General features: G+C 71.7%; 43 protein-coding genes (2 of these 43 cut by a window edge). 25 read left to right on the top strand and 18 right to left on the bottom strand.

Features of this window, described 5'->3' with window-relative positions; genetic code table 11:
• The 3 genes in view from pgi to ACFZAX_RS24515 are tightly spaced (at most 4 nt apart) and all read left to right on the top strand, a layout consistent with a single transcriptional unit that may run on beyond the window.
• Nucleotides 1–264, top strand: partial view of a glucose-6-phosphate isomerase gene (gene pgi / locus ACFZAX_RS24505; RefSeq protein WP_390964166.1) — the 3' portion only. Its footprint begins 1,389 nt before the window's first position; the window shows 264 of its 1,653 coding nt (coding positions 1,390–1,653); the start codon falls outside the window, past its left edge; its stop codon occupies nucleotides 262–264.
• A 4-nt stretch (nucleotides 265–268) separates the two neighbouring features.
• Nucleotides 269–772: a PH domain-containing protein gene (locus ACFZAX_RS24510; protein ID WP_390964168.1), complete on the top strand. Its 504-nt coding sequence runs from the start codon at nucleotides 269–271 to the stop codon at nucleotides 770–772.
• Nucleotides 769–2,379, top strand: a complete 1,611-nt coding sequence (locus ACFZAX_RS24515) for a PH domain-containing protein (RefSeq protein WP_390964170.1) — start codon at nucleotides 769–771, stop codon at nucleotides 2,377–2,379. The genes ACFZAX_RS24510 and ACFZAX_RS24515 overlap by 4 nt, the downstream gene beginning before the upstream one ends.
• On the opposite strand, the gene ACFZAX_RS24520 is transcribed toward ACFZAX_RS24515, so the two are convergent.
• The 7 genes from ACFZAX_RS24520 to tkt all read right to left on the bottom strand — a co-directional run bounded on the left by ACFZAX_RS24520 (nucleotide 2,355) and on the right by tkt (nucleotide 11,134).
• Entirely contained in the window at nucleotides 2,355–3,671 is a 1,317-nt protein-coding gene (locus tag ACFZAX_RS24520; protein ID WP_390964172.1) for a phosphodiester glycosidase family protein, read from the bottom strand. The genes ACFZAX_RS24515 and ACFZAX_RS24520 overlap by 25 nt on opposite strands.
• 2 nt (nucleotides 3,672–3,673) lie before the next feature.
• On the bottom strand, nucleotides 3,674–4,384 hold the full coding sequence (locus tag ACFZAX_RS24525) for a peptidase inhibitor family I36 protein (RefSeq protein ID WP_390964174.1): 711 nt from the start codon (nucleotides 4,382–4,384) through the stop codon (nucleotides 3,674–3,676).
• A 115-nt stretch (nucleotides 4,385–4,499) separates the two neighbouring features.
• Nucleotides 4,500–5,282, bottom strand: coding sequence for a 6-phosphogluconolactonase (gene pgl / locus ACFZAX_RS24530; RefSeq protein WP_390964176.1), 783 nt, complete (start codon nucleotides 5,280–5,282; stop codon nucleotides 4,500–4,502).
• Nucleotides 5,279–6,358, bottom strand: coding sequence for a glucose-6-phosphate dehydrogenase assembly protein OpcA (gene opcA, locus ACFZAX_RS24535; RefSeq protein WP_390964178.1), 1,080 nt, complete (start codon nucleotides 6,356–6,358; stop codon nucleotides 5,279–5,281). The genes pgl and opcA overlap by 4 nt, the downstream gene beginning before the upstream one ends.
• Nucleotides 6,355–7,887, bottom strand: a complete 1,533-nt coding sequence (gene zwf, locus ACFZAX_RS24540) for a glucose-6-phosphate dehydrogenase (protein ID WP_390964180.1) — start codon at nucleotides 7,885–7,887, stop codon at nucleotides 6,355–6,357. Before zwf ends, opcA begins: the two co-directional genes overlap by 4 nt.
• A gap of 5 nt (nucleotides 7,888–7,892) precedes the next feature.
• Nucleotides 7,893–9,011 carry a transaldolase gene (gene tal, locus ACFZAX_RS24545; RefSeq protein ID WP_390964181.1) on the bottom strand — a complete coding sequence of 373 codons (1,119 nt, stop codon included), beginning with the start codon at nucleotides 9,009–9,011 and terminating at the stop codon, nucleotides 7,893–7,895.
• Between the two features lie 35 nt (nucleotides 9,012–9,046).
• Nucleotides 9,047–11,134 carry a transketolase gene (tkt, locus tag ACFZAX_RS24550; protein ID WP_390964183.1) on the bottom strand — a complete coding sequence of 696 codons (2,088 nt, stop codon included), beginning with the start codon at nucleotides 11,132–11,134 and terminating at the stop codon, nucleotides 9,047–9,049.
• A 403-nt stretch (nucleotides 11,135–11,537) separates the two neighbouring features.
• Here tkt and ACFZAX_RS24555 point away from each other — a divergent pair, with 403 nt between their 5' ends.
• Nucleotides 11,538–12,491, top strand: a complete 954-nt coding sequence (locus tag ACFZAX_RS24555; RefSeq protein WP_390964185.1) for a heme o synthase — start codon at nucleotides 11,538–11,540, stop codon at nucleotides 12,489–12,491.
• A 101-nt stretch (nucleotides 12,492–12,592) separates the two neighbouring features.
• Nucleotides 12,593–12,958, top strand: a complete 366-nt coding sequence (locus ACFZAX_RS24560) for a hypothetical protein (RefSeq protein WP_390964187.1) — start codon at nucleotides 12,593–12,595, stop codon at nucleotides 12,956–12,958.
• An 80-nt stretch (nucleotides 12,959–13,038) separates the two neighbouring features.
• On the opposite strand, the gene ACFZAX_RS24565 is transcribed toward ACFZAX_RS24560, so the two are convergent.
• The 3 genes from ACFZAX_RS24565 to ACFZAX_RS24575 form a co-directional block, all read right to left on the bottom strand.
• The gene (locus tag ACFZAX_RS24565; RefSeq protein WP_390964189.1) at nucleotides 13,039–14,046 is read right to left on the bottom strand and encodes a COX15/CtaA family protein; all 1,008 of its coding nucleotides are present in this window, start codon (nucleotides 14,044–14,046) and stop codon (nucleotides 13,039–13,041) included.
• Nucleotides 14,047–14,134: 88 nt separating this feature from the next.
• Entirely contained in the window at nucleotides 14,135–14,902 is a 768-nt protein-coding gene (locus ACFZAX_RS24570; protein ID WP_390964191.1) for an ABC transporter permease, read from the bottom strand.
• On the bottom strand, nucleotides 14,899–15,822 hold the full coding sequence (locus ACFZAX_RS24575) for an ATP-binding cassette domain-containing protein (RefSeq protein WP_390964193.1): 924 nt from the start codon (nucleotides 15,820–15,822) through the stop codon (nucleotides 14,899–14,901). Before ACFZAX_RS24575 ends, ACFZAX_RS24570 begins: the two co-directional genes overlap by 4 nt.
• Nucleotides 15,823–16,219: 397 nt before the next feature.
• Between ACFZAX_RS24575 and ACFZAX_RS24580 the strand changes: the two genes are divergently transcribed.
• The 14 genes from ACFZAX_RS24580 (at nucleotide 16,220) to ACFZAX_RS24645 (ending at nucleotide 35,692) form a co-directional block, all read left to right on the top strand.
• The gene (locus ACFZAX_RS24580) at nucleotides 16,220–17,086 is read left to right on the top strand and encodes a LuxR family transcriptional regulator (protein WP_390964195.1); all 867 of its coding nucleotides are present in this window, start codon (nucleotides 16,220–16,222) and stop codon (nucleotides 17,084–17,086) included.
• A gap of 308 nt (nucleotides 17,087–17,394) precedes the next feature.
• Complete coding sequence (locus ACFZAX_RS24585; RefSeq protein ID WP_390964197.1) at nucleotides 17,395–20,985, top strand: S8 family serine peptidase; 3,591 nt, start codon at nucleotides 17,395–17,397, stop codon at nucleotides 20,983–20,985.
• A gap of 81 nt (nucleotides 20,986–21,066) precedes the next feature.
• Nucleotides 21,067–24,642 carry a S8 family serine peptidase gene (locus ACFZAX_RS24590; protein ID WP_390964199.1) on the top strand — a complete coding sequence of 1,192 codons (3,576 nt, stop codon included), beginning with the start codon at nucleotides 21,067–21,069 and terminating at the stop codon, nucleotides 24,640–24,642.
• A 180-nt stretch (nucleotides 24,643–24,822) separates the two neighbouring features.
• Entirely contained in the window at nucleotides 24,823–25,590 is a 768-nt protein-coding gene (locus ACFZAX_RS24595) for an ArsR family transcriptional regulator (RefSeq protein WP_390964201.1), read from the top strand.
• Nucleotides 25,587–27,008, top strand: a complete 1,422-nt coding sequence (gene sufB / locus ACFZAX_RS24600) for a Fe-S cluster assembly protein SufB (RefSeq protein ID WP_390964203.1) — start codon at nucleotides 25,587–25,589, stop codon at nucleotides 27,006–27,008. Before ACFZAX_RS24595 ends, sufB begins: the two co-directional genes overlap by 4 nt.
• A gap of 71 nt (nucleotides 27,009–27,079) precedes the next feature.
• A complete protein-coding gene (sufD, locus tag ACFZAX_RS24605; protein ID WP_390964205.1) occupies nucleotides 27,080–28,261 on the top strand; it encodes a Fe-S cluster assembly protein SufD in 1,182 nt (393 codons plus the stop codon).
• Nucleotides 28,261–28,578 (top strand): bifunctional 3-phenylpropionate/cinnamic acid dioxygenase ferredoxin subunit, encoded by a 318-nt coding sequence (locus ACFZAX_RS24610; protein WP_327175110.1) that lies wholly within the window; start codon nucleotides 28,261–28,263, stop codon nucleotides 28,576–28,578. Before sufD ends, ACFZAX_RS24610 begins: the two co-directional genes overlap by 1 nt.
• A 7-nt stretch (nucleotides 28,579–28,585) precedes the next feature.
• On the top strand, nucleotides 28,586–29,350 hold the full coding sequence (gene sufC, locus ACFZAX_RS24615; RefSeq protein ID WP_390964207.1) for a Fe-S cluster assembly ATPase SufC: 765 nt from the start codon (nucleotides 28,586–28,588) through the stop codon (nucleotides 29,348–29,350).
• A complete protein-coding gene (locus ACFZAX_RS24620) occupies nucleotides 29,347–30,615 on the top strand; it encodes a SufS family cysteine desulfurase (protein WP_390964208.1) in 1,269 nt (422 codons plus the stop codon). Before sufC ends, ACFZAX_RS24620 begins: the two co-directional genes overlap by 4 nt.
• Before the next feature lie 26 nt (nucleotides 30,616–30,641).
• The gene (gene sufU, locus ACFZAX_RS24625; RefSeq protein WP_390964210.1) at nucleotides 30,642–31,097 is read left to right on the top strand and encodes a Fe-S cluster assembly sulfur transfer protein SufU; all 456 of its coding nucleotides are present in this window, start codon (nucleotides 30,642–30,644) and stop codon (nucleotides 31,095–31,097) included.
• The gene (locus tag ACFZAX_RS24630; RefSeq protein ID WP_266703120.1) at nucleotides 31,094–31,432 is read left to right on the top strand and encodes a metal-sulfur cluster assembly factor; all 339 of its coding nucleotides are present in this window, start codon (nucleotides 31,094–31,096) and stop codon (nucleotides 31,430–31,432) included. Before sufU ends, ACFZAX_RS24630 begins: the two co-directional genes overlap by 4 nt.
• Nucleotides 31,433–31,647: 215 nt before the next feature.
• Nucleotides 31,648–32,994, top strand: a complete 1,347-nt coding sequence (locus tag ACFZAX_RS24635; protein ID WP_390964403.1) for a hypothetical protein — start codon at nucleotides 31,648–31,650, stop codon at nucleotides 32,992–32,994.
• 225 nt (nucleotides 32,995–33,219) lie between these two features.
• A complete protein-coding gene (locus ACFZAX_RS24640) occupies nucleotides 33,220–35,253 on the top strand; it encodes a phosphocholine-specific phospholipase C (RefSeq protein ID WP_390964211.1) in 2,034 nt (677 codons plus the stop codon).
• 73 nt (nucleotides 35,254–35,326) lie between these two features.
• Nucleotides 35,327–35,692: a VOC family protein gene (locus ACFZAX_RS24645; RefSeq protein ID WP_390964212.1), complete on the top strand. Its 366-nt coding sequence runs from the start codon at nucleotides 35,327–35,329 to the stop codon at nucleotides 35,690–35,692.
• Between the two features lie 61 nt (nucleotides 35,693–35,753).
• On the opposite strand, the gene ACFZAX_RS24650 is transcribed toward ACFZAX_RS24645, so the two are convergent.
• On the bottom strand, nucleotides 35,754–37,097 hold the full coding sequence (locus ACFZAX_RS24650) for a hypothetical protein (protein ID WP_390964213.1): 1,344 nt from the start codon (nucleotides 37,095–37,097) through the stop codon (nucleotides 35,754–35,756).
• A 144-nt stretch (nucleotides 37,098–37,241) separates the two neighbouring features.
• Here ACFZAX_RS24650 and dapD point away from each other — a divergent pair, with 144 nt between their 5' ends.
• Nucleotides 37,242–38,240 (top strand): 2,3,4,5-tetrahydropyridine-2,6-dicarboxylate N-succinyltransferase, encoded by a 999-nt coding sequence (gene dapD / locus ACFZAX_RS24655; protein WP_390964215.1) that lies wholly within the window; start codon nucleotides 37,242–37,244, stop codon nucleotides 38,238–38,240.
• 131 nt (nucleotides 38,241–38,371) lie between these two features.
• Nucleotides 38,372–39,556, top strand: coding sequence for an alcohol dehydrogenase catalytic domain-containing protein (locus ACFZAX_RS24660; protein ID WP_390964217.1), 1,185 nt, complete (start codon nucleotides 38,372–38,374; stop codon nucleotides 39,554–39,556).
• Nucleotides 39,557–39,595: 39 nt separating this feature from the next.
• Here ACFZAX_RS24660 and ACFZAX_RS24665 read toward each other — a convergent pair whose 3' ends face one another.
• The 3 genes from ACFZAX_RS24665 to ACFZAX_RS24675 all read right to left on the bottom strand — a co-directional run bounded on the left by ACFZAX_RS24665 (nucleotide 39,596) and on the right by ACFZAX_RS24675 (nucleotide 43,567).
• The gene (locus ACFZAX_RS24665) at nucleotides 39,596–40,786 is read right to left on the bottom strand and encodes a SpoIIE family protein phosphatase (RefSeq protein ID WP_390964219.1); all 1,191 of its coding nucleotides are present in this window, start codon (nucleotides 40,784–40,786) and stop codon (nucleotides 39,596–39,598) included.
• Nucleotides 40,787–41,071: 285 nt separating this feature from the next.
• Complete coding sequence (locus ACFZAX_RS24670; protein ID WP_390964221.1) at nucleotides 41,072–43,015, bottom strand: protease pro-enzyme activation domain-containing protein; 1,944 nt, start codon at nucleotides 43,013–43,015, stop codon at nucleotides 41,072–41,074.
• 120 nt (nucleotides 43,016–43,135) lie between these two features.
• Nucleotides 43,136–43,567 (bottom strand): hypothetical protein, encoded by a 432-nt coding sequence (locus tag ACFZAX_RS24675; RefSeq protein WP_390964222.1) that lies wholly within the window; start codon nucleotides 43,565–43,567, stop codon nucleotides 43,136–43,138.
• A gap of 40 nt (nucleotides 43,568–43,607) precedes the next feature.
• On the opposite strand from ACFZAX_RS24675, the gene ACFZAX_RS24680 reads away from it, so the two are divergent.
• The 3 genes from ACFZAX_RS24680 to ACFZAX_RS24690 all read left to right on the top strand — a co-directional run bounded on the left by ACFZAX_RS24680 (nucleotide 43,608) and on the right by ACFZAX_RS24690 (nucleotide 47,663).
• Nucleotides 43,608–44,297 (top strand): DUF4232 domain-containing protein, encoded by a 690-nt coding sequence (locus ACFZAX_RS24680; protein WP_390964223.1) that lies wholly within the window; start codon nucleotides 43,608–43,610, stop codon nucleotides 44,295–44,297.
• 181 nt (nucleotides 44,298–44,478) lie between these two features.
• Nucleotides 44,479–45,981 (top strand): hypothetical protein, encoded by a 1,503-nt coding sequence (locus tag ACFZAX_RS24685; RefSeq protein ID WP_390964224.1) that lies wholly within the window; start codon nucleotides 44,479–44,481, stop codon nucleotides 45,979–45,981.
• A 197-nt stretch (nucleotides 45,982–46,178) separates the two neighbouring features.
• Nucleotides 46,179–47,663: an alkaline phosphatase PhoX gene (locus tag ACFZAX_RS24690; RefSeq protein WP_390964225.1), complete on the top strand. Its 1,485-nt coding sequence runs from the start codon at nucleotides 46,179–46,181 to the stop codon at nucleotides 47,661–47,663.
• Nucleotides 47,664–47,727: 64 nt separating this feature from the next.
• On the opposite strand, the gene ACFZAX_RS24695 is transcribed toward ACFZAX_RS24690, so the two are convergent.
• From ACFZAX_RS24695 to ACFZAX_RS24705, 3 genes are all read right to left on the bottom strand, one after another.
• Nucleotides 47,728–51,069 carry an AAA family ATPase gene (locus tag ACFZAX_RS24695; RefSeq protein ID WP_390964226.1) on the bottom strand — a complete coding sequence of 1,114 codons (3,342 nt, stop codon included), beginning with the start codon at nucleotides 51,067–51,069 and terminating at the stop codon, nucleotides 47,728–47,730.
• A gap of 85 nt (nucleotides 51,070–51,154) precedes the next feature.
• A complete protein-coding gene (locus tag ACFZAX_RS24700) occupies nucleotides 51,155–54,103 on the bottom strand; it encodes an FG-GAP-like repeat-containing protein (RefSeq protein ID WP_390964228.1) in 2,949 nt (982 codons plus the stop codon).
• Nucleotides 54,103–56,691, bottom strand: coding sequence for a S8 family serine peptidase (locus ACFZAX_RS24705; RefSeq protein ID WP_390964230.1), 2,589 nt, complete (start codon nucleotides 56,689–56,691; stop codon nucleotides 54,103–54,105). The genes ACFZAX_RS24700 and ACFZAX_RS24705 overlap by 1 nt, the downstream gene beginning before the upstream one ends.
• Nucleotides 56,692–57,154: 463 nt before the next feature.
• On the opposite strand from ACFZAX_RS24705, the gene ACFZAX_RS24710 reads away from it, so the two are divergent.
• The gene (locus ACFZAX_RS24710) at nucleotides 57,155–57,385 is read left to right on the top strand and encodes a hypothetical protein (RefSeq protein WP_327175093.1); all 231 of its coding nucleotides are present in this window, start codon (nucleotides 57,155–57,157) and stop codon (nucleotides 57,383–57,385) included.
• A 162-nt stretch (nucleotides 57,386–57,547) separates the two neighbouring features.
• On the opposite strand, the gene ACFZAX_RS24715 is transcribed toward ACFZAX_RS24710, so the two are convergent.
• Nucleotides 57,548–57,671: the end of a TerD family protein gene (locus ACFZAX_RS24715; protein ID WP_390964233.1), read on the bottom strand. The gene runs 1,127 nt beyond the window's last position; only the last 124 of its 1,251 coding nucleotides appear in the window; its start codon lies off the right edge, out of view; the stop codon is at nucleotides 57,548–57,550.

Raw genomic sequence — 57,671 nt, forward strand, 5'->3', positions numbered from 1 at the left:
CAGGGCAACCACCCCACCACGACGATCCTCGCCGAGAAGCTCACCCCCTCGGTCCTCGGCCAGCTCATCGCGCTGTACGAGCACAAGGTGTTCGTCCAGGGTGCGATCTGGAACATCGACTCCTTCGACCAGTGGGGCGTCGAGCTCGGCAAGGTCCTCGCGAAGAAGATCGAGCCGGTCCTCACCGAGGGCACCGGCGGCGAGCAGCTGGACAGCTCCACGGCCTCCCTCGTCGCCACCTACCGGTCGCTGCGCGGTCGCTGAACCGGTGGCCCAGGGTGAGGGGACGCCGCGCCTGAGGCCTCCGGCGCACTCGCTCGACCGGCGCGCCGTCGGCTGGTGGCGCGCCCAGTGGCTGCTGCTCACGGCGGCGCCACTGGCCGTGCTCTGCGTCCTCGCCGCCCTCATCGTCCCGGCCCGGCCGTGGCTGCTGCTCTCCGCGGCGGCCACCGCCGGGCTCGGTGCGTCCTGTGCCGCGTGGCTGCCCCGGTGGTGGTTCCGTACCCACCGCTGGGAGGTCACCGAGGACGCCGTCTACGTCCGCACCGGCCTCTTCCTCCAGGAGTGGCGGATCGCGCCCATGTCGCGCATCCAGACCGTCGACACGGTCCGCGGCCCACTGGAGCAGCTCTTCGGCCTCGCCACGCTCACCGTCACCACCGCCTCCGCCAAGGGGGCGGTACGGATCGCGGGGCTCGGCCACGAACCCGCCGCCGCGCTCGCCGAACGGCTGACCCGCATCACCCGGGACACCCCCGGCGACGCCACATGACGGCCCCGCCCCTGCCGCGGGCCCCCTCCCCGGACACCTCCGACGACGGCTGGCGCCGCCTCGACCCCCGTACCGCCCTGGTCACCGCGGTCCTGACGGCCGGAGTGGTGATGGGCACCGCCGTCCCGCTGGCCATGGGGTTCCTCGGCCACTTCGGCGCCGCCCGGGCCGGACTCTGGACCGCCGCCGGGGCCGTGCTGCTGACCGGCTGCGCGGCTCTCGTGGACCACGTCCGCTGGCGCCGCACCCGCTACCGGATCGGCCCCGGACACGTCGACCTCCACTCCGGGCTCCTCCTCGTGCGGCGTCGCTCGCTCGCCCTCGACCGCGTCCGTACCGTCGACCTCACCGCACGCCCCCTGCTGCGGGTCCTCGGCCTGGTCACCGTACGGATCGGCACCGGCGAGCACCGGGACGGCGAATCGACCCTGGAGCTCGACCCCGTCACCCGCACCGAGGGCGAACGGCTGCGACGGCTGCTGCTGGCGCGCGGCGCGGCGGTGGACGGCGCGAGCGGGGAACGCGACGGCGAACTGGCCGTCCTCGACCCCCGCTGGATCCGCTACGCCCCGGTCTCCTTCGTCGCCCCGATGCTCGGCGGCGCGGCGGCCGGCGGGGTGATGCAGCTCAGCGAGTGGGCCGGCGCGCAGGGCGACGTCATCCACTGGACCGTCGAACTCTTCCGCGCCCTCCCGCTGTTCTGGACGCTCGTCGTCCTCTTCGCCGCGGCGCTCCTCACCGGGGCGGCCGGAGCCCTCGGACTCTGGACCGAGATGTGGTGGAACTACCGCCTGGAGCGCGAACCCGGCGGCACCCTCAGAGTCCGCCGCGGGCTGCTGACCTCCCGCTCCACCACGGTCGAGGAGGCCCGGCTGCGCGGCGCCGAACTGGTGGAACCCCTGGGCGTACGGCTGTTCGGCGCCGCCCGGGTGGACGCGATCACCACCGGCCTCGCGCACGACGAGGAGGCGAAGGAGGCCAGCCACAGCACTCTGCTGCCCGCCGTGCCCCGGCCGGTGGCGGACCGGATCGTGGCGGCCGTGCTCCGCGAGGAGTCCGCCCCCACCGGCGCGCCCCTGGCCGGCCACCCGCGCGCCGCCCGGGGCCGCCGGCTGCGGCGCGCCCTCGCGACGGCGCTGGCCCCGGTGGTGCTCCTGTCCGTGCTCGGGGTCCTGCTGACGCCCGTCCTGCTCTGGACCGCGCTGGGCTGCGCGGCCGTGGGCGTACCGCTCGCGGTGACGCTCGCCCTGGACGCGTACCGGAACCTCGGCCACACCCTGACCGGCCGCCACCTGGTCACCCGCTCCGGCACCGTACGGCGCTCGACGGCGGCCCTGGAGCGGTCCGGGGTGATCGGCTGGACGGTGCGGCAGTCGTACTTCCAGCGGCGGGCGGGGCTGCTGGACATCACGGCCACCACGGCCGCCGGAACGGGCGCCTACGCGGTGTACGACACCGGGGCGGGCGAGGGGCTCGCCTTCGCCGCCGAGGCCGTACCGGGCCTGCTGGCGCCGTTCCTCGAGTGGGACGCGACGCCTTCGCGGCGGGCGCCCTCCCGGGACCAGGAGGGGCGCCGCACTTCTCAGGACGTGGCGTACAGGCCGTAACCCCCGTGGCCGATGTACACGCTGTCGGCCACGGCACGCTCGCCGGCCGCGTCGGACGGCCGGTTGCGGACCGTCTGCTCCACGACCAGGGTGGTCGACCCGCCGCCGTCGAGATTGAGGGCGTCCACGGCTCCCAGATCCAGCAGGATCGAGGCGAGGCCGTCGAGGGTGACGCCGTTGCGGCCCGCCTTGCCCGTCACCGCGACGAACAGGGTCCGGCCCGGGCCGTCGACCGCCATCGCCGTGCGCGGCGCCACGTCGACGTTGGCCCCGGTGTACGCGTGCTGGGCGTCCCGCACGAGCGGGTAGTGCCCGTTCACCACGTCCACGGAGGCGTCGAGCGGGACGTCGTCGCCGAAGCGCTCGTCCCGCAGGCTCTCCCGGACGGTCAGCACCGTCCCCGGCACGGCGTGGGCGCGCAGCCAGTCGGCTCCCGTCCCCGTGCCCTGGAGCACCCGGCCGCCGGCCGGGACGGACGTGCCGCCCCGCCCGGAGGGGTTGAGGCCGACGACCGTGCCGCCGGGACCGACGACCGCCTCCGCGCCGGGATCGTCGTCCTCGGTGTACCTGGCGTCCGAGTCCGGCGCCGGGGTCGGCGCCCCGTACTGCGGGGTGAACTCCACGATCTCGGAGGCGTCGGTGAAGATGCCGCCGCCGATCGAACGGTCCGCCGTCGCCCCGGAGCCCTGGGCGCAGCCGGGCATCCACCCGGGGTGCCGGTTGACGCCGTCCAGCGGCTGGGCGGCCACGCCCGGCGCGGTCACCGTGAGATGGGTGGTGAACTGCGACATGTACGGCCGGCCGTGCTGGACCAGCACCGCCTCCGCCCGGTCGGGCACCGCGCAGGAAGCGCTCTGCACCACGCCCTCCTGGACGGACACGCCCATGAACGCCAGCGTGTCCCCCTGGATGTTCCAGAAGCCTCCGTTGATGCCGGCGTGCGGTCGTCGCGCGGCCACCGTGGTCGTCGAGGCGAGCATCCCCGTGGTCGGCTCGGCGAGCGCCCCGCCGACGCCGGCCGTGCTCTCGACCGTCAGGGGAGCCGCGTCCGGGTCCGCCCGCAGGACCTGCACGAGCCGGTCGTCGTCAGGGTTCGCCCAGGTCATGAGGGTGAGGCCCGGCCCGACCTCCTCCACCGACCTGGTGTAGCCGGGGCTCGTGATCAACGACGTCGCGGTCGGGCCGTCGGCGCGGGCGGCCGAGGCGGGCAGCAGTCCGGCCGCCAGGAGACCGGCGACGAACAGGGTCGCGCCGCGCCGGAGCGGCCGTGCCGCGAGGAGAGGTGTGTCCATGGTCAGCATCCCGAGGTTCCGGTGACGAACTTGTGCGAACTGAAGGTGGGCGCGTAGGGGGTGGGGATCGTGGTGCTCCTGCCGGACAGGACGACGTACGCCTTGTAGTCCCGCCCGTCCACCGTCCACGTGCTGGTCCAGTCGGGCGCGCGGTAGAAGCAGACGTGCCGGTCGGTGCGGTTCCAGACCGACCGCACCTGGTTGTCCCACGCGCTCCCGTACTCCGCGTCGTCCGCCGTGGTCACGGTCGCCACGCCCCGGCCGCTCGGCTCCTGGAACAGGCACAGCGTGCCGTCGGGGCAGCGCTCGAAGCCGGTCCAGCAACCCGCCTTCGACTTGGCGGTCTTGTGCGAACTGACCTTGCCGGTGAGGTCGACGGCGGCGAGCGACAGATTGCCCCGGAAGCCGGGCCGCAGCGCCTGGATCGCGCCGCCGTACGAAGCCCCCTCGTACACGCACGCCCAGGAGGCGGAGTTGTTCCACGCGGAGACCGCCCGGTCGTCCTGATCGGCGGGGTACGTCTGTGTGTCGTCCGTGTGCCCGGTGGCGCGGACGGTGCCCGCGCCGTCGGCCGCGTCGTACAGGCAGAACTGCCCGGTGGCACACTCCTGCCAGCCGTCCGCCCCGGCGGGTTGCGCCCGGTAGGCGACCAACGTCCCGAATCCGGCGAGCAGAAGGGCGAGGACCAGGCCTCGTATCAGTGTTGTTTTCACCGGGCGATCGTGCCAGAGGCGCACCGGACCCGGAGGGGCCCGCGACGGCGAAGGGCCCGGTTCCCGCTCGGCGTGAGCGGGAACCGGGCCCGTGGGCACCGCTGGTGACGGACTCTCAGGAAGAGGCCGACGGGTAGAGCTCGCGGGGCAGCTGGGAGGCCGCCGCCGCGTCGAGCAGCCAGAGCGTACGGGCACGACCGTACGCGCCCGCCGCCGGGGCCTGGATCTCCCCGGCGCCGGACAGGGCGATGGCCGCGGCCTCCGCCTTGTCCTCGCCCGCCGCGAGCAGCCACACCTCGCGCGCCGCCCGGATGGCCGGGAGCGTGAGGGTGACCCGGGTGGGCGGTGGCTTGGGCGCACCGTGCACACCGACGACGGTGCGTTCGGTCTCCCGTACCGCGGGCAGCTCCGGGAAGAGCGAGGCGACATGGGTGTCCGGTCCGACGCCCAGCATCAGCACGTCGAACGTCGGAACCGGCCCGTGGTCCTCCGGGCGTGCGGCTGCCGCGAGTTCGGCGGCGTAGCCCGCGGCGGCCGCGTCCACGTCGTTCCCGAACGGACCGTCCGACGCCGGCATCGGGTGCACCCGTGCCGGGTCCAGGGCGACCGCGTCCAGCAGGGCCTCACGGGCCTGCGTGACGTTGCGCTCCGGGTCGCCGTCCGGCTCGAACCGCTCGTCGCCCCACCACAGGTCGAGCCGCGACCAGTCGATCGCGTCCCGGGCGGGCGCGGCGGCGAGCGCGGCCAGCAGGCCGTTGCCGTTGCGCCCGCCGGTCAGCACCACCGAGGCGTATCCACGAGCGGTCTGGGCGTCCACGATCTTCGTGATCAGCCGGGCCGCCGTGGCCTGCGCCATCAGCTCCTTGTCGCGGTGCACGACCAGTTGCGGGGCACTCACTTGGACGCCGCCTTCTTGGCCGGGGCGGCCTTCTTCGCGGGGGCGGCAGCCTTCGGCTTCTCAGCCGCCGGCGCCTCCTCCGCAGCCGCTTCCGGAGCGTCCGCGGCTTCCGGCGCGGGCGCGGCGGAGGCCGCCGCAGCGACCTCACCGGGACCGCTCAGCCTGTCGACGCCGACCTTCACCGTGGCGGCGTAGGTGTTGTCCGGGTCGAGGCGCCGCAGCTCCTCCGCCAGCAGCTCGGCCGTGTCGCGCCGCTTGAGCGCCACTCCGCGGTCGGGCTGACCGGTCATCGAGAGGGTGGCCAGCGAGCCGTCCGCACGGTCGAGAACGATCGGGCCGTTCTTCGTCTCCATCCGGACCGCGGTCAGACCGGGTCCCTGCGAGAACGTGCGGCCCACCGGGACGTCGAGCCGGTCCGTGAGCCACATCGCGAGCAGCTCGCAGCTCGGGTTGTCCTTCTCGCCCTCGACGGTCGCCGAGACGACCTCCGCGGACTGCTGGTCCAGCGCGGCGGCCAGCATCGAACGCCAGGGCGTGATGCGGGTCCACGTCAGGTCCGTGTCGCCGGGCTCGTACGTCGCCGCGCGGACGGCCAGCTCGTCGAGCGGGTGCTCGGCGGAGTAGGCGTCCGTGATGCGGCGCTGGGCGAGCGCGCCGAGCGGGTCCTTCGCCGGGTCGGCGGGGGCGTCCTCGGCCCACCACACCACGACCGGGGCGTCCGGCAGCAGCAGCGGCAGGACCACCGACTGGGCGTGGTTGGCGAGTTCGCCGTGGAGCCGCAGGACGACCGTCTCACCGGTGCCCGAGTCGGAACCGACCCGGATCTCGGCGTCGAGACGCGCGTCGCGACGGCTGCGCGGCGAGCGGCTGACCCGCTTGATCACCGCGATGATCCGCGAGGGGTGCTCGCGGGAGGAGTCGCTCGCCGCCTTGAGGGCGTCGTAGGCGTTCTCCTCGTCCGTGACGACGACCAGCGTGAGCACCATGCCGATGGCCGGGGTGCCGATGGCACGGCGGGCCGAGATCAGCGCGTTGTTGATCTTGCTGGACGTGGTTTCCGTAAGATCGATCTTCATGGCCGGCGCCAGCTCCGTCCGTCGCGTGCGAGCATCTCGTCAGCCTCGGCCGGACCCCAGGTACCGGCCGGGTACTGAGCGGGCTTGCCGTTCTTTTCCCAGTACTCCTCGATCGGGTCGAGGATGTTCCAGGAGAGCTCGACCTCCTGGTGGCGGGGGAAGAGGTTGGCGTCGCCGAGCAGCACATCGAGGATGAGCCGCTCGTACGCCTCCGGGCTGGACTCGGTGAAGGACTCGCCGTAGGCGAAGTCCATCGTGACGTCCCGGACCTCCATGGAGGTGCCCGGTACCTTCGAGCCGAACCGCACCGTCACACCCTCGTCCGGCTGGACGCGGATGACCAGGGCGTTGCCGCCCAGCTCCTCCGTGGCACCGGACTCGAACGGAAGGTACGGGGCGCGCTTGAAGACGACCGCGATCTCCGTGACCCGGCGGCCGAGCCGCTTTCCGGTACGGAGGTAGAACGGGACGCCCGCCCAGCGGCGGTTGTTGACCGTCAGCTTGATCGCCGCGAAGGTGTCGGTCGTCGACGAGGGGTCGATACCGTCCTCCTCGAGGTAGCCGAGGACTTCCTCGCCGCCCTGCCAGGCGTGGCTGTACTGGCCGCGCACCGTGTGCTTGCCCAGGTCCTCGGGGAGCTCGACGGCGGTGAGCACCTTGAGCTTCTCGGCGACCAGTGCCTTCGGGTGGAAGGAGCCGGGCTCCTCCATCGCGGTCAGCGCCAGCAGCTGCAGCAGGTGGTTCTGGATGACGTCGCGGGCGGCGCCGATGCCGTCGTAGTACCCGGCGCGGCCGCCGATGCCGATGTCCTCGGCCATCGTGATCTGGACGTGGTCGACGTACGACCTGTTCCAGATCGGCTCGAACATCGTGTTGGCGAACCGCAGCGCCAGGATGTTCTGGACCGTCTCCTTGCCCAGGTAGTGGTCGATACGGAAGACCTCGTTGGGCGGGAACACGTCGTGCACGAGCCGGTTCAGCTCCTGCGCGCTCTCCAGGTCGTGACCGAAGGGCTTCTCGATGACGGCACGGCGCCAGGCGCCCTCCGTCTGCTCCGCGAGACCGTGCTTCTTGAGCTGCTCGACGACCTTGGGGAAGAACTTCGGCGGCACGGACAGGTAGAAGGCGAAGTTGCCTCCGGTTCCCTGCGCCTTGTTGAGCTCGTCGATCGTCTCCTTGAGAGTCTCGAACGCCTCGTCGTCGTCGAAGTTGCCGGGCACGAACCGCATGCCCTGGCTCAGCTGCTGCCAGACCTCCTCGCGGAAGGGGGTGCGGGAGTGCTCGGCCACGGCGTCGTGGACGACCTGCGCGAAGTCCTCGTCCTCCCAGTCGCGGCGCGCGAAGCCGATGAGCGAGAAGCCCGGCGGCAGCAGGCCGCGATTGGCCAGGTCGTAAACGGCGGGCATGAGCTTTTTTCTGGACAAATCGCCCGTGACACCGAAGATGACCAGGCCCGACGGCCCCGCGATGCGCGGGAGCCGTCGGTCCTGGGGGTCACGAAGCGGGTTTGCTCCGGGAACACCAGACAAAGTGGTCAGCCCTCCGAAGGAGCGAGGCGCGCGAGCTCCGCCTCGGTCGACTTGAGCAGGTCGTTCCAGGCGGCCTCGAACTTGTCGACGCCCTCTTCCTCGAGCAGAGCCACGACCTCGTCGTAGCTCACTCCGAGCTTCTTGATCGCGTCGAGGTCGGCACGCGCCTGGTCGTAACCGCCGGCGACGGTGTTGCCGGTGATCCGGCCGTGGTCGGCCACGGCCTCCAGGGTCGCCTCCGGCATGGTGTTGACCGTGTTCGGGGCGACGAGGTCGTCGACGTACAGGGTGTCCTTGAGCGACGGGTCCTTGACACCGGTGGAGGCCCACAGCGGACGCTGCTTGTTGGCCTGCGCCTTGTCGAGGGCGGCCCAGCGGTCGGAGGAGAAGAGCTCCTCGTACGCCTCGTACGCCAGACGGGCGTTGGCGAGGGCGGACTTGCCCTTGGCGGACTTCGCCTCGTCGGTGCCGACGGCGTCCAGACGCTTGTCGATCTCGGTGTCCACGCGGGACACGAAGAAGGACGCGACCGAGTGGATCTTCGACAGGTCCAGGCCCGCGGCCTTCGCCTGCTCCAGACCGGTGATGTACGCGTCCACGACCTCGCGGTAGCGCTCCAGCGAGAAGATCAGCGTCACGTTGACACTGATGCCCTTCGCGATGACCTCGGTGATCGCCGGCAGGCCGGCCTTCGTCGCCGGGATCTTGATGAGCGTGTTCGGCCGGTCGACCAGCCAGGCCAGCTGCTTGGCCTCGGCGACGGTCGGCGCGGTGTGGTGCGCCAGACGCGGGTCCACCTCGATCGAGACCCGGCCGTCTTGGCCGTCGGTGGCGTCGAAGACCGGGCGCAGGATGTCGGCGGCGTCGCGGACGTCGGCCGTCGTGATCATGCGGATGGCTTCCTCGACGGTCACCTTGCGGGACGCCAGGTCCGCGAGCTGCTGCTCGTAACCGTCGCCCGAGGAGATCGCCTTCTGGAAGATCGACGGGTTGGTGGTGACACCGACGACGTGGCTCTGGTCGATCAGCTCGGCGAGGTTGCCGGAGGTGATGCGCTTGCGCGACAGGTCGTCGAGCCAGATCGCGACGCCTTCGTCGGAAAGGCGCTTGAGTGCGTCTGTCATGAAAATTACATCTCCTACTAGATCGTATGTACGCGTCAGCGCGCGGCGGCGTCGAGAGATTCCCGGGCGGCGGCGACCACGTGCTCGGGGGTGAAGCCGAACTCGCGGAACAGCACCTTCGCGTCGGCCGAGGCACCGAAGTGCTCCAGCGACACGATGCGGCCCGCGTCGCCCACGTACCGGTACCAGGTCAGGCCGATGCCCGCCTCGACGGCGACCCGGGCCTTCACGGCCTTCGGCAGGACGCTCTCGCGGTACTCCGGGGTCTGCTCCTCGAACCACTCGACGCACGGCATCGAGACGACCCGGGTCGGCACGCCGGCCGCCTGGAGCTGCTCGCGGGCCTCGACGGCGAGGTGGACCTCGGAACCGGTGCCGATGAGGACGACCTGCGGCTCGCCGCCGTCGGCCTCGAACAGCACGTACCCGCCCTTGGCGGCGTCGTCGTTCGCTTCGTACGTCGGCACGCCCTGGCGGGTGAGCGCCAGACCGTGCGGGGCACCCTTGCCGAAGACCTTGGTCCAGCGGCGCTGGATCTCGCGCCAGGCGATGGCGGTCTCGTTGGCGTCGGCCGGGCGCACGACGTTCAGGCCCGGGATGGCGCGCAGCGACGCGACGTGCTCGACCGGCTGGTGCGTCGGGCCGTCCTCGCCCAGACCGATGGAGTCGTGCGTCCAGACGTACGTCACCGGCAGGTGCATCAGCGCGGACAGGCGGACGGCGTTGCGCATGTAGTCGGAGAACACCAGGAAGGTGCCGCCGTACACGCGGGTGTTGCCGTGCAGCGTGATGCCGTTCATCTCCGCGGCCATGGAGTGCTCGCGGATACCGAAGTGGATCGTGCGGCCGTACGGGTTCGCCTCGGGCAGCGGGTTGCCGGCCGGGAGGAACGACGACGACTTGTCGATCGTGGTGTTGTTCGAGCCGGCGAGGTCGGCGGAGCCGCCCCACAGCTCGGGGATGACCTCACCGAGGGCCTGGAGCACCTTGCCGGACGCGGCGCGGGTGGCGACGGAGGTGCCGGCCTCGAAGACGGGGAGCTTCTCCTCCCAGCCCTCGGGCAGCTCGCCCGCGTCGATCCGGTCGAACTCGGCGGCGCGCTCCGGGTTGGCGGTGCGCCAGGCGGCGAAGGACTTCTCCCACTCGGCCTTGGCGTCGCGGCCGCGGTCCAGCGCCTCACGGGTGTGCGCGAGCACCTCGTCGGAGACCTCGAAGGTCTTCTCCGGGTCGAAGCCGAGGACCCGCTTGGTCGCGGCGATCTCGTCGTCGCCGAGCGCGGAGCCGTGCGCGGCCTCGGTGTTCTGGGCGTTCGGGGCCGGCCAGGCGATGATCGAGCGGGCCGCGATGAACGACGGACGCCCGGTCTCGGCCTTGGCCGCCTGCAGCGCCTCGTACAGACCCGCCGGGTCCAGGTCGCCGCTGGGGAGCTGCTCCACGCGCTGGACGTGCCAGCCGTACGCCTCGTACCGCTTCAGGGTGTCCTCGGAGACCGCGGTCTCCGTGTCGCCCTCGATCGAGATGTGGTTGTCGTCCCAGAGCAGGATCAGGTTGCCGAGCTTCTGGTGACCGGCCATCGAGGACGCCTCGGCGGAGATGCCCTCCTGGAGGCAGCCGTCGCCGGCGATGACCCAGATGTTGTGGTCGAACGGCGAGGTGCCGGGCGCCGCGTCGGGGTCGAACAGGCCGCGCTCGTAGCGGGCGGCCATGGCCATGCCCACGGCGTTGGCGACACCCTGGCCCAGCGGGCCCGTGGTGGTCTCGACGCCCGTGGTGTGGCCGTACTCCGGGTGGCCCGGGGTCTTCGAACCCCAGGTGCGGAAGGACTTCAGGTCGTCCAGCTCCAGGCCGTAACCGGCCAGGTACAGCTGGATGTACAGGGTCAGGCTGGAGTGGCCCGCGGACAGCACGAAACGGTCGCGGCCCGTCCAGTCGGCGTCCGCGGGGTCGTGCCGCATCACCTTCTGGAAGAGGGTGTACGCGGCCGGAGCGAGGCTCATCGCCGTGCCCGGGTGGCCGTTTCCGACCTTCTGTACGGCGTCGGCTGCGAGAACGCGGACAGTGTCCACGGCCCGCTGGTCCAATTCGGTCCACTGAAGGTCTGTGGTGGTCGGCTTGGTGCTCACCCTGAGTCAGGGCTCCTCTCCACTGTTCGGAAAACCGGGGGCTGGTGACCGCACCGGACGTTGTTGAGCCTACCCCCGTGACAACAAGGGATTTCCGGTTGGATTCCAGGGTGCGCGGCATTGGCGGAGTTCGCCTTTCGTATGAGCGGGGCGGCTCACCATTGGGCTTCTCCAATGAGCGTGACCAGGTACTTCTGTGCTTCTCGACCGAGCGGTCGGCCTCTCGTCCGAGCTCGGTCCGGCGGGCCGCTCGGACGGGTTTCGCAGCCGCTCGTACGTGCCACCCCAACACGAGTCCACCCCCGCGAAGGGCGGCCTGTCCCCAACGTCTACAGTGGTCTGGTTCGCGCAAGTCTTTACCGGGCCCTCACGCCCGGTGCTTGCTGGGATTTCTCTGTCAGGGGTGTGCGTGACGGCCGTCGAGTCCCGACCCGCAGGGGTCGCCTTGACTCCGAGCCCAGTGGGCCAACGCCCGTTCGGGGCCCGCATCAAGGCATTCGTGGCGCTGACGAAGCCGCGGATCATCGAGCTGTTGCTCATCACCACCGTTCCGGTGATGTTCCTGGCCGCTCAGGGTGTGCCCGACCTGTGGCTCGTTCTCGCTACCACCGTCGGCGGATACATCTCCGCGGGCGGTGCGAATGCGCTCAACATGTACATCGACCGCGACATCGACGCGTTGATGGACCGTACGTCCCAGCGCCCGCTGGTCACCGGAATGGTGAGCCCGCGCGAGTGCCTGGCCTTCGGGATCGCCCTCGGGGTCGTCTCGACCGTCTGGTTCGGGCTGCTGGTCAACTGGCTCTCCGCGGCGCTCAGCCTCGGCGCGCTCCTCTTCTACGTCGTCGTCTACACGATGCTGCTGAAGCGGCGCACCGCCCAGAACATCGTCTGGGGCGGGATCGCCGGCTGCATGCCGGTCCTCATCGGCTGGTCCTCGGTGACCGACTCGGTCTCCTGGGCCGCGGTCATCCTCTTCGCGGTCATCTTCTTCTGGACGCCCCCGCACTACTGGCCGCTGTCCATGAAGGTGAAGGACGACTACGCCCGCGTCGGCGTCCCGATGCTGCCGGTCATCGCCTCGAACCGGGTCGTCGCCCGCCAGATCGTCATCTACAGCTGGGTGATGGTCGCGGTCTCGCTGCTGCTGACCCCGCTCGGCTACACGGGCTGGTTCTACACCGTGGTGGCGCTTCTCTCCGGCGGCTTCTGGCTCTGGGAGGCGCACGGCCTGCAGAACCGGGCCAAGGCCGGGATCGCCGGTGCGAAGCTGAAGGAGATGCGCCTGTTCCACTGGTCCATCACCTACGTCTCGCTCCTCTTCGTCGCCGTCGCGGTGGACCCCTTCCTCCGCTGACGCGCTCGACGTTCTCTTCTCGCCGACGGGCGGGTGACGTGGTCCAGGCCACGTCACCCGCCCGTCGCCCGTTGGTCTACCCGTCGGTAGCATCCTGTTCCATGGCAGACATGGCGCAGACGGATGAGACCCAGCGGGTGGACAGCAGGCGGGCGGCCCGCGACGGGCGCAGGGCGGCCCGGCTGGCCAAGGAGATCGGTGCCTTCGCCAAGGCGCACGGCGGCGCCGAGGGGCAGCTGGCGTACCTCGGCCAGGCGGGCACCCGGATCGTCCTGGTGGGCGAGGACGGCGGCTGGGGCGATCTGGTGGCCCCCTCGCACGCGGTGGCCGAGAGCGCCGCGGAGAAGTCCGGCCTGACCCTCCACGAGAGCTTCGACGGGGAGTTCGCCGCGAAGGTACGCACCGGCCGGTACGAATGGACCCGGATGGCGGGCATCCAGGTGGGTGGCCCGGCCAACCGCGACTGACTCGTCCCTCGCCCCCGTACGTACACGAGCCCCCCGGCACCTCAGGGCGCCGGGGGGCTCGCGCACGTACGCGGGGAGCTTCAGACGGTCGTCAGGGCCTCGCCGGGCCGGGGGAGCGGGGCGTCGGTGACGGCCACCGGGCGCTCGCGCTGGGAGAGCAGGACCCGCAGGACCCCGATCCACACCAGGCACGCGCCCACCATGTGCAGGCCCACCAGGATCTCCGGGGTGTCCAGGAAGTACTGGACGTACCCGATGACGCCCTGGCCCATCAGCACGAGGAACAGCTCGGCGGCGCGGCGGCGCGGTCCGGGCGGGGCGTCCACGGCCTTCAGCACGAACCAGAGCGCCAGCGTCAGCGCCACCACGACCCAGGCCAGGTCCGCGTGGAGCTGGCTGATCAGCTTCCAGTCGAGCGGGATGCGGTGCACGTCGCTGGAGTCGCCCGCGTGCCGGCCCGCGCCGGTCACCACGGTGCCGACCGCGACCAGCAGCCCCGCGGCCACCACGAGGATCCAGGTCAGCTGCGAGACCGCCTTGCCGACCAGCGGCTTCGGCGCGCCGTCTCCCTCGCCGACCCGGTGGTGCAGCACCACGGCGACGGTGATCAGGGCGGCGGAGAGCAGGAAGTGCGCGGCCACGCTGTACGGGTTGAGGCCCACCAGCACCACGAACCCGCCGAGCACGGCGTTGCCCATGACCACCCAGAACTGGGCCCAGCCGAGCCGGGTGAGGCTCCGGCGCCTGGGCTTGAGCGCCCGCGCGGCGACGATCGCCCAGCCGACGGCCGCGCAGAGCACGTACGTCAGCATCCGGTTGCCGAATTCGATGACGCCGTGGAAGCCCATCGCGCTGGTCGTCGTGAGGCTGTCCTCGGTGCACTTGGGCCACGTGGGGCAGCCGAGACCGGAACCGGTCAGCCGCACCGCGCCACCGGTGGCGACGATGATCACCGCCATCACGACGGCGGACAGGGCGGCACGACGGACGGTCCGGGGGTCCGGAGTCCACCGTTCGGCGATGTACTGGAGCGGGTTCCGCGCGGCTTGAGCGACTTCGGCTCGGGTCAGCTTGGGCACGCGCACCATGGTAGGCGGAAGCTTGTGCAAGCTTTCACGAGGGGGACGAGTCACCCCGAACCGTGACCGGAGTCACCGGCACCGCGCCGTGGCCCCGTCACTCCCAGCGGAAGAACCGCGCCGCCGCGCCGAGCCCCAGCACCGACCAGACGGCGAGGATGCCCAGGTCGCCCCAGGGCACGCCCGCACCGTGCTGGAGGACGTCCCGCAGGCCGTCCGAGAGCGCCGCGATCGGCAGCAGGCCGAGCACCGTGGCCACCGCGTCCGGGAACTTGTCCATCGGCACGATCACCCCGCCGCCGACCAGCAGCAGCAGGAAGACCAGGTTCGCCGCCGCGAGGGTCGCCTCGGCCTTCAGCGTCCCGGCCATCAGCAGGCCCAGGCCCGAGAAGGCGGCGGTGCCCAGCACCAGCAGAAGCAGCACGGCGAGGGGGTTGCCGTGCGGCGACCAGCCCAGCGCGAAGGCGATCACGGTCAGCAGGACCACCTGGAGCACCTCGGTCACCAGGACCGACAGCGTCTTGGAGGTCATCAGCGCCCACCGCGGCAGCGGCGACGCGCCGAGCCGCTTCAGGACACCGTAACGGCGCTCGAAGCCGGTGCCGATGGCCTGACCGGTGAACGCGGTGGACATCACCGCCAGCGCGAGGATGCCGGGCGCCAGGAAGTCGACGGGATCGCCGGCGCCGGTGTCCACGATGTCGACCGAGCCGAAGAGCACCAGCAGCAGCGCCGGGATGATCACCGTCAGCAGCAGCTGCTCACCGTTGCGCAGCAGCATCCGGGTCTCCAGCGCGGTCTGCGCGGCGATCATCCGGGACAGCGGGGCGGCGCCCGGGCGGGGGGCGTACGTACCGGCGCTCATGCGCGCAGCTCCTTGCCGGTGAGTTCCAGGAAGACGTCCTCCAGGGTGTGCCGCTCGACGGCGATGCCGTCCGGCATGACCCCGTGCTGGGCGCACCAGGAGGTGACGGTGGCGAGCAGCTGCGGGTCGATGGTCCCGGAGATGCGGTACGAGCCGGGGACCGGCTCGGCGGCGCCGGAGCCGTCCGGCAGCGCCTTGATCAGCGAGCCGAGGTCGAGCCCCGGGCGCCCGGAGAAGCGCAGGGTGTTCTCCGCGCCGCCCCGGCACAGCTCCTCGGGGCTGCCCTGGGCGACGACACGCCCGGCGTCGACGATGGCGACGTCGTCGGCGAGCTCCTCGGCCTCGTCCATGAAGTGGGTGGTGAGCACCGCCGACACGCCGTCCGCGCGCAGCTCGCGCACGAGGTCCCAGGTGGCGCGGCGGGCCTGCGGGTCGAGCCCGGCGGTGGGCTCGTCCAGGAAGACCAGCTCGGGGCGGCCGACGACGGCCATGGCGAGCGCGAGGCGCTGCTGCTGGCCGCCGGAGAGGCGCCGGTAGGTGGTACGGCCGCAGCTGCCGAGACCGAGGCGTTCGATCAAGCCGTCGACGTCGAGCGGGTGCGCGTGCAGCTTCGCCATGTGGCGGAGCATCTCCTCGGCGCGGGCGCCGGAGTACACGCCGCCGGACTGGAGCATCACGCCGATCCGGGGGCGGAGCCGTGCCGCGTCGGCGATCGGGTCGAGCCCCAGCACGCGGACGGTGCCCTCGTCGGGGCGGCGGTAGCCCTCGCAGGTCTCGATCGTGGTGGTCTTGCCGGCGCCGTTCGGGCCGAGGACGGCCGTGATGCCGGGGGCCGCCGCGAGGTCGAGGCCGGCGACCGCGGTCTTGGTTCCGTACCGCTTCACCAGGGAGGTGATCCGGACGACGGGCTCGCTTGTCATGGTGGGCAAGTCTAGGGCGTGCCTGATCCTTCCCGTCGGGCGGTCGGCGCCCGGCACGGCACCTCGCGGCGTTGTCGGACCGCCCGAGTACATCCCGTACTCGGGCGGTCCTCCGCCTTGCGATGCTCCTCACCGGACACCGCCCACTGATCCGACACGCATGGTCGGACACGGCCCGGCGCGTGCCGTCGAAGTGCCGTCTGCCGGGCGGGCGGCCCGGCGGGTCATCCCGGGAGTGGCGGCATTGCGTCATGGCGTGCGCTCGCCACCGGGCTCCGGGCGGGTCCGGCGACCCGCCGGAGGCGGGCGGGGACCGGCCGGGGCCGGGTCCGGGGCATCCCCCGGGGCCGGTCCTGGCCGGACCGGGCCGACGCGGCCGTGGGAGAGACTGGCGCGCATGCCTGCTCCAGGACATCAGCCGACACCCGCCGAGGAGGCGGAGCCCGTCACGCCTGGCTCCCGCGCCGGAACCGGGGGCCCCGCCGCCCCGGGCCCGGCCGCCGGCGACCCGGCCGACCGGTTGCGCGCCGTCTTCCTGCGGCTGGGCGACGACCTGCGCCGCGCGGAGGCCGACGCGGTCAGGTCGCTGGACGGCCTCCGGGGACCGGACACCCGGGCCGCGGGGGTGGAGATCGTCCAGGGGCGGCAGGCGCAGGGGCGCAGGGTCCTGGAACTGGAGCTGGGCGCGCGCAGGACCTTCGACGCCTTCCTGACCGGCCTCAACACCGTCACACCGGTGCCGGACACCCTGAAGTCCGCCGGAGGGCGGTGGGAGGGGGACGGGACCGCGCGGCACGACGACGGTCCGGCGGTCGGCTACCGCATCCTGGTCGACCGCGACTTCCTCGCCGAGCCCGAGGCGCTGCCCGCGCTGGAGGAACGGGTGCGCGCCGGGGAGCAGGTACGGGTGGTGGACAGCCCGCTGATGAAGCTCGCCGTGGCGGACGGGGAGGCGGCGATGGTCCAGGTCGGCCCGGACCTCTCGCTGCTGCTGCGGCCGCCCCTGGTGGTGCTGGCGGTCGAGCTGTTCGCGATGGCGTGGCGGCACTCCCGTCCGTATCTGCGCGAGGGCGGCGACCTGAGCCCGGCGGACCGGCGGATTCTGCAGCTGATGCTGTCGGGCCTGACGGACGCGGCGACGGCGAAGCAGGTCGGTACGTCGCCGCGCACCGTGCAGCGGCGGCTGCGCGCCCTCATGGACGCCGCGTCGGTGACCTCGCGGCTCCAACTGGGCTGGTACGCGATGCGCAACAACTGGGTCTGAAACACGTCCGGTTGAAGCATTCGGCACTGATGCCTGTCGGGTCCACGACAGCTTTGCGGGTGTCGCACACTCGCCACCGGCATTCCTTGTCCCGGTGAGCGGACGTGCGTCAGGATCCGGTCATCCCCCCGCACCTTCCTTTCCCTCCCCCCTCTTCTCCCTCTCTTCATCTCTGAGTTCCCATCGGCAACGCGGAGTTCGGCGTGCCCGGAAGCGGATCGTTCCGGCACCGGCCGACGCCGTCGCGGGGCGGTCGGCGACAGACCCGCAGGGCGGAAGGACCGTCCTGTCCCAAGGAGGTTCCGCAGGTGACGTACGACTTCCCGCGCAGGCGAAGACTGTTCGCCGTCGCGCTCACCGCGGTGATGGCGGTGCCGCTGCTCGGAGCAGCCCCCGCCGTCGCCGGGCCCACACCGCCGCCGGCGGCGGGCGAACTTCAGGACAAGGCGCAGAGCGAGGTCGTGCGGCAGCTCGACGAGCACGCCACCACGACCTTCTGGGTGCGGCTCGACTCGGAGGCCGACACCTCGGCCGCCCGCAGGACGAGGAAGAAGACCGACAAGGACCGCGCGGTCATCGCGGCGAAGACCGCGCACGCGGACAAGAGCCAGAAGGCGCTGCGCGCGCTGCTGAAGGAGGCGGGCGCGCACTACACCCCCTACTGGATCACCAACACCGTCGAGGTCACCGGCGACAAGGCGCTGGCGGAGAAGATCGCCGCCCGCCCCGAAGTCGCCTCCCTCGACGCCGACACGGTGATCGACCTGCCCGACACCGAGCCCGGCACGGCCGAACCCCGGGCCGACGGCGTCGAGTGGAACGTCTCCGCGATCAACGCGCCCAAGGTGTGGGACGACGTGGGGACGCGGGGGGAAGGCGTCGTCATCGGCAGCATCGACACCGGTGTCGACTACCTGCACCCCACGCTGACGCGCAACTACCGGGGCCTGAAGGCCGACGGCACGTACGACCACACCTACAACTGGTTCGACGCGACGGCCACGTGCCCGGGGAACGCCCCCTGCGACGACTACGGGCACGGCACCCACACGATGGGCACCATGGCCGGCGACGACGGCGAGGGCAACGCGATCGGGGTCGCCCCCGGCGCCGAGTGGATCGCCGCCAAGGGCTGCGAGGTGTCGGGCTGCTCGCAGGAGGCACTCCTCGCGGCCGGCCAGTGGATGCTCGCGCCGACCGACGCGATCGGGCAGAACCCGCGCCCGGACCTCGCGCCCGACATCATCAACAACTCGTGGGGCGGCGACGTCATCGACCCCTGGTACGAGTCGATGGTCCAGGCATGGCGCGACGCGGGCATCTTCCCGGCGTTCTCCAACGGCAACGCGGGCCCGAACTGCGCGACCGCCGGATCGCCCGGTGCGTACACCAACACCTACGCCTCCGGAGCCGTCGACAGCGACGGAAAGATCGCCGCGTTCTCCTCGCGCGGCTCGGGTGAGAACGGTGCGATCAAGCCGGACATCTCGGCCCCCGGTGTGGACGTCCGCTCGGCGGCGCCCGGAGGCGGCTACGCCGTCGAGTCCGGTACCTCGATGGCCTCGCCGCACACCGCGGCCACCGTCGCGCTGATGTGGTCGGTGTCCCCGGCGATCCGCGGTGACGTCGCCGCCACCGAACGCCTCCTCGACCAGAGCGCGACCGACGCCGACGACACCACCTGCGGAGGCACCGCGGGCAACAACAACGTCTACGGCGAGGGCCGGCTCGACGCGTACGCCGCGGTCGACGCCACACCGCGCGGCCCCCTCGGCGCGCTCACCGGCACCGTCACCACCGGCGGCACACCGCTCGCCGGCGCCACCGTCGAACTCGACGGCCCGATGTACGCCACCGCCACCACCGGTGAGGACGGCACGTACGCACTGCCGAAGGTGATGACCGGCGAGTACGCCGTCAAGGTCTCCAAGTTCGGGTACGTGACCGCCACGTCCACCGCCACCGTCACCGAGGGCGCCACCACGACCCGGGACGCGTCGCTCGACGTCGCGCCGCGCGCCACCCTGACCGGTATCGCGCGCACCCAGGGCGGCGTCGAGGCCGGGGCGACGATCGAGGCGACCGGGACCCCCGTCACCGCCACCACCGGGGGCGACGGCAGCTACACCCTCGAACTCCCCGCGGGCACATACCAGTTGAAGGCCACCCCGACCTCCCGCTGTGCCACCGCAGGCGTGTTCGCGACCGAGCTCGCGGCCGGCGCCAACAGCAAGGACCTCCTGCTGCCCAGCCGCAGCGACAAGTTCGGCACCACCTGCCAGGCCACGAAGGACTCCGCCTTCCCGACGGGCACCACCAAGCTGACCACGGGCGGCGACTACGACGGCGGGGCAGGCATCACGTTCCCGTTCCCCGTGGCGCTCTACGGCAAGACGTACCGCGCCGCCTCCGCGAACGTCGAGGGGTACCTCTCCTTCGAACAGTCCGCCAACCTCTCCGCGAACCGGGCGCTGCCCTTCACCGGCCTGCCCAACGGATCGCTCTACCCCTTCTGGGACGACCTGCAGCTCGCCACCGCCGACGGCGGCCTGTACTGGGCGACCCGCGGCACCGCCCCGCACCGCGAGGTCGTCGTCGAGTGGCGGAACATGGTGACGACCAGCGCGCGCACCCAGAAGCTGAGCTTCTCCGTGGTGATCGGCGAGGACGGCACGTACTCCTTCCACTACCAGAACCCGGCCGGAGGCGCGTACGCCCGCGGAATCGGGGCCACCATCGGCGCGGAGAACGGGGACGGCACCGACGCCCTGCAGTACGCGTACAACCAGGACGCCGTCACCGACGGACTCGGCATCACCTTCCGGCCCGAGCACAGCGCGGCGCTCTCCGGCACGGTGACCGACGCCAACGACGGCAAAGCCCTCTCCGGAGCCGCCGTCACCGTCTCCCGCGGCGGCGAGCAGGTCGCCACCGGCACCACCGGGAGCGACGGCGCCTACCTCGTGCAGGTCCCGGCGACCGGCAGGGCCGACTACGTGGTGACGGTCTCGGCCGCCCACTACACGGCCGCCACCCGCACCGTCCCGCTCGCCGCCCACTCCGCCGAGCGCGCCGCCACCGCGCTGAACACCGGCGTGGTCACCGCCACCCCGAAGTCGGCGATGACCCTGATCGTGCCCGTCGGCCAGGCCCGGCAGCGCACCCTCACCCTGGCCAACTCCGGTTCGGCAGCCGACTACACGGTCCAGGAGGCGGGTGGCGCACGCTGGTTCGCCGCCGCCCCGGCCGCGGGCCGCCTCGCCAAGGGCGCGCAGCAGCAGGCCGTGCTGACCTTCGACACGACCGGTCTCGCACCCGGCACCGTGCTCAAGGGCACCGTCGTCATCGCCTCCGACAGCGGCCGGACACCGGAGACCAAGGTGCCGGTGACCCTGATCGTGCCCGCTTACCAGGCGGCGCTCGACGCGGGCGCGGGCAAGGCGTTCACCGACCACGACGGCGACACCTGGGGGCCGGACCAGAAGTACACGGCGGGCTCGTACGGCTTCGTCGGCAGCTCGGCCAAGGTGAGCACCACCAACGCCATCGAGGACACCGCCGACCAGAAGCTGCTGCGCACCGCTCGCGAAGGCGCTCTCGAATACCGCTTCGACAACGTGCCCGACGGCGTCTACCGGATCGACCTCGACTTCGCCGAACTCGGTACCACCGGCGCGGGCGGACGGGTCGAGGACGTGCTGGCGGAGGGCGCCCTCCAGGTGCCCGATCTCGACATCGTCCAGGAGACCGGCGGCAGTTACCGCGCGCTCACCAAGACGCTGACCGTCACGGTCACCGACGGGCAGCTGAACCTGCGCCTCGTCCGCGTCGCCGGCGCGCCGACACTCGTCAACGCCGTACGGATCACCCAGCGGCCGGACCTCGGCCCGGTCGGCTGACGCACCGTCACCCACCCTGCCCATGCGTGTATCCGGGCGGCGGCGGCACCCGCCGCCGCCCGGCCGGAGGAGGAGCTCGACGTGAACCGACGCAGACCCCGGTGGCGAGGACTGTTCGCCGCCGCACTGGCCACCGCCGTGGGAGTGCCCTTCCTGGGCGCGCTGCCCGCCGCGGCCGACCCCGCACCGACACCGGCCCCGCTGCTCCGTAAGGCGGAAAGCCAGGTGCTGGAGGACCTCGGCGCCCGCGACCGGACCTCGTTCTGGGTCCAGCTCGACTCGGAGGCCGACACCTCGGCCGCGAGGAAGGCCACCACGAAGACCGGCCGGGACCGCGCCGTCATCCAGGCGAAGACCGCGCACGCGGACAAGAGCCAGAAGGCGCTGCGCGCGCTGCTGAAGGAGGCGGGCGCGCACTACACCCCGTACTGGATCACCAACACCGTCGAGGTCACCGGCGACAAGGCGCTGGCGGAGAAGATCGCCGCCCGCCCCGAGGTCGCGGCGATCCGTGCCGACGACGCGGTCGAGCTCCCGGTGCCCCTCGACGCCACGACGGAGCCCACGGTCGACGGCGTCGAGTGGAACATCGACCGGATCAACGCGCCCGAGGTCTGGAACGAGTTCGGCGTACGCGGCGAAGGCGTCGTCATCGGCAGCATCGACACCGGCGTCGACTACCGCCACCCGGCCCTCGCGGCCACCTACCGGGGACTGCGCGCCGACGGCTCGTACGACCACGCGTACAACTGGTTCGACGCCGTGGGCAGTTGCGCCGGCGACGCCCCCTGCGACGACCAGGGCCACGGCACCCACACCATGGGCACCATGGTCGGCGACGACGGCAACGGCAACGCGATCGGTGTCGCACCCGGCGCGAGCTGGATCGCGGCCAAGGGCTGCGGGACCACGGACTGCCCGCAGTCCGCGCTGCTCGCGGCCGGCCAGTGGATGCTCGCGCCGACCGACGCCGACGGCGAGAACCCCCGCCCGGACCTCGCCCCCGACGTCATCAACAACTCCTGGGGCGCCGACAGCCTCGACACCTGGTACCAGGCGATGGTCCAGGCATGGCGCGACGCGGGCATCTTCCCGGCGTTCTCCAACGGCAACGCGGGCCCGTCCTGCGACACCGCGGGCGTCCCGGGCGCCTACACCAACACGTACTCCTCCGGCGCCTTCGACAGCAGCAACAAGATCGCCGACTTCTCCTCGCGCGGCCCCGGCGTCGGCGGCACCGTCAAACCGAACATCACCGCGCCCGGAGTGAACGTCCGCTCGGCGGCCCCCGGCGGCGGATACGTCGCCACATCGGGAACCTCGATGGCCTCGCCGCACACCGCCGCCACGGTGGCCCTGATCTGGTCGGCCGCCCCCGCGCTCCGCGGTGACGTCGCGGCGACCGAGGCGCTCCTGAACGACTCCGCGATCGACGTGGACGCCACCTCCTGCGGCGGCACCGCGGACTTCAACAACATCTACGGCGAGGGCCGGCTCGACGCGTACGCCGCGGTCCTCGCCGCCCCGCGCACGGACGTCGGAGCCCTCACCGGCACCGTCACCACGGACGGCGACCCCGCCGCCGAGGTCCACGTCGACGTGGACGGACCGATGCACGCGAGCGTCCGTACGAAGGCGGACGGCACCTACGCGCTCCCGCGCCTGGTCGCCGGTGACTACCGGGTGACCGTGAGCAAGTTCGGCTACGTCACCGACGCGGCGACGGTCACCGTCACCGCGGACGCGACCGTCACCCACGACGCGGCGCTCACCACCGCCCCCACCGGCACCGTGAGCGGCACGGTGACCAGCGCGTCCGGCCTCGAGGCCGACGTGACGGTCAAGGTCCAGGGCACCCCGGTACGCGTCGAGACCGGTGCCGACGGCAGGTACACGCTCACCGTGCCCGTCGGCAGCTACCGGTTCAGCGTGACGCCGCTCAACCACTGCGCGGCCGCCGTCGGCATCACCGTCACCGTGGCCAAGGGCGCCACCACCAGGAACATCGCGCTCGCCGCCCGTACCGACGCCTTCGGCACCACCTGCCGGCAGACCGGCGAGGCGTACCCGACGGGCGACACCGCGTTGGCCCTCAACCCCCCGACGGGCTCCTACGCGGCCGTCACCCTTCCCTTCCCGGTCGCCCTGTACGGGCACGTCTACGACAAGGGCTGGGTGACCCGCGACGGGCAGCTGGTCTTCGGCTCCCTGTACATGGGGGACAACGGCAGCCTGCCCAGCACCACGGGAGCCAACGGCGCGCTCTCCCCGTTCTGGGACCAGCTCGCCACGGACTCCTCCTCCGGCGTGTACACGGCCGTGCGGGGCACCGCACCGCACCGCGAGTACGTCGTGGAGTGGCGCGACATGCTGCTGGCCAGGAACACCACCCAGCGCATCGGATTCGCCGCCACGATCAGCGAGGACGGCACGTACACCTTCCACTACCAGGGCATCGGCGAGGGCGCCTTCGAGCACGGGACCGGGGCCACGATCGGCGCCGAGAACCACGACGGCACCGACGGCTTCCTCTACTCCTTCGACGAGAGGTCGCTGCGCGACTCCATGGCGATCCGGTTCCGGCCCGAGGGACACGCCGTCGTCTCCGGCACGGTGACCGACGCCAACGACGGCAAGCCGGTCCCCGGCGCCACCGTCACGGTCACCCGGAGCGGGACCACGGTCGCCTCCCTCGCCACCCGCGCCGACGGCGGCTACCTGGCGCAGATCCCGGCGACCACCGCGGTCAGCCACCGGATCGCGGTCACGGCACCCCACTACATGGCCGGGAACACCACGGTCACCCTGGAGAGCCTGTCCGCGGTCGGCACCGCGACCGCGCTGCGCACCGGCGCGGTGTCGGTCGCCGCCGGCGCCCCCGGGAAGCTGATCATGCAGGTCGGTGAGCGGCGCGAGCGCACCCTCACCCTCGCCAACAGTGGCTCCCCGGCCGCGTACTCCGTCACCGAGAAGAGCGGCGCGAGCTGGCTGAAGGCGTCCCCGGCGTCGGGCAGCCTGGCCACCGGAGGCCGGACGAACGTCGTGCTGACCTTCGACACCTCGGGGGCCGCGCCCGGCACGGTGCTGACCGGCACCCTCGTCGTGACCTCGGAGAGCGGCCGCGCGCCGTCCCTCTCGCTGCCCCTCGCCGTGGTGGTGCCCGCCTACCGGAAGGGGATCGACATCGGAGCCGACACCTCCTCGGTGGACGCGCTCGGCGACACCTGGTCGCCGGACCTCGCGTACGCGGACGGTTCCTACGGCTACACCGACCGGACCACGGTCCTCACGTACACCCGGCAGGACATCGTGGGGGCCGCCGACACCCGGGTGCAGCAGCTGCTGCGCTCCGGCCGTCAGGGGGTGACCGACTACCGCTTCGACGCCGTTCCGAACGGCGTCTACCAGGTGGAGCTGGGCTTCGCCGAGCCCGTCGCGGTGAAGCCCGGGAGCCGGGTCTTCGACGTGACGGCGGAAGGGGTGGAGAAGGTGTCCGACATCGACATCCGCCTGGAGTCGGGCGGCGTCCGCACGGCCCTCGCCAAGACCTTCACGGTGAAGGTGACCGACGGGCGCCTGGACGTGGGACTGTCCGCGGTCACCGGCGAGACCCTGATCAACTCGATCCGGGTGACCCAGCGGCCCGACATGTCCTGATACACGCCCGGGTTCCGAGGGCCTGTCCGGCGTTCTCGCCGGGCGGGCCCCCGGCGTGTCCGGGGCTGTCCCCGCGCGGCTCCGGGGAGGCCTGATTAGGTAACCCTAAGTGATGGATTCCACGTTGATCGTTCCGGACCGTGGTTGTCATACCGCTCCGAATTACGCAACAATGGCGTTGTGAAATACGTCGGCGAGGCTCCGCAGGAGGAACTCGCGACCGGTGAGCGCCCGACGCGCAACCGGATCGCGCGCTCCGTCCTGGACCACGGCCCGTCCACCGCCGCCGACCTCGCGAAGCGACTCGGACTCACCCAGGCCGCCGTCCGGCGCCACCTGGACGCCCTCGTCTGCGACGGCGTCGTCGAACCCCGCGAGCAGCGGGTGTACGGCGCACGGACCCGCGGCCGGCCCGCCAAGGTGTTCGCCCTGACGGACAGCGGCCGGGACGCCTTCGACCAGTCGTACGACAAGCTCGCGGCCGAGGCGCTGCGCTGGATCGCCGAGACCGCGGGCGACGAGGCGGTCGTCGCGTTCGCCCGCTCCCGGATGGCCGCCCAGGCGGAGAAGTACCGCGCGGCGGTCGAAGCCGCGGCCCCCGAGGACCGGACAACGGCCCTCGCCAGGGCTTTGTCCGCGGACGGGTACGCTGCTACGGCGCGCAGCGCGCCGGGCCCCCAGCAGGCCGAGCAGCTCTGCCAGCACCACTGCCCGGTCGCGCACGTCGCCGAGCAGTTCCCGCAGCTGTGCGAGGCGGAGACGGAGTTCTTCTCCGAGCTGCTCGGGACCCACGTACAGCGTCTGGCCACCCTCGCCCACGGCGACGGCGTGTGCACGACGTACGTCCCCAAGGGCGGTCCCGGCGGCGGTACCACCGACGCCGGCGCGCCCGCACGGACCACCACCACCTCAGTATCAGCAAGCACTGCCGGGAGGAACCCCGCATGACGCTCCCTACGGAGACTGCCCACCCCGAACTCGAGGGCCTGGGTACGTACGAATTCGGCTGGGCCGACTCCGACGCGGCAGGCGCGGCGGCCAAGCGCGGCCTCTCGGAAGATGTCGTCCGTGACATCTCGGCCAAGAAGAACGAGCCCGAGTGGATGCTGAAGCTCCGCCTCAAGGGCCTCAAGCTCTTCGGCAAGAAGCCCATGCCGAACTGGGGCTCGGACCTGTCGGGCATCGACTTCGACAACATCAAGTACTTCGTGCGGTCCACCGAGAAGCAGGCGGAGTCCTGGGAGGACCTGCCCGAGGACATCAAGAACACGTACGACAAGCTCGGCATCCCCGAGGCGGAGAAGCAGCGCCTCGTCGCCGGTGTCGCCGCGCAGTACGAGTCCGAGGTCGTCTACCACCAGATCCGTGAGGACCTGGAGGAGCAGGGCGTCATCTTCCTCGACACCGACACCGCGCTGAAGCAGCACCCGGAGCTCTTCAAGGAGTACTTCGGCACCGTCATCCCGGTCGGCGACAACAAGTTCGCCTCGCTGAACACGGCCGTGTGGTCCGGTGGCTCGTTCATCTACGTGCCCAAGGGCGTCCACGTCGACATCCCGCTCCAGGCCTACTTCCGTATCAACACGGAGAACATGGGCCAGTTCGAGCGGACGCTGATCATCGTCGACGAGGACGCGTACGTCCACTACGTCGAGGGCTGCACCGCGCCGGTCTACTCCTCGGACTCGCTGCACAGCGCCGTGGTCGAGATCATCGTGAAGAAGGGCGGCCGCTGCCGCTACACGACCATCCAGAACTGGTCGAACAACGTCTACAACCTGGTCACCAAGCGCGCCGTGGCGTACGAGGGCGCGACCATGGAGTGGGTCGACGGCAACATCGGTTCCAAGGTCACCATGAAGTACCCGGCCGTCTACCTCATGGGCGAGCACGCCAAGGGCGAGACGCTCTCCATCGCCTTCGCGGGCGAGGGCCAGCACCAGGACGCCGGCGCCAAGATGGTCCACATGGCCCCGAACACCTCGTCCAACATCGTCTCCAAGTCGGTGGCGCGGGGCGGCGGCCGCACCTCCTACCGCGGCCTCATCGAGATCGGCGAGGGTGCGCCGGGTGCGAAGTCCAACGTGCTCTGCGACGCGCTGCTCGTCGACACGATCTCGCGCTCGGACACCTACCCGTACGTCGACGTCCGTGAGGACGACGTGTCGATGGGCCACGAGGCGACCGTCTCCAAGGTCTCCGAGGACCAGCTCTTCTACCTGATGAGCCGCGGACTCACCGAGTTCGAAGCCATGGCGATGATCGTGCGCGGGTTCGTCGAGCCGATCGCCAAGGAGCTCCCGATGGAGTACGCCCTGGAGCTGAACCGGCTGATCGAGCTGCAGATGGAGGGCTCGGTCGGCTGATACGGCCACCCGCCGTACGCCCGTCCGAACCCCCTACGTCCAGACTTAAGAAAGCGAGCACTACGACAGCCATGGCTGAGGCTCAGAATTCCCCGGTGGGCTCCACCACCGCCGGTTCCATCGCGGTGGCCGCCGAGTCGACCGTCGCCACGCGCATGAGCGCCCCGCCCTCCTTCGACGTGGCGGACTTCCCGGTCCCCCACGGCCGCGAGGAGGAGTGGCGTTTCACGCCGCTGGAGCGCCTGCGCGGGCTTCACGACGGCACCGCGGTGGCGAACGGCGGCGGCGTGAAGCTCGCCGTCGAGGCGCCCGAGGGCGTCACGGTGGAGACCGTGGGCCGCGACGACGCCCGGCTCGGCCGGGCCGGTGTCCCGGTGGACCGGGTCGCCGCCCAGGCGTACTCCGCGTTCACACAGGCGTCGGTCGTCACGGTCGCGAAGGAGGCCGTGCTCACCGAGCCGGTCCGGATCGCGGTGCACGGCGAGGGCGGTACCTCCTACGGCCACCTGCTCGTCGAGGTCGGCGCCTTCGCCGAGGCGGTCGTGGTCATCGACCACACCGGCGACGCGGTGCTCGCCGCCAACGTCGACTACGTCCTCGGCGACGGCGCGAAGCTCACCGTCGTGTCCGTCCAGGACTGGGACGACACCGCGGTCCACGTCGGCCAGCACAACGCGCTGATCGGCCGCGACGCCTCGTTCAAGTCCGTCGTCGTCACCTTCGGCGGCGACCTGGTCCGGCTGCACCCCCGGATCGCGTACGCCGGCACCGGCGGCGAGGCCGAGCTGTTCGGCCTGTACTTCACGGACAAGGGCCAGCACCAGGAGCACCGCCTGCTGGTCGACCACAACACCCCGCACTGCAAGTCCAACGCGGTGTACAAGGGCGCCCTCCAGGGCGACGGGGCCCACGCGGTCTGGATCGGGGACGTCCTCATCCAGGCCAAGGCCGAAGGCACCGACACCTACGAGATGAACCGCAACCTGGTTCTGACCGACGGTGCCCGCGTCGACTCGGTGCCGAACCTGGAGATCGAGACCGGCGAGATCGTCGGCGCCGGCCACGCCTCGGCGACCGGCCGCTTCGACGACGAGCAGCTGTTCTACCTCCAGTCCCGCGGCATCCCGGCCGAGGAGGCCCGCCGGCTCGTCGTGCGCGGCTTCTTCGCCGAACTGGTGCAGCAGATCGGCCTGCCGGACGTCGAGGCGCGCCTGCTCGACAAGATCGAGGCAGAGCTGAAGGCGTCCGTCTGATGGCGTTCGTCAAGGTGTGCGCGCTGAGCGAGCTGGAGGACGACACTCCCAAGCGGGTGGAGCTCGAAGGCACCGCCGTCTCGGTCGTCCGTACCGAGGGCGAGGTGTTCGCCATCAACGACATCTGCTCGCACGCCAATGTGTCGCTGTCGGAGGGCGAGGTGGAGGACTGCATGATCGAGTGCTGGCTGCACGGCTCGTCCTTCGACCTGCGCACCGGCAAGCCGTCCGGCCTTCCCGCGACGCGCCCCGTCCCCGTTTACCCCGTAAAGATCGAAGGGGACGATGTGCTCGTCTCCGTCACCCAGGAGTCCTGAGTCACCCATGGCAACGCTTGAAATCCGCGACCTGCACGTCACCGTCGAGGCCGACAACGCCACGAAGGAGATCCTCAAGGGCGTCGACCTGACCGTGAAGCAGGGCGAGACCCACGCCATCATGGGCCCCAACGGGTCCGGCAAGTCCACCCTGGCGTACTCGCTCGCCGGTCACCCCAAGTACACGATCACGAGCGGCACCGTCACCCTCGACGGCGAGGACGTCCTCGCGATGTCCGTCGACGAGCGCGCCCGCGCCGGCCTGTTCCTCGCCATGCAGTACCCGGTCGAGATCCCCGGCGTCTCGGTCTCCAACTTCCTGCGCACCTCCGCCACCGCCGTCCGCGGCGAGGCCCCCAAGCTCCGTACGTGGGTCAAGGAGGTCAAGGAGACGATGGCCGGGCTCCAGATGGACCCGGCGTTCGCCGAGCGCAACGTCAACGAGGGCTTCTCCGGCGGTGAGAAGAAGCGCCACGAGATCCTCCAGCTGGAGCTTCTCAAGCCGAAGGTCGCCATCCTCGACGAGACCGACTCCGGCCTCGACGTCGACGCCCTGCGCGTCGTCTCCGAGGGCGTCAACCGGGTCCGCGAGACGGGCGAGGTCGGGACCCTGCTGATCACCCACTACACCCGGATCCTCCGCTACATCAAGCCCGACTTCGTGCACGTCTTCGCCAACGGCCGCATCGCCGAGTCCGGCGGCGCCGAGCTGGCCGACAAGCTGGAGAACGAGGGCTACGAGGCGTACGTGAAGGGTGGCGCTTCCGCGTGACTGACGCCCGCAAGGGGCTGACCGGCCTCCTCGACACCGAGGCGATCCGCAAGGACTTCCCCATCCTGGGCCGCACGGTCCACGACGGCAAGAAGATCGTGTACCTGGACAGTGCGGCGACCTCGCAGAAGCCGCGCCAGGTGCTCGACGCTCTCAGCGAGTACTACGAGCGGCACAACGCCAACGTCCACCGCGGTGTGTACACGATCGCCGAGGAGGCCACCGCGCTGTACGAAGGCGCCCGCGACAAGGTCGCCGCCTTCATCAACGCGCCGAGCCGCGACGAGGTCATCTTCACGAAGAACGCCTCGGAGTCGCTCAACCTCGTCGCGAACATGCTCGGCTGGGCGGACGAGCCCTACCGGGTCGACCGCGACACCGAGATCGTCACCACCGAGATGGAGCACCACTCCAACATCGTCCCGTGGCAGCTGCTCTCGCAGCGCACCGGCGCGAAGCTGAAGTGGTTCGGCATCACGGACGACGGCCGGCTCGACCTGTCCAACATCGACGAGATCATCACCGAGAAGACGAAGATCGTCTCCTTCACCCTGGTCTCGAACATCCTGGGCACGATCAACCCGGTCGAGCAGATCATCCGCCGCGCCCAGCAGGTCGGCGCGCTCGTCTGCATCGACGCCTCGCAGGCCGCCCCGCACATGGTGCTCGACGTGCAGGCGCTGCAGGCCGACTTCGTGGCCTTCACCGGCCACAAGATGGTCGGCCCGACCGGCATCGGCGTCCTGTGGGGACGGCAGGAGCTCCTGGAGGACCTGCCGCCGTTCCTCGGTGGCGGCGAGATGATCGAGACCGTGTCGATGCACTCGTCGACATACGCCCCCGCACCGCACAAGTTCGAGGCGGGTACGCCCCCGATCGCGCAGGCCGTCGGCCTCGGCGCGGCCGTGGACTACCTCACCTCCATCGGCATGGAGAACATCCACCGCCACGAGCAGGCGATCACCGAATACGCGGTGGCGCGGCTCCTGGAGGTGCCGGACCTGCGGATCATCGGCCCCACCACGGCCGAGAACCGCGGCGCCACGATCTCCTTCACGCTCGGCGACATCCACCCGCACGACGTGGGCCAGGTCCTCGACGAACAGGGCATCGCGGTCCGGGTCGGCCACCACTGCGCGCGGCCGGTCTGCCTGCGGTACGGAATTCCCGCGACCACGCGGGCGTCGTTCTATCTGTACTCCACGCCCGCCGAGGTCGACGCCCTGGTGGACGGTCTGGAGCACGTACGGAACTTTTTCGGTTAATGGGCACAGTGGCTGAGGGCTGACGGGTGAAACTGGATTCGATGTACCAGGAAGTCATCCTGGATCACTACAAGCACCCCCACGGGCGCGGCCTGCGGGACGGCGACGCCGAGGTGCACCACGTCAATCCGACGTGCGGCGACGAGATCACGCTCCGCGTGCGGTACGAGGGCGACACCCTCGCCGACGTCAGCTACGAGGGGCAGGGCTGCTCGATCAGCCAGGCCAGCGCCTCGGTGCTGAACGAGCTGCTCGTCGGCAAGGAGCTCGACCAGGCGCGGAAGATCCAGGACGCGTTCCTGGAGCTGATGCAGTCCAAGGGCCAGCTGGAGCCCGACGACGCGATGGAGGAGATACTGGAGGACGCGGTCGCGTTCGCCGGAGTCTCCAAGTACCCGGCTCGCGTCAAGTGCGCGCTGCTGAGCTGGATGGCGTGGAAGGACGCGACGGCGCAGGCGCTGTCCGAAGGGGAGACCTCATGAGCGAGAACGAGACTGTGGCACTGAAGCCGGCCTCCGAGGAGGAGGTCCGCGAGGCGCTGTACGACGTCGTCGACCCCGAGCTGGGCATCGACGTCGTCAACCTGGGCCTGATCTACGGCATCCACATCGACGACGCCAACATCGCCACCCTCGACATGACGCTGACGTCCGCGGCCTGCCCGCTGACCGACGTCATCGAGGACCAGGCGAAGTCCGCGACCGACGGCATCGTCAGCGAACTGCGGATCAACTGGGTCTGGATGCCGCCGTGGGGCCCGGACAAGATCACGGACGATGGCCGCGAGCAGCTCCGCGCGCTCGGCTTCAACGTCTGAGCATCGTTCCGTGCGGTACTGAGGACGGCCCCCCGGCCCACCACGAGTGGACCGGGGGGCCGTCCTCGTACTGTTCGCCCGCCGTACCGATGACGTGTGTCCCTCGTTGGCCCTGGAGCCGGAACCTGTTCCGCGACACCCCCGCCGACGAGAGGTACGCAGTGACGCACCAGCCTTCACCCAGCCACCGCCGGGCAGCCGCCGCAGCGGCCGGAATGCTCGCGCTCGCCGCCCTGGGGCTCACCGCCCCCGCGCACGCCGCCTCCTACGGGACGCCGACCATCGCCCTGTCGGCGACCTACCTCTCCGGCGCGGTCGGTGCGACGGGCGCCGCCGGCACGACCGTGACCGTCACCGTCGCGCAGAGCGGCGCCGACGCCACGGCGCTCACCGTCGCCGCCTCCGCCAGCTCCAGGACCTCGGTCGCCGCGACCTCGGACGTGACCGTGACCGGCACCGGCGCGACCCGCCAGATCTCCGTCACCGCGCACACCCGCGGCTACACCGACCTCACCATCAAGGTCACCGGCCTCGGCGGCAAGACGGCCACGAAGAAGCTGTACTACGCCGCGTCGGCCGCCGTGCAGAACGCCGCCGACACCCGCTACCTCACCGGCTCCTCCGACGCCTCGGCCGCCGTCGACGTCGGTGACGGCTACGCGGTCGTCGCCGACGACGAGTCGAACGTCCTGCGCCTCTACAATCTCGCCGTCTCCGGCGCGCCCGTGAAGACCTGGGACGTCGGGTCCAAGCTCGGGGCGGACAAGGAGATCGACATCGAGGGCGCGGCCCGGGTCGGCAACACCGTCTACTGGACCGGCTCGCTCGGCAACAACAAGGACGGCGAGTACAAGGAGGACCGCAACACCGTCTTCACCACTACCGTCTCCGGCTCCGGTGCCTCCACCGCGCTCACCGTCGGCAGCTCGTACAAGAAGCTCCGCGACGACCTCGTCGCCTGGGACGAGGCGAACGACGGCCGGTACGGCTTCGCCGACGGCACCGAGGACGGCCAAGCGCCCAAGCAGATCGACGGGTTCAACGTGGAGGGCCTGGAGTTCGCGCCCGGCTCCACCACCACCGCGTACGTCGGCTTCCGCGCGCCCCTCGTGCCGCCGAAGTCCGGCGGCAAGGGCCTGATCGTGCCGGTGACCAACTTCGACAAGGTCGTCGGCAGCGGCGCCAAGGCGGTCTTCGGCACCCCGATCGAGCTGGACCTCGGGGGCCTCGCGATCCGCGACATCAGGAAGAACGCGGCGAATCAGTACCTCATCGTCGCCGGCTCCTGGGAGGCGGACGACAACTCCGACCCGTACGCCCTCTACAGCTGGGACGGCGTCGCCGGCCACGCCCCCGTCAAGCGCACCGGCCTGCCCACCACCGACCCGGGCGGCTGGGAGGCCGTCGTCTCGGTGCCCGACCTGACGGTCGCGGGCACCCGCGCCCAGCTGATCACCGACGCCGGGGCGGCCGACCTCTACGGGGACGGCACGGAGGCGAAGGACCTGGACCACGCCGAGTTCAAGAAGTCCCGCGCCACCTGGTTCACCGTCGGCGGCTGACCGGATTCCGGGCGGACGGCCGAAGGACGCGCGGAGCCCGAGGACCGGCCCCGGGGGAGCGGGCCCGGTGAACGGTCCCGGGTGAAGGCCCCCGGGCGAACGGACCCTGGCGGGTCGGGGTCCGTTCATCCGGGGAACATCCGCCCGCCCGGTTGTCTCCGCCGGGGGAGGGCATCCTTAGGCCCGGCGTGCCGTACGGGCACCCGCGAGGGCTAGGGCGGGCGAATGACACCGATCAGCCGTAGGGGATTCGTAGGACTCGGCGCCTCCGTGGCAGCCGGCCTGACGCTGGGAGCGGGAACGCGCCCCGCCGGGGCCACGGATGCGGCCGCCGCCACCGTGACGGGCACCATCACGGACGTGCGCCACGTAGTGATCCTGATGCAGGAGAACCGCAGCTTCGACCACTACTTCGGACGGCTGAAGGGCGTCCGGGGGTTCGACGACCGCGGCACCGTCACCCTGGCCGGCAACCGCTCGGTCTTCGACCAGCCCAACGGTACGGGCCGTCAGTTCCCCTGGAAGCTGAGCGCGACCCCGGCCGCCGGCGGGCAGGACGGTGAGACTCTCGCCCAGTGCAACGGCGACCTGCCGCACTCCTGGTCCTCCCAGCATTCCGCGTGGAACAAGGGCCGCCTGGACAACTGGGTGGCGGGGGTCGGCAGCGTCCGCTCGCTCGGGTACCTCGACCGTTCGGACCTCCCCTTCCACTACGCGCTCGCCGACGCCTACACGGTCTGCGACGCCTACTTCTGCTCCACCCTCAGCGCCACCGGCCCGAACCGCACCTACCTGTGGAGCGGCAAGGTCGACGCCGCCAGCTACGACGGCGGCGACGAGTCGGGCCTGACGTGGCAGAACTACGCCCAGGCACTCCAGGCGGCCGGAGTGAGCTGGAAGGTCTACCAGAACGCCCAGGACAACTACGGGGACAACGGCTGCGCCTACTTCAAGGCCTTCGCGAGCGCCGGGGCGGGTGATCCGCTGTACGAGCGGGGCATGTCCTCCGTCCCGAAGGTGACCGGGTCCACCCCGGACGACATCGCCGCCGCCATCAAGGCGGACGTCCTCGCCGGGACCCTGCCGCAGGTCTCCTGGGTGGTCCCGAACCAGGCGTTCTCCGAACACCCCTACGCCCCGCCCGGCGACGGTGCCCACTTCGTCGACCTCGTCTACCGGGCCCTCGCTGCGGACCCGGACGTCTTCGACTCCACCGTCCTGTTCCTCAACTACGACGAGAACGACGGCTTCTTCGACCACGTGCCGCCGCCCGTCCCGCCTGCGGGGACTCCCGGCGAGTTCCTGAACGGCGTGCCCTACGGCTTCGGATTCCGCGTCCCGATGACCGTCGTCTCTCCCTGGACCCGCGGCGGCTGGGTCTCCTCGGAGGTCTTCGAGCACACCTCGGTGCTGCGTTTTCTGGAGACCTGGACGACCGCCCTCGGCACGCCCGCGGCCTGCCCCAACATCAGCGAGTGGCGACGCAAGGTGAGCGGGGACCTGACCGGTGTCTTCGACTTCGCCCACCCGGTCAAGGGTGCGGTGGCGCTGCCCGCGACCGGCGTGATCGGGCTCTCGACGTGCGGCCCGCTGCCCAATCCCGTTCCGACGAACAACGCCCTGCCCGCGCAGGAACCCGGCACCCGCCCCTCCCGAGCCCTGCCCTACCAGCCCAACGGGTACCTGGACCGGCTGGAGTTCGGGGCCTCCGGGAAAATTCTCGCCTGGTTCACGATGACCAACCAGGGAGCGCCGGCGACCCGGGCGGCCCACCTCTCCATCCATCCGAACGCTTACCGCGACACCACCCCCTGGCAGTACACGATGGATGCCCAAGGCACCGCCTCCGACTTCTTCAACATCGGTTCCGGGTACGGCGGCGGCGCGTACGACCTCACCATGACCGGCCCCAACCGCTTCCTGCGCCGATTCCGGGGTGACGCCACCAAGGCGGGCAAGACGGCGGAGGTCCGCACCCGGTACGCCACGGAGACCGGAACGGGCAAGCTCGCCCTCTGGTTCACGATGGTCAACTCGGGCTCGGCCGCCGTGAAGTTCACCCTCACGTCCACCCACTACCGGAGCGACGGCCCGTGGACCTACACCGTCGCCGCCGGTTCCTCCACGGAGGACTTCTTCAACGTGGTCGCCCTCACGAACGGCTGGTACGACTTCACGGTCACGGTCGACTCCGACGCCTCGTGGTCGCGCAGGTTCACCGGACGACTGGAGACCGGCGCGGCCGGGGTCAGCGGCTGACGCGTGCCGGTTTCACCGGACGAGCCGCGCCGTTGCCCGGTGGCGGCCGGCGCGGTCTGGCACAGTGACGCCCATGGCCTCTTCCTGGTACACGCTCGTCGTGGACGCCCACGACATGTCCTCGCTCGCCCGCTTCTGGTGCGAGGCGCTGGACTGGAAGGTCGTCCACGAGGACGAGGACGAGGTGACGATCGGGGCGAACCCGGAAGCCCTGCCGGGCATCTGCTTCGTCTCCGTACCCGAGCGGAAGACGGTCAAGAACCGTCTGCACATCGACCTCAGCCCCGACGACCAGGCGGCCGAGGTCGAGCGGATCGTCGCGCTCGGTGCCACGCGGGTCGATGTCGGGCAGGGGGACGACGTGAGTTGGGTCGTGCTGGCAGATCCTGAGGGCAATGAGTTCTGCGTACTCCGCCCGAAGCGGACGCTGGTGGACTGAGAGGCTCTCCGCGCCCGGTTCTGTCAGGACCGGGCGCGGGGCCCGACGGGCGCAGGGGTGGTCAGGGTGCGGAGTTGCCGTCCTGGCCGGGGCCGGAGCCGGGTCGCGGTGCGGTGCCGGGCTGAGGGGCGGGGCCAGGGTGCGGGGCGGGGGCTGCTTGCGGGGTGTCGCCCGGCTGCCGGCCCGGGTGGCCGTACAGAGCCTGGCCCGGCTCCGGGGCCTGGTGGCCGTACTGCGGGGGAGCGTACGCGGGTTGCGGGGGGAGGCCCGCCGCGGTGGCCAGGTCCTGGGCGAGGTTCTCCGTACGCATGCGGCGGTCGATGTAGAGCAGTCCCAGAATCAGCGGCGGGAAGGTGCTCACGAAGATCTGGCCGATCAGCTGGCCGGCCAGCGCGATCGCGACGATGCCCGCCATGGAGATCAGGACGGTGGTGAGGGTCGTGTCGCTGTCCATGTTCGGCGTGGTCAGCGCGGAGGAGAACAAGGCGACGGCGGAGAACGGTATCTGGATGACGGACGAGGCCATGCCGGCGACCATCTGGCCCAGCAGCGATATGCCGAGGATCCGCCACCAGCTGCCGCGCACCAGCCGGGACGAGCGGCGCATCGCGGCGATCGGTCCCTGGCGTTCGAGCACCACCGCCGTCGGCGCCAGCGAGAACTTCACCCAGAGCCAGGAGGCGAGCGGTCCGGCCACCAACAGGAGCAGGACGGAGATCCCCAGGAAAGCGGCGGCGTTGTCCGAGTCCCCGTCCGACACGACCAGCGCGACCAAGGACGCCTCGAACCCCACCGCCAGGACGACGGGAACCACCCCGATCAGGCCGGTCAGGAACACGGTGCCCAGCATGGCTCGCAGCCTGGACACGGCGGTCTCGCGGACCGCGCGGAAGGTCACCGGACGGCCCAGAACCGCCCCCTGGAGCACCGCGGGCGCCGCCGCCTGTACCAGGGCGAGGGCCAGGACGAACACGACGACCCCGATCAGCAGCACGATGCCGAGCGCCACCAGGACCGGGGTGATGTCGTCCCAGGGGACGTCCGTCTCCTCGGAGGACGCCTGGAGGCTGTCGATGTGGTCGTGGACGGCGGAGAAGGCGATGAGTAGGGTGGCCGCGAACGCGACCGCCGCCGCTCCGTAGACCGCCGCGGTGAAGCCGAACAGCGCCTTCCAGTAGCGGCCCATCGTGGAGAAGGCGCCGTTGAAGATGTTCGAGAGCTGCAGGGGTGCCAGCGGGATCACCCCGGGCTCCGGCGGCGGTGGCATCCGCCGACCGCCCCAGCCCTGGGGAGCTCCCCAGCCGTGCGGCGCGCCCCCCTGCGCCGCGCCGCCCCACCCCGCGTCCTGCGACATCGTTTCCCCCGTGGAGTTGTTCGGTTGTTCGACGGCCTCATGTTCGATCAAGGCCGGTGCGGGACACCGTAGCGCTCGGGACCGGGGAACGGGACTGCGGGAGGCCGTAAGCCGGGACCGGTGGATCAGGGGCGCGACCGGCCGGTTCCTGAGACCGGTTCGCCCGGGCGGGACCGGGACGGTTAGGTTTTGGTCATGACCGACACGACTTCCCAGGGCTCGTCCCGTACCACCGGCGCCGTCGCCGCCGGCCTCGCCACCATCGCCGGGAACGGCACCGTCCTCGACACCTGGTTCCCCGCCCCCGGGCTCACCGCCGAGCCCGGCCCGGCCGGCACCCGGCGGCTCACCGCCGACGAGGCCGTGAACCTCCTCGGTGAGGGCGCCACCAAGGCCGTCGGCGTGGACGCCCGTCGCGGAGTCGAGATCGTCGCCGTCCGTACGGTCATCTCCTCGCTGGACGACAAGCCGCTGGACGCGCACGACGCCTACCTGCGCCTGCACCTGCTCTCCCACCGGCTCGTCCAGCCGCACGGCCAGAACCTGGACGGCCTCTTCGGCCTGCTCGCCAACGTCGCCTGGACCTCGCTCGGCCCGGTCGCCGTGGACGACCTGGACACGGTCCGGCTGAACGCCCGCGCCGAGGGCCTGCACCTCCAGGTCACCTCGGTCGACAAGTTCCCGAGGATGACGGACTACGTCGCGCCCAAGGGCGTCCGGATCGCCGACGCCGACCGGGTCCGCCTCGGCGCGCACCTGGCGGCCGGCACCACCGTCATGCACGAGGGCTTCGTCAACTTCAACGCCGGCACCCTCGGCACGTCGATGGTCGAGGGCCGCATCTCCGCGGGCGTCGTCATCGGCGACGGCTCGGACATCGGCGGCGGCGCCTCCACCATGGGCACCCTCTCCGGCGGCGGCAAGGAGCGCATCGTGATCGGCGAGCGCTGCCTCATCGGCGCGGAGGCCGGCATCGGCATCGCGCTCGGCGACGAATGCGTCGTCGAAGCCGGGCTGTACGTCACCGCCGGTACCCGCGTCACGATGCCGGACGGCCAGGTCGTCAAGGCCCGCGACCTCTCGGGTGCCTCGAACATCCTCTTCCGCCGCAACTCCGTCACGGGCGCCGTCGAGGCCCGCCCGAACAACGCGGTCTGGGGCGGACTGAACGACATCCTGCACGCGCACAACTGAGCGCGCGCACGGCCAGTCGGTACGGAACAGCCCCGCGGGCTGTTCCGTACCCGGGCCGACGCGACAGGGAGGCGCCGGGCGCGGAGAGTGGAGGGAGGGGAACCTGCCGACGCTCGAAAGGGGAAACCACCGTGCGAGCGCTCACTTACCACGGAAAGCGGGACGTCAGGGTCGAGACGGTCCCCGATCCTCCGATCGAGAAGCCGGACGACGTGATCGTGCGCATCACCTCGACCGGGATCTGCGGCTCCGACCTCCATCTCTACGAAGTCCTCGGCCCCTACATCGATCCGGGCGACATTCTCGGCCACGAGCCGATGGGGATCGTCGAGGAGACCGGCCCCGAGGTCACCGCGGTGGCGAAGGGCGACCGGGTCGTCATCCCGTTCAACATCTGCTGCGGCCGGTGCTTCATGTGCGAACGGGGCCTGCACTCCCAGTGCGAGACCACCCAGGTGCGCTCCCGAGGCATGGGCGCCGCGCTCTTCGGCTACACCAAGCTGTACGGCCAGGTCCCGGGCGGACAGGCGCAGTTCCTCCGGGTCCCGTTCGGCAACAGCCTGCCGATCAAGGTACCGGCGGGCCCGCCGGACGACCGGTTCGTCTACCTCTCCGACGTGCTGCCCACGGCCTGGCAGGCGGTCGAGTACGCGGCGATCCCGCCCGGCGGCACGGTCACCGTCCTCGGCCTCGGCCCCATCGGCGCGATGGCGGCCCGCATCGCCCGCCACCGGGGAGCCGGGCTCGTCGTCGGCGTGGACCTCGTACCCGAACGCCTGACCAGGGCGAGTACGTACGGCGCCACCTGCCTGGACCTGCGCCGGTACGACCAGGGACCGGGCGACGCGATCCGGGAACTCACCCAGGGACGCGGCACCGACTCCGTCATCGATGCCGTCGGCATGGAGGCGCACGGCGCCCCGACGGCCAAGGCGGCCCACTGGGCGGTCGGGCTGCTCCCGGACGCCGTGGCCGAACGCCTGATGGAGACGGCGGGCATCGACCGGCTGTCCGCGGTCTACGCCGCCGTGGACGCGGTGCGCCGGGGCGGCACGATCTCGCTCTCCGGCGTCTACGGAGGCGCCGTCGACCCGCTGCCCCTGCTGAAGATGTTCGACAAGCAGATCCAGCTCCGGATGGGGCAGGCGAACGTGTGGCGCTGGGTCGACGACATCCTGCCGCTGCTCACCGAAACGGACCCGCTGGGCGTCGACACCTTCGCGACGCACCACCTGCCACTGGAACAGGGGCCTCGGGCGTACGCCGCCTTCCAGCAGAAGGCGGACGGCATGATCAAAACCCTGTTGCACCCCTGACGGGAGCGCGCCGCACCCGGTGGCGGGATCCGTCCGCCGTCACGGCCGGTGCCGCTGCCGCCACTCGATCATGAGGATGGTGGCGTCGTCCGCCAGGTTGTCGTTCTGGTGCTCCAGGAGCGAGTGGATGAGCTGGCGGAGGGCTTCCTGGGCGAGCTCGCCGGCCGCGGTGGCGCGGATGATCGAGGTGGTGAAGCCCGCCAGGCCGAACGGGGATCCGCCGTCCAGACGCGCCTCGGTCACCCCGTCCGTGTAGAGGATGACGCGGTCACCCGGCTCCAGCGCCGTTTCGTGCACCGTGCGGGAGCCACCGCCGAGCACTCCGGGCGTGCCCAGCGGGGGTTCGCCCGGATATTCGAGGGCGCTCTCCAGGACCTGGTCGTCGCGGATGAGAAGGGGAGGCGGGTGTCCGCTGTTGACCCAGCTCAGGATGCCGCTGGCCAGGTCGATCTGCAGGACGATTCCGGTGCAGAACTGGTCCGGCAGCCACTCCGCGAGCGCCTCGTCGACGGTCCTCACCATCTCGCCCAGCCCGGAGCCCCGGCGCCGGGCACTCCGGCAGCCGGCCAGCGCGATCGCGGTGGTCAGCCCGGACGCGAGGTTGTGCCCCATCGCGTCCAGGATCACGACGTGCAGCGTCGACTCCGTCAGAGCGTGGTCGAACGCGTCCCCGCCCAGCTCGTAGGCGGGTTCGAGGACCGCGGTGGAGACGGCCCGGTCGTCGCCGACGGTGCGGGGCGGCAGCAGGGCGCGCAGCATCTCCGCAGGCACCGTCATGGTCCCGGTGCGCGCCTGTTGCACGAGCCGGTCGCTGAACGCGCGCTTGGAGGTGATGGCCATGGCGAGGACGGACGCGAGCGACCCGCACCGTTCCAGCAGGGTGCCGTCCAGGGTCTCCAGATGGAAGCCGACCACCCCCAGCCGCTCCTCGCCGTCGACGAGCGGGAGCCAGACGATCAGCGTGCGGGCATCGGTGTTCTGCACACGCAGCGACATCGCCCGGTAGGCCCAGCCGGCCAGGGACCCGTCCACCCGCAGCCGGTCCTCGCCCGAGAGAAGGGTCAGACACCTCTGCTGGAGGTCCACCAGGTAGACGTCCACGTGGCCCAGGCCGAGGCGGGCGGCGTACCGGTTGACGAGCACGGAGAGGTTGGTCGGAGCCGTCGAGTGCACCTCCGCCAGGAAGGCGTGCAGGACGTGTTCGACGGTGTCGCCGGAGGACTCCCTCATCGGCACGCCTCCCACACCGCCGCCGGACACCACCTGGTGGCGGTGCGGTGTGCTGTGCCGCGGGACATGGCGGACTCCAGGGGCCGGGGAAGGACACCGGTACGCGCCGTCACTGGTGTGCCGGACGGAGCGCGCCGTCCGTCCAGACAAACCGGGGCGGCGGGGTGGCGCCACTTCTCGGCGCCGTTCGGTGGGCGGCCGGCCAGGACACCGCCCGGTGGACGCACGACTGCCCCGGGGCTCCGGCCCCGGGGCAGTCTCAGGCGTTCAGCCGCTCCGTGACCGTCAGCGGAAGGAGCTGAGGTACCCGGCCGCCGGGGTACCGACGCCCGTCACGTCGTCGTACCCCTTGACCGCCGAAAGGGAGGCGTCCTTGCCGAGCGTCCGCAGCGAGGTCAGCAGACCGTCCGTCGCGTCCACGCTGTTGGCGAAGTCCACCCGGGCCACCGCGAGGTCACGGCCGGCACCCAGCGGGTGGTCGGTGACGTCGTGGTACGCCTTCGAGGAGTAGCGGGCGTAGATCCCGGGGTTGGCGAAGCCGATCGGCCGGCCGTGCTGCGCCTGCTGCGCGAGAGCCTGGACGCCGGCGATGACCGGGGCCGCCAGGGACGTACCGCCGATGCGGTACTCGTCGTAGCCGAGCGAGCCGTCGGGCAGCGTCTGGGTCTGGCCGACCAGGAAGCCGGTGTTCGGGTCGGCGACCGCCGCGATGTCCGGTTCGGTACGCATCCGGGTCTTGCCGTTCGCCTTGGCGAGCGAGTCCGGCACGACACCGCGCTGGTAGGAGGGCTGCTGAACGGTCGAGCTGGTGCCGCCGCCCGCGCCGGAGGTGTAGGCGCCGGGGAAGTCGGTCCAGCTCTTCCCGTCGTCGGAGAGGTTGGCCTTCACCGTGCCCCAGCCGGTCTCCCACTGGTACGCGTCACCCTTGCCGACGGCCAGCGAGGTGCCGCCGACCGACGTCACCCACGCGGAGTTGGACGGGACGTCGACCTGCTTGGTACCGGTGGACGCGACGTTGTCGCCCGCGTCGCCGGAGGAGAAGTAGAAGCCGATGCCCTCGACCGCGCCCAGCTTGAACACCTGGTCGTAGGCGGCCGCGACGTCCGGCGTCTCGTTGGCCTCGACGTCGCCCCAGGAGTTGGAGACGATGTCGGCGAGCCGGTGGTCGACGACCTTGTTGAGCGAGTCCAGCAGGTCGGCGTCGTAGCAGGAGGCGCCGCCCACGTAGACGATGTCCGCGGCGGGCGCGACGGCGTGCACGGCCTCGACGTCGAGGGTCTCCTCCCCGTACCAGCCGGAGGCCCCGCACTCGTCGGTCGCCGTGTAGTCGGCCGGCAGCACCTGGCGGAGCTGGCCCTTCGCGTACGGGGCGTCACCGTTGCGCTTGGCGTACTCGGCCGCGTCCTTCGCGATGGTCGGCGAGGCGTACGCGTCGGTGATGGCGACGGTGACGCCCTTGCCGGTCCAGCTGCCCGCACCGTACGCGGAGCGCAGCTGCTTGCCGGTGTAGCCCTTGACCGCGTACGGCACCTTGGATCCGTACGCGCCCGGCAGCGAGGAGGCGGTCTTGGAGCCGTAGTACGTGGAGAAGGGGCCCGCGTTGCGGAAGAGGGCGTCCGGCGGCGGCAGGACCTCGTCCTGGCTCGACTTGTGGGGCGCGTTGTCCAGACCGGACACCGCCAGCACCGCCTTGCCGAGCCCGGCGGGCACGGAGGCCGTGGCGGACGGGGCGCGGTAGGTCCGGCTGCCCTTGCGGTAGTTGTGCAGCTGGGTGCTGAACGTCTTCTCGGCCGCGGCGACGTCACCGGTGGCGGAGACGTAGTGCTGGTTCGCGCCGGTGACGGTCAGGCCGTTCGACGTCAGCCACTGACTGACCTCGTCGATCTGCTGCTGGGTCGCTCCGAACCGGGCCTGCGCCTGCTCGGCGCTCAGGTACTTCCCGTACGAGGAGGACTGCGGGTCGGACACGGCGGCGGCGTAGGCGGCCAGCCCGGCCGCGTCCCGTCCGGCGAGGTGGACCCGGACGCTCACCTTGCTGCTGTCCGCCGTGGCACCCTGGTCCGTTTGGGCGGTCGCCCAGGTCGGCTTGGTGCCCTGCAGCGCGTCGCGCCCACCCGGGGCGGAGTCCGCGCTGGCGGACGGTATGCCCAGGGCGAGTGCGCCGGCGAGCAGCGGCAGAGTTGCCGCCATGCTCAGTCCGGCGCGGCTTCTGGCGCGGCTGATTCTCATGTAACCCCCTGCGATATGGGTGTTCGCGTGCGGAGCATGTGCGGGATGCTGTGCACCTGTAATCCCGTCACTCTTGCGAGGAACCCTTCATGTAAGGGGCATGCATGTGCCAAGAAACCGTCAAAAGGCGCTTTCGAGGCGGGAGTTCATGCATGGAAGAGCGGGAATGTGCGGGCGTCTGCGAGGCTTGTGCGGCTTTGCACCGGCTGTCCGGCCGGTCGCGTGCCGCGCGTCGGCGCACCCGGCGAGAAGCTCCTGGTGAGCCCTCCGCAGCTCCTCGGCCGCCTCGCGGCCGGCGGGGAGCAGCGGCTCATGGACCGGGCCGAGGTCCGGCTGCGCCTCGGCGGTGACCGTGCCGGGCAGCCCGGACGCCATCAGCCCGGTCAGCCGGGCGTTGCGGGCGTTGAGCCGGGCGGCCCCGCCGGTGGTGCCGCTGAGGACGAGCCCGTCGCAGCCCCCGCGCACCAGGGCGGCGGCGTGGGCGCCCGCGGCGTCCGGATCGAGCGCGCCGGCGGTCCGGGCCGAACCGTCCGGTGCGCGGTGGCGTCTCACATGATCCGGGAGGGGCGGGGGAGAGCGGCAAGGGGAGCGGATGCGCACACGTACGGGTGAACGGATACGGCGGGGGCGCGGTGCCGTCGCGCTGCTCGGAGCGGGGGCGCTGACCCTGACCGGCTGCGCGGGAGCCTTCGTGCCCGCGGGGGAGGGCGAGCCCCCGCCGACGCCGACCGCCACCCGGGCACCGGCCTCGTCCGGCGGGCCCGTCGCCGCGGAGACCCCGGACCCCTCGGCCGTACCGTACGGCGCCGTCGCATCGCCCGCCCCGGCCCGGACGGCCGTCCCGGCCGCCACCCCGACCGGCGACTGCCCCGCCTCCGGCGTCCGGGTGGACATGGGGCCGGTGGAGACGGCCACGTTCGCCCGTGCCGTCGTGCTGACCCTCGTCAACTGCGGCGCCGAGCCGTACCAGGTCGACGGCTACCCCTCGGTCCGGGTCCTGGACGAGAACGGCGACCGGCTGCCGGTGCCGGTCAACCCGGGCCGATCGATGTTCGGCGCCGACCCGGGCCCGGAGTCGGTGGCGCTCAAACCCGGCGGGACCATGAAGTCCGTCCTCGCCTGGGTCTCGACCAAGGAGGGCGGCGACCTCGTCGAGAGCGACTCCCTGGAGCTCGCGGCGGCCCCGGACGCGGGATCGCGGAATGTTCCGCTGGTGGGGCACGACCTCCGGCTGATGGACGAGCTGAACATGACGGCCTGGCGGACGAAGCTGCCGAGCTGAGCGGGACCGCCTTCCGGTGCCCCGCCGCCCGCCCCCTCGGACCGGCCCGTCAACACGCCGTCAGGGGTTTTTCCGTCCGCGGGGCGGCTGGGCAAACCCTGCCGGCCGGCGGCACTAGGCTTGGACGGCCTGAACCGTGTACGCACCCGTGCACCCGAGCACGCGCCGAGGAGAACCCCCGATGTCCGCAGAGCGTCCCACCCTGCCGCCGGTGCGGCTCCCCGCCGAGGCCGAACTGGCCAGGGACGCCCTGGCCGCGCCGCTGCTCGTGCGGGCCGTGCGCCTCGCCCGCTGGGCCGGGCCCGGTACGCGCGTCGGCGCCGGCGGCGAGCTCGTCGAGGCGCAGCTCCCCGCAGCCGCCGAGCACCTCGGCCTCCCCGCCGACGAGGACGGGGCCGCGCTCGCCAGCGAGGCCTGGCGCCTGGCCGTGGACACCGGGCTGGTCGACGTCACCGATCCGGCCGACGACTCCGACTCCCCGGCCGGTGGGGGCGACGGGGCCGAAGGGACGACGTCGGCCGAGGGCACCGCCACGCAGGGGGAGAGCCTCGCCCTGCTGACCGGTGGTGCGCCGGCCGACGTCCTCTCCGTCTGGCTCGACGGCCTGGAGGCCGCCTTCGCCGACGCAACCGCTCCGGTCTTCGACGACTTCGCCGATCTGGTCGGGGAGGACGGCTCGGTCGACTTCGGCGCCCTCGACTGGGACCCGGAGGCCGAGGCCGAGTTCCTCGAAGGTGTGCTCGGCAACCTCTACCTCCTCACCCTCTCCGAGGGCGGCCCCGGCGACGGTCCCGTACCGCTGCCCGCCCTCGCCGCGTCCATGATCGTCCCGGACGACATGGGCGAGCCCTCCGACGACATCCTGGAACAGGTGTCGGAGGCGATGATGCGGCTGGACGACCAGTTCCGGGTGCTGGAACCGATCGGGATCGTGGAGTACCACCCGGTCGACGAGACGCTGATGTCCGAGGAAGGCGAGGCGTCGGCCGATCCTGTCGGCGACGAGGACGACGTCAGCCGGTACGGCATGGTCAAGCTCACCCCGCTGGGGCTCTACGGCATCCGGTCCCGGATGCTGGAGGCGGGCGTGGACGCGCCCGCCATCGGCGACCTCGCGGAGAAGGACGCCGCCGCCCTCCTGGACGGTGTCGCGTACTACCCCGAGGCGGCCGCCCAGGCTGAGATCGGGCTGTGGATCGCCGGTCGCGGCGCCGGTGACGCCGTCGCGACCGCAGCCGACCTGCTCGCCGCCGCCCGGGGCGACGACGAGGGCGCCCCGCTGCGCCGGCTCCACTGCCAGCAGGCGCTCGCCCTCGCCGGCCCCGCCGCCGAGCCCGCCCTGCGCGCGGTGCTCGGCGATCCGGAGCTGGGCGGGCTCGCCCGCGTCTGGCTCGCGGAACACGGCGCCGCGGACGTCCCGCCGCCGCCGGAGGCCATGGTCTTCTGGCTCGCCGTGGACACGCTCGCGGCACAGCTGGACGCCGACGGCGAAGTGGCGGAACTGCAAGGGCTCGTCGAGGGGCTCGTCAGCCGGGACGGCGACTTCTTCGACCAGATCTGGCGGGTCGACCACCCGGCGACCGCCGAGGTGCTCGACGCCATGGGCCGACTGCACGGGGACAAGAAGACGGCGAAGGAAGCGCGCAAGGCTGCCTTCAAGGCCCGTTCCCGCAAGAGTTCCTGACGGTACGTCGGCTGCCGCTCGCGGTGCGGGTGGCAGCCGGCTCCGGTGCGGCGCGCGGCAGTCGCGTGTCCACGCCTCCACGGGAGCCCGTTGCACGGCAAGGGTGTCGCTCCACGTCGCCCGGAGTTCATGCGGCGTTGGCCTGGAGCCGGGACTGTGGGCGCGCCAACGTCCCGGACACCGCACAGGAGCCCGTCATGTCGTTCACGCGCAGGGAATTCAACCGACAGTCCGCCGTCGCCGGCGCCGGAATCGCCCTCACCGGGGTGGTCGGCACCCTGGCCACCGCGCCCGGTGCCCTCGCCGCGGAGCACGGCGGACACGGCCACGGCGACCACGAAGGCCACGGGCACGAAGGCCACGGGCACGACGGCCACGGCCACTCCGCGGCGCCCGGATACGGCCCGCTGATCGCCGACCCCAAGGGCATCCTGGCGCTGCCCGCCGGTTTCTCGTACCGCATCATCACCCACAGCGGGGTCACCAAGCTGGAGTCGGGCGAGACCACCCCCTCCAACCACGACGGCACCGCCGCCTTCGAGGGCCCGCGCGGCGTCACCCTCCTGGTCAACAACCACGAACTGAGCGGCACACGCGCCGACTGGCCGCGCCCCGTCCCGCTCGCCGAGGGCCTCGTCTACGACCCGGTCGCGGCCGGCGGCTGCACCGTCGTGGAGACCCGGCCGGGCGGCCACACCGCGGAGTGGGTCGGCATCGCCGGTACGTCCACCAACTGCGCGGGCGGCGCGACCCCGTGGGGCACCTGGCTGACCTGCGAGGAGACCGAGGACAGGGCGGGCAAGAACGGCCTTCTCAAGGACCACGGCTACGTCTTCGAGGTCGACCCCTACGACAAGCGCGCCAACCGCGACCCGCGCCCGGTCAAGGCCTTCGGCCGGTACGCCCACGAGGCGGTCGTCATCGACCCGCAGCGCGGCCACGCCTACCTCACCGAGGACGCCTCCACCCCGAACGGGCTGCTCTACCGCTGGGTCCCGCCGCACGGCTTCAAGCACGGCCGCGGCAAGCTCCGCACCCTCGCCGACGACGCCGGTGTCCTCCAGGCCACCAAGTGCTTCGACAAGAACGGCGCGTTCGTCGACGACCTGTCCCGCGCCACGAAGATCGGCACCGTGTACGGCGTCGACTGGGCCGACGTCCCGGACCGCGACGCCAGGACGGTCTCCGTGCGCAAGCAGTTCACCGACACGGAGGTCACCCGCGCCCGCAAGCTCGAAGGCATGTGGTGGGGCGACGGCGGCGTCTACGTCGTCTCCTCGTTCGCCCGCTCGGAGAGCCCCGTCCAGCACGACGGCCAGGTCTGGTTCTACGACCCCAAGCGCCGCACCCTCACCCTCAAGGTGCTTCTCGGTGTCAACCCCGACCCGTCGAAGGACGGCGCCTTCGACGGCCCGGACAACATCACCGTCTCGCCCTACGGCGGCCTGGTCATCGCCGAGGACGGCGAGGGCGTCCAGCACCTCTTCGGGGCGACCGACAGCGGCGCCACCTACCCCATCGCGCGCAACGAGCTGAACGAGGGCACGGCCGAGAAGCCCGCGTACAGCGAGTTCACCGGCGTCACCTTCTCGCCGGACGGCAGGACGCTCTTCGCCAACATCCAGACCCCCGGCATCATGCTCGCCATCACCGGGCCCTGGAAGCGCCAGCCGAACAAGTAGTCGCCTGCGCCCGCAGGCGGGCCGGGCCGGCGTTTTCGACGCGGTCCGGCCCTGCCGTCCGACGTCATCCGTGCCGCGCCTCGCGCAGCCAGGCCCGCGCCCGCCCGGTCCTGCGGGCCCCCGCCGGGTACGGCAGGGTCCTGGCCAGGGTTTCTGCGCGGGCCAGCTCCCTGCTGCCCTCCCGCTCCTGGTCGAGCCTGGTGAGAGCGGCGCCGAGGGCGATCCGGGCCTCCACCTCGGCGAGGCGTTCCCCGGTGCGCTCGGACCGGGTCACCTCGGCGCGGGCGAGGCGCAGGGCGCCCCCGGGCCGTCCCGACAGGAGTTCCGCCCAGGCCACCAGGACCGGGGCGTCGCCGGTGTGGCCGTCCAGGGCATGCAACGCGTCGTCGGGACGGCGCGCGCGCAGGGCGGATTCGGCGCGGGCCGTGCGCACCTCGTACTCGGCCTGGCGGTCGCCGAGGGCGGTGGCGGTCGCTCCGGCGCGGTCCAGGAGGGCGGCGGCCTCCGCCGGGTCGCCGAGGAACGCCCGTACCCGGGCCATCGTGGCCAGGGCGTAGGGGAGGCACCAGGCTTCGTACGCCTCCGCGCCCGCCACGGCCTGTTCGGCGAGGGCGCGGGCCGGTTCGGGTTCTTCGAGGAGCAGGCGGAGTTCGGCGAGGTTCCCGCGCTCGAACGCGGCGGCCGTCGGGTCGCCGGACTGCTTGGCCAGCCCGAGCGCGCGGGCGCCGATCTCGACGGCCTCGCGCAGCCGGCCGGCCCGCCGCGCGTTCTCCCGCAGCGTCGACAGGACCGTACCGAGCAGCGTCGGGTCGCCGTACGCCTCGGCCGGGGCCAGGGCCCGGTCGCCCGCTTCGCGCGCCTGGTCGAGGTGGCCGGCGAGGCCGAGGTTGGCGGCCCGCAGACCGAACGCGCGGGCCGACAGGCCCTGCCCGCGGGTCCCCGGCACGTTCCGGGCGGCGGCCAGGGCGTCGAGGGCTGCCTCGGCTCCGGCCATGTACCGGCCCTGGACGCAGCGGATGAGGGAGAGGGCGAGGAAGTGGCCGGTGGCGGGTTCCGGGGCGGTGTCCTCGGTCACCGGGTGGTTCCGCAGGGTCCGCAGGGCGGTGTCCGGACCACTCGTCTTGGCGAGCGTCTCGGCGAGCAGCGCCGCCGCGAGGACCGCGTCGTCGTGGTCGCCGCGCCGCTCGAACTCGGCCAGGGCGAGCCGTACCGCGCCGACGGCCTGCTCGAAGTGGCCCATCCTGCGCAGCACATGGGTATGCGCGAGCCGGGCGCGGGCCGCGTCGACGTCGAGGCGGGCCACCAGGTCGCGGTAGTAGCGGTCGGCGGCGTCGTTGGCGTACAGGGCGGCGGCCCGCTCGGCGGCCCTGCGCAGGTACTCGGCGGCGCGCGGGTCGTCGGCGCGCGCGAAGTGGGAGGCGAGGGTGTCGACGGCGTCGGGCCGCCGCCGCTGGACCGCCTGCGCGAACGCGGCGTGCAGCTGCCTGCGGCGGACCACGGCCAGCTGCTCGTAGCAGGTCAGCCGGACCAGCGGATGGCGGAAGGCGACCCCGGCCTCGGGCCGTCCGGCCACCACCACCTGCCGTTCCTCGACGAGCGAGGCGGCGATGGCGCGTTCCAGGGCGTCGGCCGCCGCCGCGCCGGCGACCTGCGGGTTGAGCCCGTGCTCGCCGACGTCGAGCAGTTCGGAGAGAGCGGCGTCACCGCCGGCCACCGAGAGTGCCTCGACCAGGCGGCGCGCGTCCGGGTCGAGCCGTTCGAGCCGGTCGGCCACCAGGTCCCGCACCCCCTCGGGGGCGTAGTCGCCCATGTCGCCGCGGGGCAGGTCGCGGGCGAGTTCGAGGGCGAAGAGCGGGTTGCCGAGGGAGAGTTCCCAGACCCGGTGGGCCCCGCCGCCGTGGGGCGGGCCGCCACCCGCGTCCCGTACCACCGCCAGGCACGCCTCCTTGTCGAGGCGCCCCAACTCCTCGCGCACGCAGAGGCGCTGGCGCATCAGTGAGGCCACGACCGAGCGGCGCGCGTCGCCGTCGGGAAGCTCCTCCTCGCGGTAGGTCGCCAGGAAGCGCAGCGCCGTTCCCCGCTGCACGGCCCGCCGGGCCAGATGGCCGAGGAGCTGGTACGAACCGGAGTCGGCGCTGTGCAGGTCGTCGAGCACCACCAGCACCGGGCGGACCGCCGCCAGATCGCCGAGGAGCGCCGTGCTCGCCCGGAACAGCCGGTCCCGCTCCTCCTCCGGGCTGCGCTCGCCGGTCGTCCCCACCTGCCCCAACGACGGCAGGAATGAAGCCAGTTCGGGGTATTCGGTGCCGACCCGGGCCCGCTCGGCCGCGCTGTGCTCGGCGAGCCAGCCGTCGAGCGCCTCCGCGAATGCTCCGTACGGTGTGTGCGCTCCCGCGTCCTGGCCGCCGCCCCAGAGCACGGCCGTACCGGCCGCGGCGGCCCGCCGCGCCACCTCGCCGACCAGGCGGGTCTTCCCCACCCCCGCTTCCCCGGTGAGCAGGGTGAGGGGCGGGCCGTCCGCCGCCAGGAGGCGGCCCAGCACCGCGTCGCGGCCCCGCAGCGGCGGTGCGGCCGCCGCCCGCAGCGGGGCCGGGAGCAGGGGAGTAGCGGGTACGGGCGCGGGTGCGGCGGCCAGCGCGGCCCGGTGCAGACGCTCCGTCTCCGGGCCCGGCCGGACCCCGAGTTCGGTGTCGAGGGCCTCGCGGCACACGTGGTACTGGTGCACCGCCCGGCGCCGCAGCCCCTGGCGCAGCCAGGCCTCGATGAGGATGCGGTGGGCCAGCTCCTCGGCGGGGCTGCCCGCGAGGACCTGTCCGGCGACGGCCGCCGCCTCGGCCGGCGCGCCGCGTTCCAGGTGCTGCCCGGCGAGCCGGAGCAGCAGTTGCTCGCGGAGCAGGGTGAGCCGGCCGCGCCGGTCGTCGGCCCAGCGCGCGTACCGGTCCTCCGGCAGCAGCTCGCCGGTGAACCGGCCTATCGCGGCGGACAGTTCGTCGACCCCGCCGTCGGCGAGGGCGGTGCGGGCGGATGCCTCGGCCTCGTCGGCGTCGATCCACACGGTGGCCGGGTCGAGATGGAGGAGCGCCCCGTCGGAGACCAGGTACGAGGAGCTGGCGCGCGGGGCGAGTTCGGGTTCCAGGGCGCGGCGGGCGGCGTGCAGGGCGACCCGCAGGCTGCCGGCGGCGGCCTTCGGGTCGGCGTCGGGCCAGCAGACGGCGATGGCCTCCTCGCGGTGGAGGCGGTGGCCGGGCACGACGGCGAGCAGCTTCACCAGCGCGCGGGCGCCGGGGCGCGGCCACCGGTCCGCGAGCTCGGGTCCGCCGTCGCGGGTGGCCCTGAATCCGCCGAGCAGGTGGAGGCGCAGCAACGGCGCGGCGGAGGTGGTGCTGTCCGGTCGTCGCGCGTTCATCAGGATGCACTGTAATCGAACACGTTGTGAACCCCCCGGGCGAGGCCCGGGGGGTCCGTGTCACGTCAGGGCGTCAGCCCGTCAGTCAGGAGAGCTTGTACGTGGCGACCTGGTGGATGCCGTTGTCGTTGAGCAGGTAGCGACCGCCGAGGTCTTCGGCGAGCCGGTCCGAGCTGTAGTCGTCGCCCTGGAGCGAGAGCACCTCGTCGATGCCGTCGCCGTCGAGGTCGGCGGCGAGGAAGTTGCGGGCGCCGATCAGGTTGGCGCCGCCGAGAGACGACTGGAAGGAGTCCTCGCTCGCGAAGAAGTCCGCGTCCCCGGTGTAGGCGGCGACGGAGCCCTCCCCGCCGGCGATCAGCAGCTTCCGGCCGCCGGGGCCGGTGGCGAAGGCGCCGTTGTAGGACTGCCCGAGCACCCCGGCCTTCTCGTCTTCGGTGCCCTCACCGGAGAACTTCCGGAAGGACGAGGTGCCCGCCTGGTAGAGGACGCCGTCGTCGGTGAAGAAGCCGCCGTGCGTCCACAGGCCGCCCATGGTCGTGGAGTGCACGACCTTGCCGGTGCGGCCGTCGCGGATCTCCATGTAGGTGTGCGGGGCGCTGGCGTCGGTGGCGCCGAGGCCGGCCTGCGACTGGATGTCCCAGGTGTAGACGACCGCGTGGCCGTCGGCGTACGGGATCTCCGGGGAGGCGAAGGTGCCCTTGTACGTCAGCGCGGCGTGGACGACCCCGTCGGTCGACGCGGCCGGGACCTCCGGCGCGATGCTCCACTTCGTCCTGCCGGTCTTGGCGTTGAGCGCGACCGCGTTCGCCCCCGGGTCGGCCAGGTCGAGCGAGTCGACCTTGGAGTACGAGGTGTAGACCTTGCCGTCCAGGACCGACGGGTCGGAGAAGACCACGTCACCGAGGTCCTTGGGCGCCGCGTACGACCAGATCTTGTGCCCGTCGCCGTAGTAGGCGTTCAGGGTGTTCGTCGGGACGACGATGTCCTGCTCGCCATCGCCGTCGAGGTCGGCGAGCTTCACCGAGTGGACGAACTGGCCGCCGCTGTCGATGGTGGCCAGCGTCTTGCCGGTCCTGGCGTTGAGGACGACCACGGCGGAGTCGGCGGCGACGACGATCTCGTCCTTGCCGTCCCCGTTGACGTCACCCTTCTGCATGTCGTGCACCGCGCCGGGAACCGTGGCGCTCCACAGCTTCTCGGGCTTGCCGGAGACGAGCGAGGGACCGGAGTAGGCCCACACGCCGTCCGACGAACCGGCCATCACCACGTCGGACTTGCCGTCCTTGTTCACGTCGGCGGTCTGCGCGTAGGAGATGTCCGCCTGGAGCGGCGTGATGCTCTGCTGCTTGCCGTTGCCGAGCTTGAACGTACGGATGTTCTGGCTCTGGTCGATGACCCGGACGTGGGTGCCCTCGGCGTCGCTGAAGACGTCCTGGTACATCGGCGCGCCGGTGAGGCCCTTGTTCTGCCAGACGACGGCGCCCTTGCCCGAGTACACGGTCGTCGCGGCGAAGCGCCCGCCACCCGCGTTCTGCGACCCGGAGATCATGCGGTCGTCGTCGCCCGCGACGACGAGCTTGCCGTCGGCGACCTGGAGACGCCAGACGTTCGGCCCGTCCTGGCTGTTCCCGGCGTCGCGCTTGGTCGTCTGCGACCACAGCAGCTTGCCGGGCGCGTCGCCGTTCACGACACGCACCGTGTTGGCGTTCACCTGGAGGTAGTTGTCCAGGGAGGACTCGGCGACCACGTACTCGTCGCCCGCCTTGGCGGTGAGGTCACCGATCGTCAGAGCGGTGGGCAGCACGTTGACGCGGCTGTCCAACGTCGAGCGGTTGCCGGTCTTCAGGTCGTACGCGGCGACCTCGTACTTCACCGCGTCGTTGACGTCGGACTGCTCGATGGCGACGAGCCGCTTGCGGCCGGCGTCGACGCGCAGCTGGCGGCTGTAGAGCAGGCTGTCGGTCTTCCAGGTGACCGAGCCGTCCGCCACGTTCAGGGCGAGGGTGTGGCCCCGGCCCTCCACGGCGTCGGTCCGGGCGCGGTCCCAGGAGACGGCGATCTTGCCCTTGCCGAGGTCCTGGATGTCGCCCCAGGCGGAGTCGCCCGCCTCGCCGGTGTCGTACGTCCACGTCGAGGACGGGGTCAGCTTGCCGTCCGCCGAGGAGAAGCGGATGCCGTACAGCTTCGCCGTGTCGGCGGCCGGCGAGTTCATGTTCAGCCGGGGCGAGTCGGCGACGAGCAGCGTGCCGTCGACGATCTTGACCATGGTGGCGTAGTCGTACAGCTTCGACCACACCGTCTTGCCGGTCTTGCCGTCGAGGATCGTCACGAACGTGCCGTTGGGCAGCGACGAGCCGGGCGAGGTGAACGGGCGGTAGGACAGGATGCCGACGCTCGCCGAGAAGACGATGTCGTCGACGCCGTCACCGGTCAGGTCGCCCGTGGAGTAGCCGGAGTCGGAGGAGGGCGTGAACGGCGAGACCGCGTTGTAGCCCATCATGATCCGCACCGGGAACGGCTCGGGCTGCCACGGGCGCAGGGCCTTGACCTGCCAGTCCGTGTAGTACGAGTTGTTCGTGCGCTCCCACACGGACTCGCCGTCCGCGGTGTGCAGCTGCACGTTGCCCCGGCCGTGGACGGTGAAGTAGTCGCCGTTCTTGCCGACGGGGACGGTCGCGCCCATGCCCAGCACGCCCTCCATCGAGGAGGTGCCGGTGAAGGTGACCGGGGCGGCGGCGTCGGTGGCGGCATCGGTGGACGCGCCGTCCAGCGAGGAACCGGAGCCGGAGGACGTCGCGTCCGTACCGGATGCCGGCGCGTCCTCGGCCTGGGGGCTGACCTGGTTCCCGGCCGCGTCACCGTACGGGTCCAGGGCGACATCGGCGGTCAGCTGCTGCGCCTGGGCGGCCGTCAGCTTCAGGACGCCGTCGCTGCCGTCGGCGGCCAGGGCCTGCGGGGCGACGCTCAGGCAGAGACCGGCGGCGACCAGGGCGGAGGCGAGCTGGAGGCCCCGCCGCGAGTGGAGGTTTCTCATCACTTGGCTCCCTGCGTGAAGCGGATCGCCGAACCGGCGGTGATGACCGACTGGTTGTAGGCGTACTGGAGGGCGTCGGTGCCGGCCTGGTTCTGGATGCCCACGGTGGCACCCGCACCCAGGTCCGCGACCGACTTGTACTGGAGGGTCACCGCGCCGGTGGCCTCGTCGAAGACGGCCTCGAAGGTGGCGCGCCCGGTGGTGCCGTTCGCGTAGGCCGCGTCGTTCCAGACGACGGCGAACTTGCGGCTGCCCTTGGTACCGGTGGTGGCGGTCTGGACGGACGACTTCTTGTCGAGCGTCAGGTCGTCCCAGAGCGGGGCGATGAAGCCGTTGGGGTTGTACTCGGTCGGCAGCGTGGTGTTCGCGTAGTCACCGACGCGCGGCGCCAGGAAGTTCAGCATGCCGTCGGTGGTGACGGAGGTGGTGGAGTACGAGACCCCGTACAGCTTCACCGGGAAGGGCAGCGAGATCGTCGTGGCGTCCTCGTCACCGGTCAGGGCGACCTTCTTCGAACCGGCGATCCAGGAGTAGGCGGCCGGGGCGCAGCTGTTGCCGGCGGCGTCGGTGCGCGCCGGGACCTGGACGTCCTTGGTCAGGTCGGCGGCGGCGACGGTGGTGGAGCCGGTGAAGACGCCGTTGCACAGGACCGGCGCGGTCGGCTTCACGGTCAGGGTGTAGGAGCCCTCGGCGACCTTCGGCAGGGTGTACTTGCCCTTGGCGTTGGTGACCACCGAGGGGACCGGGGAACCGGTCAGCTCGACGGTCGCGCCGGGCAGGGCCTTGCCGGTGACGTCCAGGACGGTACCGGTGACCTTGTGCGAGGCGACGGTGGAGAGCGCGACGTCCTGCGTCAGGGCCTGGTTCTCGGTGATCTCGACACCGGGGATCTGGGCGGTCGCGTAGCCGTAACCGCTCAGGGCGAAGTCGTAGGTGCCCGGGTTGAGCGACAGGCGGTACGTGCCGTCGGTGCCGGTGGTGACCGTGCGGGTGCCGTAGGTGGCGTTGGTGGCCTTGACGACGACGCCGGAGAGGGCGGCGCCGGTGGCCTTGTCGGTGATCGTGCCGCTGACGGTCCCGGCGGTGTGCGGGGCCTTGTCGACGGACGCGAGGATGTCGAGCTTGCCCTCGCCCCAGACGTTGTTCATGCCGGCGGTGCCACCGCAGTGGGTGTCGTCGACGTCACGGGCGCCTTGGTTGAGCAGATCACGGGTGCCCTGGATGTCGCCGATCAGCGACGGGGCCGCCGACCACAGCAGCGCGGCCGCGGCCGCGACGTGCGGGGTGGCCATCGAGGTGCCGTTCTCCGTGTTGTACGAAGAACCCGGCCAGGTCGACTCGACGTTCACACCCGGCGCCGAGATGTTCGGCTTCGCCGAGCCGTCGACCAGCGACGGGCCGAAACCGGAGAAGGACGCGATCTTGCCGTTCGCGTCGTAGGCGCCGACGCCGTAGGAGGTCACCTGGGAACCGGGGGCGTGTGCGGTGGAGCAGGTGGTGCCGTCACCGTCGTTGCCGGCTGCGAAGGCCTCGAAGATGCCCGCGGAGTTCCAGGCCTCGACGATGTCCTGGTAGAACGTCGTGTCGTCGCCGCCCCAGGAGTTGTTGACGATGTTCGGCGCCATGTCCGGGCGCGGGTTCTGCCCGTTGTGGTCGGTCGGGGCGAGGATCCACTGGCCGGCGGCGAGCAGGTACTCGTCCGAACACTGGCTCGACTCGCAGCCCTTGGCGGCGATCCACTTGGCGTTCGGCGCGATGCCGATGCCGTGCTTGCCGACCATGGTGCCCATGGTGTGGGTGCCGTGACCGTTGTTGTCGCACGGGGTGCCGTCGGCGGCGCAGGTCCCCGACGGGTCGTAGAAGTTGTAGTCGTGCGTGAAGGTGCCGTCGCCGTTGTTGCCCCGGTACTGGGCCACCAGGTCGGGGTGGTCGTACTGCACGCCCGAGTCGACGCTGGCGATGACGATGCCCTCGCCGCGGTCGTCGTACTGGTTCCACACGTCGTCGGCGTTGATGTCGGCGACGCCCCACTCGGGGGTGTCGTCACCGTTCGCGGAGGAGTCCGTGGCGCTCTTGGCCGACGAGCCCGCGGCGGAGGGGTTCGTGCGCGTCTTGGTGATCTTCGCGTCGGAGGTCTCGCTGTCGTCGAGCTGGTAGTGCCGCTCCTTGACGATGCTCGCGACGTCCGAGCGCTTGGCCAGCTGATTGATCAGGTCCTGGTCACCGGTCACCTTGACGGTGTTGGCGATCCAGTAACCTTCGTGGCTCACCTTTTCCTTGTCGAGGAAGGCGTTGAGCGACTTCTGGCTGGACTTGGCGTGCGCACGCAGCTCGCCGTAGGCGGCCTTGGCGCGGGCCGCGTGGGACTTCTGCTTCTTGGCGGAGGAGAGGTCCGCCTGGTCCTTCAGCGTGACGAAGAAGGTGGCCTCGCCACCGCCGTCGACGGCGGTCAGCAGGGCGGAGTCGACCTTCGGGGACGGCGCGGCGTCGGCAGCCGCGGCCGGGGGGCCGATCAGCAGACCGGCGGCGGTGAGCGCTGCGGCCACCAGCGCGGCGGATCTGCGCCGGGACGATCGGGGCAGGTGCATCGGGGGTGCTCCTCCAGGGACGGTACGGGGGAGCCCGGACGTTAGACAGACGCCGTTACTCGGGCATTACAGCCCGCAGTGGGGTCCGGTGGACGAGAGCGACGTACGTGACCGATCCACGGCACCGAGGGGCCGGGCCGGGCCGGCGCGGCGTCCGGCCGGACGGGGACCCGCCGGGCGGGTGCCGCTCGCCGGTTGCTCGCAGCCCGCGCGGCGGACCGGGCGGTCGGGGTGGCCCCGCCCGGACCGGGCAGTCAGGGCGGCTCCGTCCCCCGCCGGACGCCCCCGAACCGCCACACCTTCGGGGGTCTTTCCGGACCGATGACCTGGGCGGCCACGCCGTCCGAAGCGCGTCGTCGCGGCGGCCGGCCCTGGTCGCGGGCGCATCACGAATGCGGCACTACTGGGCCGAGGGCGGGAACGGGCATAGCGCCCGGCGTCCGGGTGGCGCATACTCAAGGTAATGAAACAGTCAGCCGGATCCCGGCGTCACCTGCCTTCCAGTCCCTTCAACCGCCCGGCCCAGGCGGCCCCACCGGTCGAATGCTTCGACGTGGGCGACCGGGTGTCTCACGACCAGTTCGGCCTCGGGCGCATTCTCGCTGTCGAGGGCGACAACGACGCAGTCCTGATCGACTTCGCCGGGCGTCAGGGGAGGATCCTCAGCCCGTACTCCAAGCTGACCAAGCTCTGAGAGCGCCAAGGACGTGCCGAACGGGCATGTCCACGGGAACGAGCGGCCGTCCGCCGGAGGACATCCGGAACCGGGGCACCTGAGGGACACCAGGTGCCCCGGAAGCCTTTCCGGAGTCGTTCCCGTCGCCGACGGGGCGCCGGACCGCTCGGGGCCGTACGGCTAGAGCGCCGCGGCTGCGGGCTTGACCATGCCGCGTACGGTACGTGACTTCACGTACTCGCCCATGGCGGTCATCTCCCACTCGCCGGTGAACTGCTTGATCAGCTTGGCCATCATCACGCCG

Source organism: Streptomyces sp. NPDC008125 (assembly GCF_042957125.1).
GTDB lineage: Bacteria > Actinomycetota > Actinomycetes > Streptomycetales > Streptomycetaceae > Streptomyces.

Bases quoted from the DNA above. Each gene is read 5' to 3' on its own strand.
- ACFZAX_RS24690 (WP_390964225.1), top strand. From the start codon at position 46,179: ATGTCGTTCACGCGCAGGGAATTCAACCGACAGTCCGCCGTCGCCGGC.
- ACFZAX_RS24695 (WP_390964226.1), bottom strand. From the start codon at position 51,069: ATGAACGCGCGACGACCGGACAGCACCACCTCCGCCGCGCCGTTGCTG.
- ACFZAX_RS24570 (WP_390964191.1), bottom strand. From the start codon at position 14,902: ATGAGCGCCGGTACGTACGCCCCCCGCCCGGGCGCCGCCCCGCTGTCC.
- ACFZAX_RS24700 (WP_390964228.1), bottom strand. From the start codon at position 54,103: ATGAGAAACCTCCACTCGCGGCGGGGCCTCCAGCTCGCCTCCGCCCTG.
- sufB (WP_390964203.1), top strand. From the start codon at position 25,587: ATGACGCTCCCTACGGAGACTGCCCACCCCGAACTCGAGGGCCTGGGT.
- ACFZAX_RS24670 (WP_390964221.1), bottom strand. From the start codon at position 43,015: ATGAGAATCAGCCGCGCCAGAAGCCGCGCCGGACTGAGCATGGCGGCA.
- sufD (WP_390964205.1), top strand. From the start codon at position 27,080: ATGGCTGAGGCTCAGAATTCCCCGGTGGGCTCCACCACCGCCGGTTCC.
- ACFZAX_RS24645 (WP_390964212.1), top strand. From the start codon at position 35,327: ATGGCCTCTTCCTGGTACACGCTCGTCGTGGACGCCCACGACATGTCC.
- dapD (WP_390964215.1), top strand. From the start codon at position 37,242: ATGACCGACACGACTTCCCAGGGCTCGTCCCGTACCACCGGCGCCGTC.
- ACFZAX_RS24515 (WP_390964170.1), top strand. From the start codon at position 769: ATGACGGCCCCGCCCCTGCCGCGGGCCCCCTCCCCGGACACCTCCGAC.
- ACFZAX_RS24630 (WP_266703120.1), top strand. From the start codon at position 31,094: ATGAGCGAGAACGAGACTGTGGCACTGAAGCCGGCCTCCGAGGAGGAG.
- ACFZAX_RS24640 (WP_390964211.1), top strand. From the start codon at position 33,220: ATGACACCGATCAGCCGTAGGGGATTCGTAGGACTCGGCGCCTCCGTG.
- ACFZAX_RS24575 (WP_390964193.1), bottom strand. From the start codon at position 15,822: ATGACAAGCGAGCCCGTCGTCCGGATCACCTCCCTGGTGAAGCGGTAC.
- ACFZAX_RS24560 (WP_390964187.1), top strand. From the start codon at position 12,593: ATGGCAGACATGGCGCAGACGGATGAGACCCAGCGGGTGGACAGCAGG.
- ACFZAX_RS24520 (WP_390964172.1), bottom strand. From the start codon at position 3,671: ATGGACACACCTCTCCTCGCGGCACGGCCGCTCCGGCGCGGCGCGACC.
- ACFZAX_RS24680 (WP_390964223.1), top strand. From the start codon at position 43,608: ATGCGCACACGTACGGGTGAACGGATACGGCGGGGGCGCGGTGCCGTC.
- sufC (WP_390964207.1), top strand. From the start codon at position 28,586: ATGGCAACGCTTGAAATCCGCGACCTGCACGTCACCGTCGAGGCCGAC.
- ACFZAX_RS24705 (WP_390964230.1), bottom strand. From the start codon at position 56,691: ATGCACCTGCCCCGATCGTCCCGGCGCAGATCCGCCGCGCTGGTGGCC.
- ACFZAX_RS24710 (WP_327175093.1), top strand. From the start codon at position 57,155: ATGAAACAGTCAGCCGGATCCCGGCGTCACCTGCCTTCCAGTCCCTTC.
- ACFZAX_RS24685 (WP_390964224.1), top strand. From the start codon at position 44,479: ATGTCCGCAGAGCGTCCCACCCTGCCGCCGGTGCGGCTCCCCGCCGAG.
- tal (WP_390964181.1), bottom strand. From the start codon at position 9,011: ATGACAGACGCACTCAAGCGCCTTTCCGACGAAGGCGTCGCGATCTGG.
- ACFZAX_RS24580 (WP_390964195.1), top strand. From the start codon at position 16,220: ATGCCTGCTCCAGGACATCAGCCGACACCCGCCGAGGAGGCGGAGCCC.
- opcA (WP_390964178.1), bottom strand. From the start codon at position 6,358: ATGAAGATCGATCTTACGGAAACCACGTCCAGCAAGATCAACAACGCG.
- ACFZAX_RS24665 (WP_390964219.1), bottom strand. From the start codon at position 40,786: ATGAGGGAGTCCTCCGGCGACACCGTCGAACACGTCCTGCACGCCTTC.
- ACFZAX_RS24610 (WP_327175110.1), top strand. From the start codon at position 28,261: ATGGCGTTCGTCAAGGTGTGCGCGCTGAGCGAGCTGGAGGACGACACT.
- ACFZAX_RS24565 (WP_390964189.1), bottom strand. From the start codon at position 14,046: ATGGTGCGCGTGCCCAAGCTGACCCGAGCCGAAGTCGCTCAAGCCGCG.
- ACFZAX_RS24635 (WP_390964403.1), top strand. From the start codon at position 31,648: ATGCTCGCGCTCGCCGCCCTGGGGCTCACCGCCCCCGCGCACGCCGCC.